Source organism: Mesorhizobium liriopis (assembly GCF_024053505.1).
Classification (GTDB): domain Bacteria; phylum Pseudomonadota; class Alphaproteobacteria; order Rhizobiales; family Rhizobiaceae; genus Mesorhizobium_B; species Mesorhizobium_B liriopis.
In genome coordinates this window covers 57,672-115,342 of sequence record NZ_JAMXQS010000009.1, presented here as the reverse complement: position 1 = coordinate 115,342, position 57,671 = coordinate 57,672, and the positions used below count along the sequence as shown (strand labels likewise).

At 64.6% G+C, this 57,671-nt stretch carries 49 protein-coding genes and 1 pseudogene (2 of these 50 cut by a window edge); 30 read left to right on the top strand and 20 right to left on the bottom strand.

Going from position 1 to position 57,671, the window contains the following annotated elements; genetic code table 11:
• On the top strand, positions 1-1,376 hold the 3' portion of the coding sequence (locus tag NGM99_RS18685) for an MDR family MFS transporter (RefSeq protein ID WP_252821766.1). It extends 82 nt beyond the left edge of the window; the window shows 1,376 of its 1,458 coding nt (coding positions 83-1,458); the start codon falls outside the window, past its left edge; its stop codon occupies positions 1,374-1,376.
• Positions 1,377-1,394: 18 nt separating this feature from the next.
• Here NGM99_RS18685 and iolB read toward each other — a convergent pair whose 3' ends face one another.
• The 10 genes from iolB to NGM99_RS18635 form a co-directional block, all read right to left on the bottom strand.
• Positions 1,395-2,201: a 5-deoxy-glucuronate isomerase gene (iolB, locus tag NGM99_RS18680; RefSeq protein WP_252821765.1), complete on the bottom strand. Its 807-nt coding sequence runs from the start codon at positions 2,199-2,201 to the stop codon at positions 1,395-1,397.
• Positions 2,202-2,235: 34 nt separating this feature from the next.
• Complete coding sequence (iolD, locus tag NGM99_RS18675) at positions 2,236-4,083, bottom strand: 3D-(3,5/4)-trihydroxycyclohexane-1,2-dione acylhydrolase (decyclizing) (RefSeq protein ID WP_252821763.1); 1,848 nt, start codon at positions 4,081-4,083, stop codon at positions 2,236-2,238.
• Positions 4,080-5,987 carry a bifunctional 5-dehydro-2-deoxygluconokinase/5-dehydro-2-deoxyphosphogluconate aldolase gene (locus NGM99_RS18670; RefSeq protein WP_252821761.1) on the bottom strand — a complete coding sequence of 636 codons (1,908 nt, stop codon included), beginning with the start codon at positions 5,985-5,987 and terminating at the stop codon, positions 4,080-4,082. The genes iolD and NGM99_RS18670 overlap by 4 nt, the downstream gene beginning before the upstream one ends.
• Positions 5,988-6,298: 311 nt before the next feature.
• On the bottom strand, positions 6,299-6,565 hold the full coding sequence (locus tag NGM99_RS18665) for a hypothetical protein (protein WP_252822034.1): 267 nt from the start codon (positions 6,563-6,565) through the stop codon (positions 6,299-6,301).
• 30 nt (positions 6,566-6,595) lie between these two features.
• Complete coding sequence (locus tag NGM99_RS18660) at positions 6,596-7,276, bottom strand: hypothetical protein (protein WP_252821757.1); 681 nt, start codon at positions 7,274-7,276, stop codon at positions 6,596-6,598.
• Positions 7,277-7,279: 3 nt separating this feature from the next.
• Positions 7,280-8,701 carry an APC family permease gene (locus tag NGM99_RS18655; RefSeq protein WP_252821755.1) on the bottom strand — a complete coding sequence of 474 codons (1,422 nt, stop codon included), beginning with the start codon at positions 8,699-8,701 and terminating at the stop codon, positions 7,280-7,282.
• A 10-nt stretch (positions 8,702-8,711) separates the two neighbouring features.
• Positions 8,712-8,879 carry a hypothetical protein gene (locus tag NGM99_RS18650; protein ID WP_252821753.1) on the bottom strand — a complete coding sequence of 56 codons (168 nt, stop codon included), beginning with the start codon at positions 8,877-8,879 and terminating at the stop codon, positions 8,712-8,714.
• 26 nt (positions 8,880-8,905) lie between these two features.
• Positions 8,906-9,283, bottom strand: coding sequence for a hypothetical protein (locus NGM99_RS18645; protein WP_252821751.1), 378 nt, complete (start codon positions 9,281-9,283; stop codon positions 8,906-8,908).
• An 11-nt stretch (positions 9,284-9,294) separates the two neighbouring features.
• The gene (locus tag NGM99_RS18640) at positions 9,295-9,615 is read right to left on the bottom strand and encodes a hypothetical protein (protein WP_252821749.1); all 321 of its coding nucleotides are present in this window, start codon (positions 9,613-9,615) and stop codon (positions 9,295-9,297) included.
• A 161-nt stretch (positions 9,616-9,776) separates the two neighbouring features.
• Positions 9,777-10,463 (bottom strand): helix-turn-helix domain-containing protein, encoded by a 687-nt coding sequence (locus NGM99_RS18635; protein ID WP_252821747.1) that lies wholly within the window; start codon positions 10,461-10,463, stop codon positions 9,777-9,779.
• A gap of 204 nt (positions 10,464-10,667) precedes the next feature.
• Between NGM99_RS18635 and NGM99_RS18630 the strand changes: the two genes are divergently transcribed.
• The 4 genes from NGM99_RS18630 (at position 10,668) to glnT (ending at position 15,037) form a co-directional block, all read left to right on the top strand.
• On the top strand, positions 10,668-11,579 hold the full coding sequence (locus tag NGM99_RS18630; RefSeq protein ID WP_252821745.1) for a class II glutamine amidotransferase: 912 nt from the start codon (positions 10,668-10,670) through the stop codon (positions 11,577-11,579).
• Between the two features lie 37 nt (positions 11,580-11,616).
• Complete coding sequence (locus NGM99_RS18625) at positions 11,617-12,303, top strand: GXGXG domain-containing protein (RefSeq protein WP_252821743.1); 687 nt, start codon at positions 11,617-11,619, stop codon at positions 12,301-12,303.
• A gap of 18 nt (positions 12,304-12,321) precedes the next feature.
• A complete protein-coding gene (locus NGM99_RS18620; protein ID WP_252821741.1) occupies positions 12,322-13,650 on the top strand; it encodes an FMN-binding glutamate synthase family protein in 1,329 nt (442 codons plus the stop codon).
• Positions 13,651-13,729: 79 nt separating this feature from the next.
• Complete coding sequence (gene glnT, locus NGM99_RS18615; protein WP_252821739.1) at positions 13,730-15,037, top strand: type III glutamate--ammonia ligase; 1,308 nt, start codon at positions 13,730-13,732, stop codon at positions 15,035-15,037.
• 48 nt (positions 15,038-15,085) lie between these two features.
• Here the strand turns inward: glnT and NGM99_RS18610 are convergent, their stop codons facing one another.
• Complete coding sequence (locus NGM99_RS18610) at positions 15,086-16,075, bottom strand: GlxA family transcriptional regulator (RefSeq protein ID WP_252821737.1); 990 nt, start codon at positions 16,073-16,075, stop codon at positions 15,086-15,088.
• Between the two features lie 142 nt (positions 16,076-16,217).
• Between NGM99_RS18610 and NGM99_RS18605 the strand changes: the two genes are divergently transcribed.
• The 9 genes from NGM99_RS18605 to NGM99_RS18565 all read left to right on the top strand — a co-directional run bounded on the left by NGM99_RS18605 (position 16,218) and on the right by NGM99_RS18565 (position 25,661).
• Entirely contained in the window at positions 16,218-17,471 is a 1,254-nt protein-coding gene (locus tag NGM99_RS18605; protein WP_252821736.1) for a sarcosine oxidase subunit beta family protein, read from the top strand.
• A 10-nt stretch (positions 17,472-17,481) separates the two neighbouring features.
• Positions 17,482-17,787 carry a sarcosine oxidase subunit delta gene (locus NGM99_RS18600; protein WP_252821734.1) on the top strand — a complete coding sequence of 102 codons (306 nt, stop codon included), beginning with the start codon at positions 17,482-17,484 and terminating at the stop codon, positions 17,785-17,787.
• Entirely contained in the window at positions 17,784-20,714 is a 2,931-nt protein-coding gene (locus NGM99_RS18595; RefSeq protein ID WP_252821732.1) for a sarcosine oxidase subunit alpha family protein, read from the top strand. Before NGM99_RS18600 ends, NGM99_RS18595 begins: the two co-directional genes overlap by 4 nt.
• Positions 20,707-21,273: a sarcosine oxidase subunit gamma gene (locus NGM99_RS18590; protein ID WP_252821730.1), complete on the top strand. Its 567-nt coding sequence runs from the start codon at positions 20,707-20,709 to the stop codon at positions 21,271-21,273. Before NGM99_RS18595 ends, NGM99_RS18590 begins: the two co-directional genes overlap by 8 nt.
• 77 nt (positions 21,274-21,350) lie before the next feature.
• On the top strand, positions 21,351-22,235 hold the full coding sequence (gene purU / locus NGM99_RS18585; RefSeq protein ID WP_252821728.1) for a formyltetrahydrofolate deformylase: 885 nt from the start codon (positions 21,351-21,353) through the stop codon (positions 22,233-22,235).
• A 221-nt stretch (positions 22,236-22,456) separates the two neighbouring features.
• A complete protein-coding gene (locus tag NGM99_RS18580) occupies positions 22,457-23,947 on the top strand; it encodes a helix-turn-helix transcriptional regulator (RefSeq protein WP_252821725.1) in 1,491 nt (496 codons plus the stop codon).
• Between the two features lie 116 nt (positions 23,948-24,063).
• Positions 24,064-24,249 carry a CsbD family protein gene (locus NGM99_RS18575; protein ID WP_252821723.1) on the top strand — a complete coding sequence of 62 codons (186 nt, stop codon included), beginning with the start codon at positions 24,064-24,066 and terminating at the stop codon, positions 24,247-24,249.
• A gap of 91 nt (positions 24,250-24,340) precedes the next feature.
• The gene (locus NGM99_RS18570) at positions 24,341-25,294 is read left to right on the top strand and encodes a PhnA-like protein (RefSeq protein WP_252821721.1); all 954 of its coding nucleotides are present in this window, start codon (positions 24,341-24,343) and stop codon (positions 25,292-25,294) included.
• Positions 25,295-25,430: 136 nt separating this feature from the next.
• Positions 25,431-25,661, top strand: coding sequence for a hypothetical protein (locus NGM99_RS18565; RefSeq protein WP_252821719.1), 231 nt, complete (start codon positions 25,431-25,433; stop codon positions 25,659-25,661).
• Positions 25,662-25,674: 13 nt separating this feature from the next.
• Here NGM99_RS18565 and NGM99_RS18560 read toward each other — a convergent pair whose 3' ends face one another.
• On the bottom strand, positions 25,675-26,898 hold the full coding sequence (locus NGM99_RS18560; protein WP_252821718.1) for an MFS transporter: 1,224 nt from the start codon (positions 26,896-26,898) through the stop codon (positions 25,675-25,677).
• A gap of 749 nt (positions 26,899-27,647) precedes the next feature.
• Between NGM99_RS18560 and NGM99_RS18555 the strand changes: the two genes are divergently transcribed.
• The 8 genes and pseudogenes from NGM99_RS18555 (at position 27,648) to NGM99_RS18520 (ending at position 33,474) form a co-directional block, all read left to right on the top strand.
• Positions 27,648-27,860, top strand: a complete 213-nt coding sequence (locus NGM99_RS18555; RefSeq protein ID WP_252821716.1) for a hypothetical protein — start codon at positions 27,648-27,650, stop codon at positions 27,858-27,860.
• A 436-nt stretch (positions 27,861-28,296) separates the two neighbouring features.
• Positions 28,297-29,607, top strand: a complete 1,311-nt coding sequence (locus tag NGM99_RS18550; RefSeq protein WP_252821713.1) for a sensor histidine kinase — start codon at positions 28,297-28,299, stop codon at positions 29,605-29,607.
• A complete protein-coding gene (locus NGM99_RS18545) occupies positions 29,604-30,293 on the top strand; it encodes a response regulator (RefSeq protein ID WP_252821711.1) in 690 nt (229 codons plus the stop codon). Before NGM99_RS18550 ends, NGM99_RS18545 begins: the two co-directional genes overlap by 4 nt.
• A 170-nt stretch (positions 30,294-30,463) precedes the next feature.
• Entirely contained in the window at positions 30,464-30,931 is a 468-nt protein-coding gene (locus NGM99_RS21820; RefSeq protein ID WP_353937437.1) for a hypothetical protein, read from the top strand.
• A gap of 652 nt (positions 30,932-31,583) precedes the next feature.
• Positions 31,584-32,060 (top strand): annotated as a pseudogene (locus NGM99_RS18535) (hypothetical protein); the annotation flags it as partial.
• Between the two features lie 264 nt (positions 32,061-32,324).
• A complete protein-coding gene (locus tag NGM99_RS18530; protein WP_252821706.1) occupies positions 32,325-32,723 on the top strand; it encodes a hypothetical protein in 399 nt (132 codons plus the stop codon).
• A gap of 10 nt (positions 32,724-32,733) precedes the next feature.
• Complete coding sequence (locus NGM99_RS18525) at positions 32,734-33,159, top strand: hypothetical protein (protein WP_252821704.1); 426 nt, start codon at positions 32,734-32,736, stop codon at positions 33,157-33,159.
• Positions 33,160-33,273: 114 nt separating this feature from the next.
• Positions 33,274-33,474, top strand: coding sequence for a hypothetical protein (locus NGM99_RS18520; protein ID WP_252821702.1), 201 nt, complete (start codon positions 33,274-33,276; stop codon positions 33,472-33,474).
• A gap of 110 nt (positions 33,475-33,584) precedes the next feature.
• Here NGM99_RS18520 and NGM99_RS18515 read toward each other — a convergent pair whose 3' ends face one another.
• The 3 genes from NGM99_RS18515 to NGM99_RS18505 all read right to left on the bottom strand — a co-directional run bounded on the left by NGM99_RS18515 (position 33,585) and on the right by NGM99_RS18505 (position 37,328).
• Positions 33,585-34,748, bottom strand: a complete 1,164-nt coding sequence (locus NGM99_RS18515) for a zinc-dependent alcohol dehydrogenase (protein ID WP_252821700.1) — start codon at positions 34,746-34,748, stop codon at positions 33,585-33,587.
• An 11-nt stretch (positions 34,749-34,759) separates the two neighbouring features.
• Positions 34,760-35,275 carry an SRPBCC family protein gene (locus NGM99_RS18510; RefSeq protein WP_252821698.1) on the bottom strand — a complete coding sequence of 172 codons (516 nt, stop codon included), beginning with the start codon at positions 35,273-35,275 and terminating at the stop codon, positions 34,760-34,762.
• A 202-nt stretch (positions 35,276-35,477) separates the two neighbouring features.
• The gene (locus NGM99_RS18505; RefSeq protein ID WP_252821696.1) at positions 35,478-37,328 is read right to left on the bottom strand and encodes a PAS domain S-box protein; all 1,851 of its coding nucleotides are present in this window, start codon (positions 37,326-37,328) and stop codon (positions 35,478-35,480) included.
• Between the two features lie 133 nt (positions 37,329-37,461).
• Between NGM99_RS18505 and NGM99_RS18500 the strand changes: the two genes are divergently transcribed.
• The gene (locus NGM99_RS18500) at positions 37,462-38,637 is read left to right on the top strand and encodes a zinc-dependent alcohol dehydrogenase (RefSeq protein ID WP_252821694.1); all 1,176 of its coding nucleotides are present in this window, start codon (positions 37,462-37,464) and stop codon (positions 38,635-38,637) included.
• A 12-nt stretch (positions 38,638-38,649) separates the two neighbouring features.
• Positions 38,650-39,255: a hypothetical protein gene (locus NGM99_RS18495; protein ID WP_252821693.1), complete on the top strand. Its 606-nt coding sequence runs from the start codon at positions 38,650-38,652 to the stop codon at positions 39,253-39,255.
• Between the two features lie 108 nt (positions 39,256-39,363).
• On the opposite strand, the gene chrA is transcribed toward NGM99_RS18495, so the two are convergent.
• The 3 genes from chrA to NGM99_RS18480 form a co-directional block, all read right to left on the bottom strand.
• Positions 39,364-40,779: a chromate efflux transporter gene (chrA, locus tag NGM99_RS18490; RefSeq protein ID WP_252821691.1), complete on the bottom strand. Its 1,416-nt coding sequence runs from the start codon at positions 40,777-40,779 to the stop codon at positions 39,364-39,366.
• Between the two features lies 1 nt (position 40,780).
• Positions 40,781-41,602, bottom strand: coding sequence for a chromate resistance protein ChrB domain-containing protein (locus tag NGM99_RS18485; protein WP_252821689.1), 822 nt, complete (start codon positions 41,600-41,602; stop codon positions 40,781-40,783).
• A 429-nt stretch (positions 41,603-42,031) separates the two neighbouring features.
• Positions 42,032-43,438 carry a pyridoxal phosphate-dependent decarboxylase family protein gene (locus NGM99_RS18480; RefSeq protein WP_252821687.1) on the bottom strand — a complete coding sequence of 469 codons (1,407 nt, stop codon included), beginning with the start codon at positions 43,436-43,438 and terminating at the stop codon, positions 42,032-42,034.
• A 522-nt stretch (positions 43,439-43,960) separates the two neighbouring features.
• Here NGM99_RS18480 and NGM99_RS18475 point away from each other — a divergent pair.
• Genes NGM99_RS18475 through NGM99_RS18450 form a run of 6 tightly spaced genes read left to right on the top strand, consistent with a single transcriptional unit; the run spans position 43,961 to position 56,156 of the window.
• On the top strand, positions 43,961-50,209 hold the full coding sequence (locus NGM99_RS18475) for a cupredoxin domain-containing protein (protein ID WP_252821685.1): 6,249 nt from the start codon (positions 43,961-43,963) through the stop codon (positions 50,207-50,209).
• 23 nt (positions 50,210-50,232) lie between these two features.
• A complete protein-coding gene (locus NGM99_RS18470) occupies positions 50,233-50,832 on the top strand; it encodes a hypothetical protein (protein ID WP_252821684.1) in 600 nt (199 codons plus the stop codon).
• 1 nt (position 50,833) lies between these two features.
• Positions 50,834-52,732, top strand: a complete 1,899-nt coding sequence (locus NGM99_RS18465; protein ID WP_252821682.1) for a YncE family protein — start codon at positions 50,834-50,836, stop codon at positions 52,730-52,732.
• On the top strand, positions 52,729-53,298 hold the full coding sequence (locus tag NGM99_RS18460) for an SCO family protein (protein ID WP_252821680.1): 570 nt from the start codon (positions 52,729-52,731) through the stop codon (positions 53,296-53,298). The genes NGM99_RS18465 and NGM99_RS18460 overlap by 4 nt, the downstream gene beginning before the upstream one ends.
• Positions 53,298-54,668, top strand: a complete 1,371-nt coding sequence (locus tag NGM99_RS18455) for an ABC transporter substrate-binding protein (RefSeq protein ID WP_252821679.1) — start codon at positions 53,298-53,300, stop codon at positions 54,666-54,668. The genes NGM99_RS18460 and NGM99_RS18455 overlap by 1 nt, the downstream gene beginning before the upstream one ends.
• Before the next feature lie 3 nt (positions 54,669-54,671).
• The gene (locus tag NGM99_RS18450; RefSeq protein WP_252821677.1) at positions 54,672-56,156 is read left to right on the top strand and encodes a hypothetical protein; all 1,485 of its coding nucleotides are present in this window, start codon (positions 54,672-54,674) and stop codon (positions 56,154-56,156) included.
• Positions 56,157-56,360: 204 nt separating this feature from the next.
• Here the strand turns inward: NGM99_RS18450 and NGM99_RS18445 are convergent, their stop codons facing one another.
• Both NGM99_RS18445 and NGM99_RS18440 read right to left on the bottom strand, forming a co-directional pair.
• Complete coding sequence (locus NGM99_RS18445; protein WP_252821675.1) at positions 56,361-56,594, bottom strand: hypothetical protein; 234 nt, start codon at positions 56,592-56,594, stop codon at positions 56,361-56,363.
• Between the two features lie 556 nt (positions 56,595-57,150).
• Positions 57,151-57,671: the 3' portion of a polysaccharide biosynthesis/export family protein gene (locus tag NGM99_RS18440; RefSeq protein WP_252821673.1), read on the bottom strand. Its footprint extends 610 nt past the window's final position; 521 of the gene's 1,131 nt are visible here — the last part of the coding sequence; its start codon lies beyond the right edge, outside the window; the stop codon is at positions 57,151-57,153.

Sequence of the window (57,671 nt, the reverse complement as noted above, 5' to 3'; positions counted from 1 at the left end):
CCATCGTGGCCACCGCCATGCCCAAGATCGTCGGGCAGCTCGGCGGCTTCGAGCGCTACACCTGGGTCTTCGCCGCGTTTCTCCTCGCCCAGACCACGACCACGGTGATCTATGGCAAGCTCGCCGACCTGTTCGGGCGCCGGCCCGTGATCGTCGCCGGCATCGTCATCTTCCTTGTCGGCTCCATTCTCTGCGGGCTTGCCACCTCCATGGCCGCCCTGATCGGGTTCCGCCTCATCCAGGGCCTGGGTGCCGGCGCCATCCAGCCTGTCGCCATGACCATCGTGGGCGACCTTTATCCGCTGGAAGAACGCGGCCGCGTTCAGGGATTGATCTCCAGCGTCTGGGCCTTTTCCGCCGTCACCGGCCCGCTCGCGGGCGGGTTGATCGTGGACAACCTGTCATGGGCGTGGATCTTCTGGATCAACCTGCCTATCGGCATCCTCACCATCCTCGGCTTCGTGCTTTTCCTGCGCGAATCCGTGGAGCGCAAACGGCATCGCATCGACTACGAAGGCGCGGTGCTCTTTTCGCTCGCCATGGTCGGCCTGATCGTGGCGCTGACCGAACTCAACGCCGCACCCCGTCTCGCGGGCGGGGCATTTGCCGCGGCCGTGATCTTCTTCGCGGTCTTTCTCTGGCAAGAAAATCGTGCGGCCGAGCCGATGGTGGCACTTTCCCTTTGGACCCGGCCTCTGGTGGCGGCCGGCAACACGGCGACACTGCTTGCCAGCATGGGCTTGATCGGGCTGACCACGATCCTGCCGCTTTACGTGCAGGGCGTGCTCGGACGCTCGCCGCTGGTGGCAGGCTTCACGCTCACCGCACTCGCCGTCGGCTGGCCGCTGGCCGCGACCCTTTCCGCCCGCTTCTTCCGCCGCCTGGGGCTGCGCGGCACGCTGCGCTTGGGCGGCATCATCCTGCCTGTGGGTGCTGCTGGCCTGCTGATGCTTTCCACCCAGAGCCACCCGGCCCTTGCGGGCACCGCCTCCTTCGTGATGGGCTTCGGCATGGGGCTCCTTTCCATCACCTGCATCGTGCTGATCCAGGACAGCGTGGACTGGAGCGCGCGGGGAGCCGCCACCGCATCCAACGTGTTCGCCCGCTCGCTCGGCAACACGCTGGGTGCGAGCGTCTTGGGCGCCATCCTCAATCTCGGCATCGCCCGCTATGGCGGCACGGAGGCCGACCGCGTCTGGTCCGCGCTCGAAACACCCGACGGCCTTTCGCGTGCCTCCACCGATCCGCTGCTCGAGCGCGTGTTGGACGGCGCCCTGCACTGGTCATTCTGGGGCATCTTCGCGCTCGCCGCGCTTGCCCTTCTCGCCGCATGGGCGGTGCCGGTGCGTGCAGGCCCGCGCGTCGCGCCGGCCTGAGAGCGCGACGAAAACGCCTCAAGCGTCCCGTTTCATGATCCATTCGACATGGGGATCGGGCACGAAGCGCCATTTGCGCAAAGGGCCGGCCATGACGTTGAGATAGTACATCTCGAAGCCATAGGGCGCCCCGCACGGATGGTGGCCGCGCGGCACCAGAACCACGTCGCCATCGGCAACCGCCATGGTCTCGTCGAGCCGTCCGTCATCGGTATAGACGCGCTGGATGCCGAAGCCGCTCGCGGGGTTCAGCCTGTGATAATAGGTTTCTTCGAGATAGGTGATGCGGGGGAAGTCGTCCTCGTCGTGCCGGTGCGATGGATAGGACGACCAGTGCCCGGCCGGGGTGAACACCTCCGTCACGAGGAGCGCGTCGCAGAAGTCCTCGTTCTCCATGGCGATGTTGTTGATGTGGCGCGTGTTGGTGCCCTTGCCGCGCGCAGTCAGCGTGATGCCGTCCGGTCCGATGCGCCGGGCCTGATGCCCACCTCTTCCCGGTGCCGAACAGACCGCGATCGTGCAGTCGGTTTCGGCCGTCGCGCGCCACGCCTGCCCGTTCGGCACGTAAAGGCAGTGCGGCGGCGTCTTCTCGAACACATCCATGCGCTCCCCGAGCACGCCCCAGTCCTGACCCGCGGCCTGAAGCGATGCCTTGCCCTCCACCATCACGAGGATCACCTCGTTGGTGTCCGTCGCCTCTCCCGCTTCTTCGCCCGCGCGCAAGCGGTAGAGCGAAAAGCCGACATAGCGCCAGCCGGCGGATTGAGGCGTGATCTCGTGCACCTTGCCATGGGTGCCGAAGGGCTTGCGAAGAAGCTGGGACATGGTCGGTTCGCTTTCCAGGCCGCGCGGGCGGCGTTCAGTTCACCAGGTTCTGGCTTGCGAGATGGGCGGTATAGCGGCTGCGCGCAGCCGAGAGTTTCTCGCTCTCGCCCACTTCCGGAACGGCAACGTCCCACCAGTTGCCGCCATCCGTGCTGTCGCCCGGACCCGGCGCCGGGTCCGTGTCGATCACGATGACGGTCGGCCGGTCGCGCCCGCGCGCCGCCGTGATCCGTGCTTCCAGATCACCGATATCCTTCGCCTTCTCGGCATAGGCCCCCATGGAACCGGCATGCGCCACGAAGTCGATCTCGGGCTGCACCTCGATATTGCTGTCGATGTAGAGATTGTTGAAGGGCTCGCCGCCGGTGCCCGCCTGCAGGCGGTTGATGCAGCCATAGCCGCGATTGTCGGTGAGCACGACCGTGAACGGCACGCGGCGCATCACGGCGGTCGCCAGTTCGGAATTGGCCATCATGTAGGAGCCGTCGCCGACGAAGCAGACGACCTCACGGCCGGGCAGCGCCAGTTTCGTTCCAAGCGCGCCGGCCAGCTCGTAGCCCATGCAGGAGAAGCCGTATTCCATGTGGTAGCCGCCCTGCGAGGGCTGCCAGAGAAGCTTCAACGCGCCCGGCATGGTGCCCGCGGCGCACATGGCGATGGTTGCTTCCGTCGCCGTCCGCTGCACCGCGCCGATCACCTGCGCATCGGTGGGCAACCGGTTCTCGCGCTCGACTGAAGGCGCTGCGCATTGCTTGTCGACCTGCGCCAGCCAGTTCGTGCGCAGCGCGGGATCGGCCCCGGGCGCCTTGTGGCCGTCGAGCGCTGCGCTCAGCTTCTCGAGTGCCACCCTGGCGTCGGCCACGAGGCCGACCGCGCCATGCTTGTCCGCGTCGTAAGGCTGCACGTTCACCGAAACGAGCTTGCGACCGGCCGCGCCGAACAGCGACCACGATCCGGTGGTGAAGTCCTGGAAGCGCGTGCCGATGCCCAGAATGAGGTCGGCATCGCGGCACACCGCATTGGCGGCGGCCGAACCATCGACGCCGGCCGCGCCGAAATTCATCGGGTGGGACTGCGCAAGCGCCGACTTGCCGGCCTGCGTTTCCACGACCGGAATGTTGTGCCGGGTCGCAAAGTCGGCGAGCACGGTTTCGGCCTCCGAATAGATCACCCCGCCGCCGCAAACGAGCACGGGGTTCTTGGCAGTGCGGATCAGGTCGGCAACGCTGGCGAGTTCGTGGGCGTCGGGTTCGGGGCGGCGGATGCGCCAGACCTTCGGTTCGAAGAAGGCTTGCGGCCAGTCATACCCTTCCGCCTGCACGTCCTGGCAGAAGGCAAGCGTGACCGGGCCGCAGGAGGCCGGGTCGGTCATCACGCGCATCGCACGCGGCAGCGCCGTCAACAGCTGCTCGGGCCGCATGATCCGGTCGAAGTAGCGGCTCACCGGGCGAAAGCAGTCATTGGCGGAAACGGTGCCGTCGTCGAAGTCCTCGATCTGCTGGAGAACGGGATCGGGGCGGCGATTGGCGAAGACATCCCCTGGGATAAAGAGAACAGGCAGCCGGTTCACATGCGCAAGGGCGGCCGCCGTTACCATATTGGTGGCACCCGGCCCGATGGACGAGGAAACCGCCATGGCGCGCCGGCGCTTCTTCGCCTTGGCATAAGCGATGGCGGCATGCGCCATGGTCTGCTCGTTCTGGCCCCGCCAGGTCGGCAGCATTTCGCTGATCCCATGCAAGGCTTCGCCGAGGCCCGCGACATTGCCGTGGCCGAAGATCGCCCACACACCTTCGATGAAGCGCTCGCCGTCCTCGTTCATCTGCACCGACAGCCAGCGCACCATGGCCTGAGCCGCGGTCAGGCGGATCGTTTCACTCATGCGTTTCCTCCTGCCCCTTGGCGGGCATTATCCCAAACCGTGCAAAGACGCCTGAAGCGCTGCGCCATCTCAGTGACTGCGGTTTCGTCGTCGATCTTTCCCCCGAACCATCCGCGCGCGGCGTCACCGAAGATCGTGCGGCCCACGGCGAACCCTTTCACGAGCGGAAACGCTGCGGCGATGCTGAACGATGCGGCAAGCTCGTCTTGTGGCGCATCCAACCCCAAGACCACGATGCCGCGCGTGTGGGCATCGTGGCGCTCGATGGCGGCAATCGCGTTTTCCCAAGCCTTCGGCGTCTTAAGCGGTTCGAGCTTCCACCAGTCCGGATAGATGCCCGCCGCATAGAACTGCTCGATCAGCGTGCCGTTGGTGGCATCATCCACCGGGCCGACCTTGGACGGGATGATCTCGAGCAGGAATTCCAGACCGTTGCGGCGGGACGCCTCGAACAGCCGCTTCACGGTTTCTTCCTGCTCTGCGCGCATTTCGGCCGCATCACTCGGATGACAGAAGCACAGGACCTTGACGACGTTCGCGCGCGCCCACTCTTCGAGCCCGCCGCAATCGAGCCCGAGCTCGGGTTCGAGGCTCAAGGGACGCGAGCCGGGCCACTCGCAGGGCCGTCCGATCCAGAGGCCAGAGCCGGACGCGGCATGGAGCGCCTTGCGGCCGATCCGGTTGTCGCAAAGGATACCGAAGCCGCTCTGGCCCGCCTGCACCTGCAGGGCCGCGCGCAGGCAGAGCTCCTTGAACGCGCCGCCCTTTTCGAGCGAGTAGCCATCCATCTCTTCGAGTTGCATACGATGATCGAAGGCGAAAACGCGCATGGTGGACCAATCACCCTTGCGGTTGGTCGCCCAGTGGATCTGCTCGAGTTCGGCATCGTTGCGCAGGTCGGGCCGCTTCACGCCGCGTTCGAGAAAGAACCGAAGCTCTTCCAGGCTCGGATAGGCGGGCGTGCAGCCATGGCGGCTGACGGCGAAGGCGCCGCAGGCATTGGCATATTCAAGCGTTCTCGGCCACGCCTCGCCATCGAGCCAACCCTTGAGCAGCCCGGCGAAGAATCCATCGCCCGCGCCCAGCACGTTGAACACCTCGATCGGAAAGCCGGGGCCCGCCTGACCGTCGTCGAGACTGGCCGGGATCGCCCCTTCGAGCGCCACGGCCCCCTTGGCGCCGCGCTTGCAGACCAGCGTCGCATTCGACACCGCGCGCACGGCCCGCAAGGCTTCCAGCGTGTTCGTCGAACCGCCCGCAATATGGAACTCCTCTTCGGTGCCGACGATCAGGTCGAAGAGATGGAGCGAGGACTGAAGCTTCTCCGTCACCGCAGCGCTTTCCACGAAGCGGCTTTCGCCCTCGCCATGGCTCGCGACGCCCCAGAGATTTGGGCGGTAGTCGATGTCGAGCGCGGTCTGCGCGCCGCTTTCGCGGGCGATGCGAAGCGCCTTCATCACGGCGGCCGCCGTGCGCGGGTTCGACAGATGCGTGCCCGTCACCACCAGCGCCCGCGCCGATGCCACGAAGCCTTCGTCGATGTCGCTTTCGCTGAGCGCCATGTCGGCGCAGTTCTCGCGATAGAAGATCAGCGGAAAGGAATCCTCGTCGCGGATGCCGAGAATGACCAAGGCCGTCAGCCGGTCCGGGTCGGTCGCCACACCTCGCACATCCACGCCCTCGCGCCCCAGCTGCTCGCGGATGAAGCGGCCCATATGCTCGTCCCCGACCTTGGTGATCACCGCCGAGCGAAGCCCGAGGCGAGCCGCGCCGCAGGCGATGTTGGTCGGGCTGCCGCCGATATATTTGCGGAACGAGCCCATGTCCTCCAACCGGCCCCCCACTTGCGCGCCGTAAAGATCGACACTGGACCGGCCGATCGTGATGACGTCGAGCGTACTCATATGGTTTCCCCCCAATCCGAGTCCTGTTTATTCATTGACGTGCAAAGGCAGGGAATTAAAGCCCCCAGCGCACTGATTGCTAGGCGATTTTGCTTAAAGCAGCAGCAGAAGGCAGCACCAAGGTGAGCAAGCCCCACATGCCGAGCCGTGCAAGCCGTTCAGTTCAGGGGCAATGAAGGTCGATCGAGCGCAGGACCGCCGAAACGCGCCGGTCCCCGAGAGCCGAGATGCGGCACTCGGGGACCGGCCCAGGCTTCACCAACGGCTTCCAGCGCGATCCGGATTTCGACCGCCTGGTGGTCGTTCGAAGCTCAGGCCTCCGTTGCGCCTTTAAGTGCGCGAATGCGGGCATGGCGATAAGCGTCGGGGATAGACAAGGCCCAGACGAAGAGCCCACCGGCATGGCGCGCGACGAAGGACTGGTCGGCGGTCGTCGTCATGACCGTCAGCAGTCCGAACAGCACGATGAACAGGATGAAGGTGAACCCACGGCCGATCTGCCCCACCGCCACATGGCCGGCGCCGGGCAGCAGGATCGCGAGCAGCAACACCCAATAGGGATTGAGCGGCCAGCTCATGGCAACGGACGCGTTTGAAGGGCCCGCCATTCAGGCCGCCTCCCGCAGAGCTGCCTCGTGGTCGCACAATGCGCGGCTGAGACGCTCGGCGTCGCGCAGGGCGGCGAGGATCGTTTCCGCCGGCACGGCGTCAAGGGAAAAGCGCGCCTGGCGCAAAAGCAGATGCGCACCGCGATCGCCCTGCGAGACCTGACGCACGATCCGCACGCCGCGCGGTGTTACGGCCGCTTCCTTGAGCTGCGGATCGGAAAACAGCGCCGCGATCTCCGCCTCGAATCCTGCACCTTCGGGGACGCCGTCGCCCCGCAGGATCAGGGGCATCTCACCGGAGGGTGCCGCCAGGCGTTCGGGCATCCCATGCGTCAGCGCATAGAACTCGGCCCCCGTGGAGCGCGCGAGAGCGCCGAGCGAGAAATTGCGCCGGGGTGCGGCTTCGCGAAGCGTGAGCTTGAGCCAGAGCTGCGGCAGGCGGCGGGTGACCAGTGTGTCGGCGATCAGGCTAAGCGCGAGTTCGCCCCCATCCATGCGCGAAACGAGGAGGTCGGGGTAGCCATCCGGGCCGAGCGTAACCTTTCCAGCCGGAAACAGGCGTTGCGCCTCGGCCAGCATCTTCGCCCGCCGATCGAGAGCATGTCTGTGCTCGCGCCACGCCTGATGTAAGAGCACCACGGCTCCGACGCCGGACAAAGCCAGGGCCGCGGCCGTCAGCATCGCTCAACACCCCTGTGGACGCGGCCAGGGCATCGTGAACTGGTCGCCCCGGCGCACGAAGCGATAGCGCCAGAAATGGAACCAGAGCGAAGCGAGGATATAGAAGCACATCATCGCGATCAGCTGCGAACCATAGCCCAGGAACACCGCGAAATAAGTCGCCGCACAAATCAGGAGCAGCAGGATCGCGGGGAACGGGTGGAAAGGGTGCACATAGCCGCGCTTGATCGTGCCGAGCGGCCATTTGCGGCGGAACATCACCATGTTGAAGGTCATGAAGGTGTAGCCCAGCAGGCCCGACAGGATCGAGAACGTCACCACCTGATCGAGCGGCGCACCGAGCGCGAAGATCAGCGCGATGGGCACGAGAAAGACGATCGAGCGATAGGGCGTACGGTATTTCGGGTGCACTGCGCCGAACCATGAGGGCAGATAACGGTCGCGGCCCATCGAGAACCAGGCGCGCGAGGCGTCGTTGATGCAGCCATTCGCGGAAGCCAGCGTCGAGAAGATCGTGCCGATGAAGAGCAGGACCATGAGCGGCGTGGAGCCGGTCACGCGCGCGGCGTCGAAAAGCGGCGTGCCGGCCTGGCCGAGATATTCCCACGGGATCAGCCCCGAGCAGACATACCATGTGAGGGTGGCCGCGATCAGCAGCGTCATGATCCCGGCCATGGTGCCGTAGGGCAGGGAACGTGCGGGCGAGCGCACCTCTTCTGCTGCCTGGCAGGTGCCTTCGATGCCGAGATAGTACCAGAGCCCGAAATGAAGGGCAGCCAGGATACCCAGCCAGCCATAGGGCAGCGGGTCGGTGGAAATGGCCGAGAAATCGAGCGGCACATGGGACGCACCCAGTTGGACCGAAACGAAGAGCAGGATGATGGCCAGAAACGCGATGGCCGTGATCACCAGGTTGAAGGTGAGGGTAGCCAACACGCCGCGATAGTTGAGCCAGGCGAGGAAGACCACGGTCAAGACGATGAAGGGCGGCTGGTGCAGACCCGAATGGCCCTGCAGTCCCGCCACCGTGTCGAGCAGGAAGCCGATGGTGATGGCGTTCGCCGCTTCCAGCATCGTATAGGCCATCACGAGGAAAAGCCCGACATTGAAGGCCATGAGCGGTCCGACGATGTGCTTGGCCTGCGCATATTGACCGCCGGCGGCGGCCACCGTGGAGGTGACTTCCGAGTCGATCATGGCGACGCAGGTGTAAAGCAGTCCCGCCAGCCAGCAGGCGACGAGACCGGCGATCATGCCGCCTTTGCCGACGGCGAAGTTCCAGCCCATATATTCGCCGACCAGGACGATGCCGACGCCGAGCGCCCAGACATGGCCGGGGCCGAGCACACGCAGGAGCTGAAGACGTTCGCCACCCTGTGTGCTGGCTTGTGCTTGAACTGTGGGTTCGGCTGAGGAGAGTGTCACAGGCGTCTCCTCAAAGCTTGTGCAGTTCCTGCGTGAGCTCGATCTCGCCTTCGCGCGATGAGGTCAGCAGGTCATTGTCATAAGTGGAATCGACCCGGGCGAGATCGATCAGCATATGGCCGCCGAACAGGACGGCCAGCGCCCAGGCGCAGTATTCGAGGATGTTCCAGACGTCCATTGTCCCCTCCCAAGGATAAAGGCGGCCTATTTTCGGTCGAAGCGCTCCGCGATGACGTCGCGGTATTCCTTGTCGGAAAGCCGGACCACGAGCACGAAATAGCCGATCACCAGCACCGCCATGACGAGAAGCGCGGCCCATGAGAAGCTGTAGTCGAAGCGCGCGGTGACGATGTCGCTGGCGGCGGCCGGATCGGCGATGCCCAAGGCCTGCCATTGCGCCTGCTCGGCGGCATTCTGGCCGAGCGCTTCCCAGGTGGGGTTCTCGATGGGCCGTGGTGTCTTGGCAGCACCTGCGAGGCCGAGATAAAGTGGAATGTAGAGCGCGCCGACCGTCATCACGAGCAAGACCGCGACATCCACGATCTGCCCGACAAAGCCCTGCTTGGGTGGCTGATAGGCCATGGAAAGTCTCCTCAAACGCGCTTCTGCCGGCGCATCTCGTCGAGATGCATCAGGTCGAGGCTGTAGATGAAGTGTTTGTCGCTCTCGTAATGGCGCAGCATGGCGAGGATCGCCGCCGTGTTGAGAACGAGCAGGCCCGCGCCGCAGATGCAGAGAATGGTGCGGATCGCTCCGTTCGTGATGTCGGGCCAGATGCTCCAGAGCACGAAGAGCACGACGAACCAGAGCACGACCACGAAGGCCATGGCGCCGATCCTGTCACGCCTGTGCATGCGGTCGATACGCGTTTCGAGGGCGTGCGGGACGGCATCCCGCGCCAGATTCACGCTCATCTTTCCTCCCGGCGGTTCATCCACCCTGTTTTCTTTCAGGCAAACATTGTTGCCTGACAGGAATGACGAACCCAAGCAGAGGAAATGTCAAGCGCAAGACTGTGCTGCGCCGCAGCAAGACTGTTGTGCGCTTGCGGTCCCCTTCGGTGCGAAGCGGGCGTTCAGTCCCCCGCCGCACCTTCGGGATAGGTGATGATCGAAAGATAGCGGATCGGCCGCTTGGAAAGCTTCTCGGGGCCGTGTGGGGCATCGGCGTCGAAGAACAGGCTGTCGCCCGGCGCCATGGCATAAAGGTTGCGGCCATGGCGGTAGGTGACCTCGCCTTCCAGCATGTAGAGAAACTCCATGCCCCCGTGCTGGAAGGTCGGGAAGACATCGGAATCTTCGGAAAGCGTGATCAGATAGGGCTCGACCACCACGCCCGAGGAATTGGGCCCGACATGACCGAGCAACGTGTACTGGTGCCCGGCCCGCGTGCCGCGCCGCTCGACATCGACGCCCTCGCCGCTCTTGACGAAGACGGCGTTGTGCTCCTCCTCGAAGCGCCGGAAGAAGGCGGTGACGGGCACGCCCAGCGCGCGCGACAGCGTTTGCAGCGTGGTCAGCGAGGGCGAGGTCACGCCGTTCTCGATCTTCGACAGCATCCCGATCGAGATGCCGGTCGCGACCGACAGATCAGCCACCGTGATGCCGAGTTTTTTCCGGAACGCGCGCACCTCGCGCCCGATCGCCACTTCCAGCACGTTTTCGGGCGCATCGCGGACGGCATGCGGGTTCTGGTTAAGCGAATTCTTTCGCGCCTGGGATGGCTCGGATGCGTTCGTGTGGCTGGCTTTGGCGTCTGACATTCCGTCCTCGTGAACCGGCGCCGACGCGAACGCTGCGACTTCACCTCAGGTAAAACTCTTATGCCCGAATTACACTCGTGGGAAATTCCGAACAAGGCGTACCTGCGTTAGAAATTGCCTGATGTGAAAAAAACATTCACACCAGTTGAATTCGGAACTGAAGGTGATATCCCTTTCGCAACACAGTCATCAGGGATCAGCCCCATGTGCGGGATCGTCGGACTCTTTCTCAAGGACAAGGCGCTGGAGCCGCAGCTCGGCGCGCTTTTGTCGGACATGCTCATCACCATGACCGATCGCGGACCGGACTCTGCCGGCATCGCAATCTATGGCGGCGCGGCGAATGGCGACGCCAAGATCACCGTTCAGTCGGCCAACCCCGAACAGGATTTCGCCGGGCTTCAGGACAAGATCGAGGATGCGTCCGGCGGCACCGCGAAAGTTGAAATCAAGAGCACGCATGCGGTGATCACGCTCGCGACCGACAAGCTCGATGCGGTGCGTGCGGCACTGTCCACCATCGCACCGACGCTGCGTGTCATGGGCGCGGGCGAAAGTGTGGAGATCTACAAGGAAGTCGGCCTGCCCAAGGATGTGGTCAACCGCTTCGGCGTTCGCGCCATGGGCGGCACGCACGGCATCGGCCATACCCGCATGGCGACCGAATCCGCCGTCACCACGCTCGGCGCCCATCCCTTCTCGACGGGCGCCGATCAGTGCCTCGTCCATAACGGCTCGCTGTCCAACCACAACAATCTGCGCCGCGAACTCAAGAAGCGTGGGCTTCGCTTCGAGACCGAGAACGACTCGGAGGTGGCCGCCGCCTATCTCACCGCCGAAATGGATACCGGCAAGGATCTCGGCCAGGCGCTCGAAGGCGCGCTCGACGATCTGGACGGCTTCTTCACCTTCGTGGTCGGCACCAAGTCCGGTTTCGGCGTGGTGCGCGATCCGATCGCCTGCAAGCCCGCCGTGATGGCCGAGACCGACCAGTATGTCGCCTTCGGCTCGGAATACCGCGCGCTCGTCAACCTGCCCGGCATCGAGACCGCCCGCGTCTGGGAGCCGGAGCCTGCCACCGTCTACTTCTGGGACCATGAAAAGGCCGCGGCCTGAGCCGCGCCTCTCCATTCCTTCCCTCTCAGGATTTCCGATGCCCGTTTTCGACCTTTCCGTCACGCCGCTGCGCGAGTTCAACCAAGCCCTTCACGACATCAAGGACGGCGCCAACGACACGGCCTTCGAGGTCGTCAACCCGCGCGGCCACCATTCGGTGGCGGTCGGCATCGACGCGCCCGTTTCCGTCGAGGTGAAGGGCTCGGTCGGCTATTATTGCGCGGGCATGAATGACGGCGGCACGGTCACCGTGCACGGCTCAGCCGGTCCCGGCGTGGCCGAGAACATGATGTCGGGCACGGTCGTGATCGAGGGCGACGCCTCGCAATATGCGGGCGCCACCGGGCGTGGTGGGCTGCTCGTCATCAAGGGCAACGCCGCTTCGCGCTGCGGCATCTCGATGAAGGGCATCGACATCGTGGTGCACGGCTCGATCGGGCACATGTCGGCCTTCATGGCGCAGTCCGGCAATCTCGTGGTTCTGGGCGACGCGGGTGATGCGCTGGGCGACTCACTCTACGAGGCGCGTCTTTTCGTGCGCGGCTCGGTCAAGAGCCTCGGCGCCGACTGCATCGAAAAGGAAATGCGGCCTGAGCACATCGAGGCTCTCGGCGCGCTTCTCGAAAAGGCCGGCGTGTCCGATGCCAAGCCGGAAGACTTCAAGCGCTACGGCTCGGCCCGCACGCTCTACACCTTCAACATCGACAATGCCGACGCCTACTGAGCGGAGAAACAATCGATCATGAGCTATCACAATCCGCCCACCCCGCCGCGCAAGTCTGCGACCTTCGACGATGCGACCATGGCCGAGATCCGCCGCGCGGCGGCGACCGGCATCTACGACATTCGCGGCGGCGGCACCAAGCGCAAGGTTCCGCACTTCGACGACCTCCTGTTCCTCGGCGCCTCGATCTCGCGCTACCCGCTCGAAGGCTATCGCGAGCGCTGCGACACCTCCGTCACGCTCGGCACCCGCTTTGCGAGAAAGCCGATCAAGCTGAAGATTCCCGTCACCATCGCCGGCATGAGCTTCGGCGCGCTTTCCGGCAACGCCAAGGAAGCGCTCGGGCGCGGCGCGACGCTGTCGGGCACCTCGACCACCACGGGCGATGGCGGCATGACCGACGAGGAGCGCGGCCACAGCCAGACGCTCGTCTATCAGTATCTCCCCTCGCGCTATGGCATGAACCCGCGCGACCTGCGCCGCGCGGACGCGATCGAAGTCGTGGTCGGCCAGGGTGCGAAGCCCGGCGGCGGCGGCATGCTGCTCGGCCAGAAGATTTCCCCCCGGGTCGCCAAGATGCGCAACCTGCCCGAAGGCATCGACCAGCGCTCGGCCTGCCGCCACCCCGACTGGACTGGCCCGGACGATCTCGAGATCAAGATCAACGAGTTGCGCGAGATCACCGATTGGGAAAAGCCGATCTACGTCAAGGTCGGCGGCGCACGCCCCTATTATGACACGGCACTCGCGGTAAAGGCCGGCGCCGATGTGGTCGTGCTCGACGGCATGCAGGGTGGCACGGCGGCCACGCAGGACGTGTTCATCGAGAATGTCGGCATGCCGACGCTGGCCTGCATCCGCCCCGCCGTTCAGGCGCTTCAGGATCTGGGCATGCATCGCAAGGTGCAGCTCATCATCTCGGGCGGCATTCGCTCGGGCGCGGATGTGGCGAAAGCCTTGGCGCTCGGCGCCGACGCGGTCGCCATCGGCACGGCAGCCCTCGTTGCCATCGGCGACAACGATCCGCGCTGGGAAGAGGAATACCGCAAGCTCGGCACCACGGCCGGTGCCTATGACGACTGGCACGAGGGCCGCGACCCGGCGGGCATCACCACGCAGGACCCGGAACTCGCTTCACGCCTCGATCCCGTGATCGCCGGCCGCCGTCTCGCCAACTATCTCAAGGTGATGACGCTCGAAGCGCAGACCATCGCGCGCGCCTGCGGCAAGAACCACCTGCACAATCTCGAACCCGAAGACCTCTGCGCCCTCACCATCGAGGCCTCGGCCATGGCCCAGGTGCCATTGGCGGGCACCTCCTGGGTGCCGGGCAAAGGGGGGTTCTGACCGATCGTCGGGCCCGGCAGTTTGGGAGAGCTGCCGGGCCCGATCATTTTCAAAAGCATAAAAGGCAAGGGGAACTGCATTGACGCTCCAACTCAAGGACTTCGCCGCCGAGCACGGCATCAAATATTTCATGATCTCCTACACGGACTTGTTCGGCGGCCAGCGCGCCAAGCTGGTTCCGGCACAGGCCATCGCCGACATGCAAAAGGACGGCGCGGGCTTTGCGGGCTTCGCCACATGGCTCGACCTGACGCCGGCCCACCCCGACCTTTTCGCGCTGCCCGACCCGTCTTCGGTGATCCAGCTGCCGTGGAAAAAGGAAGTCGCCTGGGTCGCGGCCGATTGCGTGATGGAAGACAAGCCGGTGGCGCAGGCGCCGCGCGTGCTGCTCAAGCGGCTGGTCGGTGAGGCGGCCGAACAGGGCTTGCGGGTCAAGACGGGCGTCGAGCCCGAATTCTTTCTCGTGTCACCCGATGGCAGTGTCATCTCGGACGAATACGACAAGGCCGAGAAGCCCTGCTACGACCAGCAGGCCGTGATGCGGCGCTATGACGTGATCGCCGAAATCTGCGACCACATGCTCGAACTCGGCTGGAAGCCCTACCAGAACGACCACGAGGACGCGAACGGCCAGTTCGAGATGAACTGGGAATATGACGACGCGCTCGCGACCGCCGACAAGCACTCCTTCTTCAAATTCATGGTGAAGTCGGTCGCCGAGAAGCACGGGCTGCGCGCCACCTTCATGCCCAAACCCTTCAAGGGGCTGACGGGCAGCGGCTGCCACGCCCATATCTCGGTCTGGGACGTGGACGGCAAGACCAACGCCTTTGCCGATAGCGCGATGCCCTTCGGGTTGTCAGCGCGCGGCAAGGAGTTTCTGGGCGGCATCATGCGCCATGCCTCGGCCCTTGCCGCCATCACCAATCCGACGGTCAATTCCTACAAGCGCATCAACGCGCCACGCACGATCTCGGGCGCGACCTGGGCACCCAACACCGTGACCTGGACCGGCAACAACCGCACCCATATGGTGCGCGTGCCCGGCCCCGGCCGCTTCGAACTGCGCCTGCCCGACGGCGCTGCGAATCCCTATCTCCTGCAGGCCGTGATCATCGCGGCCGGCCTGAGCGGCATCCGCCATCAAGCCGATCCGGGCCGGCACTACGACATCGACATGTACAAGGACGGCCACACGGTTACCGATGCGCCGCGCCTACCGCTCAACCTGCTCGACGCGCTGCGCGATTATGAGAAGGACGACGAGTTGCAGGACGCGCTCGGCCGCGACTTCTCGAGCGCCTATCTCAAGCTCAAGCGCCGCGAATGGGACAGCTATTGCGCCCACTTCACGGAATGGGAGCGCGAAACCACGCTCGACGTGTGAGTGCTGCCGACAAATCCGGCGGGCGGCGCGGTTGTGCCGCCCCGTTTTCTATTGCGTAGCCGACGGCATCTTCAGCGCGGCACGTCGCCTTTCGCGCGGTGCCGCACCATACTTTTCGGCGAACGCGCGCGAGAAATGCGCGGCACTCGCAAAGCCGCTCATCAACGCGATCTCGAGCACGGGAAGTGCGGTCTGCTGCAGAAGCTGATCGGCCTTGGCCAGCCGCAGGTCGCGGTAAAACACCATCATGCGCGCACCCAGACGCTCGGCGAACAGGCGTTGAAGCTGGCGCAGGCCCACGCCCGAGAGCGAGGCGATCTGTTCGGGGCTCAAGGGATCGGCAATATGGGTGCTCATCAGTTCCACCGCCGCCTCGAGCACCGGATGAGGAAAACCGAGCCTCTGGCCCGCCTGCTCCAATTGCGGCTGATCCGCCTTGCGCAGACCCGGATGGATGAACCAGTCGCTGACATCGCGCGCGAAGGACGCCCCATGCTGGCGGGCGATCAGCGCGCCCATCATGTCGATGGCGGCGACCCCGCCGGCGCATGAATAGCGGTCGCGGTCGATCACGTAGAGCGCGTGTTCGAGCAAAAGATCGGGCGCATATTCGCGCAACGCGTCGAGGTGCTCCCAATGCACGGTGAAGCGCCGCCCTTCCATCAATCCGGCCTTTGCCAGAATGGCCGGCCCGCCCGAAATGCCGCCCAGCGCGACGCGCTTTCGCTGGAGCTGCCGAAGGCTCCGGTCGAGCTCGGCATCGGCGAACAGCATGGGATTGCCGCCGGCCACCACGAAAACGAGGTCCGGGATATCCGCCTCGCTTTGCATGGCTGCAGCCAGCGGCGCGGTCATGAACCCGCCGCCTGCCGTCGACGCCATGAAGCCACCCGCAACGGAAAGAAACGACACGCGGTAAAGCTCGCATCCCGCAAGGAGGTTGGCCGCCCGCAATGGTTCTACGGCGGAGGCGAGCGACATCAGCGCATAGGAGGGTGTCAGGATGAACCCCACCCGCATCGCATCCTGATCGCTCAAAGCCGCTCCGGTTTGTTTCACGGGAAACACTGAGATCACGCGCTTCGCCGGAAGACAAGTTCTCGTCACTTTATGACAAGTCAAAGCCGCTTCGCTACGCTAGACAGAGTTCGATTTTCGAATGATCCGGGAGTGGCCGAGAATGCGCTATTCAGCATTCCGCGTCTTGCAGGAAGCCCTCCGCGGGCACAAAGGCTGGCGTCCGCTGTGGCGCGATCCAGAGCCCCAGGCCGCGTACGATACCGTGATCGTGGGCGGCGGCGGACATGGCTTGGCGACGGCCTATTATCTCGCCAACACCTTCAAGCAGTCGCGCATCGCGGTACTCGAAAAGGGCTGGCTCGGTTCGGGCAATATCGGGCGTAACACCACCATCATCCGCTCGAACTACCTGCTGCCCGGCAACGAGCCCTTCTACGAATTCTCGATGAAGCTTTGGGAAAACCTCGAGCAGGAGTTCAACTTCAACGCGATGGTCAGCCAGCGCGGCGTGGTCAACCTGTTCCACACCGACGGCCAGCGCGACGCCTATCGCCGGCGCGGCAATGCGGCGATCCTGGCAGGTGCCGATGCCGAGCTTCTGGAGCGCGACGCGCTGCGCGCGATGATCCCGTTCCTCAATTTCGACAATGCGCGTTTCCCGGTCAAAGGCGGGCTCCTGCAGCGACGCGGCGGCACGGCCCGCCATGACGGCGTGGCCTGGGGCTATGCGCGCGGCGCCGACCGTGCAGGCGTGGACCTCATCCAGAACTGCGAAGTGACGGGTTTCCGTATCGAGAACGGCACGGTCAAGGGCGTCGAGACTTCGCGTGGGTTCATCGGCGCCAAGAAGGTCGGTGTCGCAGTCGCGGGCTCCACCTCCCGCGTGATGGCTCAGGCCGGCATGGGGCAGCTGCCGATCGAAAGCCATGTCCTGCAGGCCTTTGTCTCCGAAGGGTTGAAGCCGACCATTCCGGGCGTGATCACCTTCGGCGCGGGCCATTTCTATATCAGCCAGTCCGACAAAGGCGGCCTCGTCTTCGGCGGCGATATCGACGGCTACAATTCCTATGCGCAGCGCGGCAACCTGCCGACCGTCGAGGATGTCGCCGAAGGCGGCATGGCGGTGATGCCGATGATCGGCCGCGCGCGGCTCCTGCGCATGTGGGGCGGCATCATGGACATGTCGATGGACGGCTCGCCGATCATCGACCGCACCCCGATCGACGGGCTCTATCTCAATTCCGGCTGGTGCTATGGCGGCTTCAAGGCGACGCCCGCATCCGGTTACGCGTTCGCGCACCTGCTCGCCACCGACCGCCCCCACGAAACGGCTGGCGCCTACCGGCTCGACCGGTTCCAGCGCGGCACCGTGATCGACGAAAAGGGCGCGGGCGCCCAGCCGAACCTGCATTGAGGCCAGTTCCATGCTGATCCCCCATCCCTTGCTCGGCCTGCGCGACGCGCAGGAGTTCTCCTATCTCGGCGACGCATCGCTTCTCCTGCGCCCGGACGGCATGGCTGAGAATGCGGCCGAGACGTTCTTTCCTTACGTCTACCTGCGCGAGAACCCGGCCGGCCTGCACCGTGAATTGTGGTTCCACGAACAGGGCGACCGCTCCTGGCTGGTGGTGACGCGAAACACGGTGACACACGAAATCCTGGGTGCCGAACTCGCCGGCGACGTGGTGGCACGCAACCGCGCCTCGCGTGACGGAGGAGACCTGGCATGAGACTGTCCGGCGGCCTGATCGACCGCAGCCGGACGCTGCGCTTTTCCTTTGACGGCAAGACCTATGCCGGCCATCCCGGCGACACGCTCGCCTCGGCCCTTCTCGCCAACGATGTGCGGCTGATGGGCCGCTCGTTCAAGTATCACCGCCCGCGCGGGGTCATCGCGGCGGGCTCCGAGGAGCCCAATGCGCTGGTCGAACTGCGCGATGGCGCGCGGCGCGAGCCCAACACGCGTGCGACGACCGTGGAACTCTTCGACGGGCTTCAGGCGCGGAGCCAGAACCGGTGGCCTTCGCTTCGCTTCGACGCGATGGCGGTCAACGATCTCTTCGCCAATTTCCTCACCGCAGGCTTCTACTACAAGACCTTCATGTGGCCCCGCGCCTTCTGGGAAAAGCTCTATGAGCCCGCGATCCGCCGCGCGGCGGGCCTTGGAAGCCTGTCGATGCAAGGCGATCCCGACGCCTACGATAAGGGCTTCCTCCATTGCGACCTGCTCGTGGTCGGCGCAGGCGCTGCCGGCCTTGCCGCGGCACTGACCGCCGCGCGGGCCGGAGCGAGAGTTATCCTCGCCGACGAGGACCACCGCCTGGGCGGGCGGCTCTTGGCCGAAAGTCATTCGCTGGACGACCGGCCTGCCACGGAATGGATTGCGAGCCTCGAAGCCGAGTTCGCGAGCCTTTCCAACCTGCGCATTCTTCGTCGCACCACGGTGTTCGGCGCCTTCGACCATGGCATCTATGGCGCGGTCGAGCGCGTGTCGGATCACAAGCCTGAGCCCGGCATCCAGCCCCGCCAGACGCTTTGGCGCATCACGGCCAAACGCACCGTTCTGGCAGGCGGCGCCACCGAGCGGCATATTCCCTTCCGGGACAATGACCGGCCCGGCATCATGCTGGGCGGCGCGTTGCGCGCCTATGCCAATCGCTGGGCGGTGAGCCCCGCGAAGCGCGTCGCGATCTTCACCAACAACGATGATGGCCACCGCACCGCGTTCGATCTCATCTCGCGCGGCGTCGAGATCGCGGCGGTCGTGGACTCACGCCCCAACGCACAGGCGAAAGGCACATATCGCGTCATCAACGACGCGGTCGTGTCCGGCTCCAAAGGACGGCTCGGGCTTCAATCAGTCGCCGTCACGCGCGGCGGCCAGACCGAATGGATCGCCTGTAGCGCGCTCGGCGTATCGGGCGGCTGGAACCCGAACGTGCACCTCGCTTCCCATCAGCGCGGACGTCCTGTCTGGGACGAGGCGCAGCAGACATTTCTGGCCCCCGCGGACCTGCCCGGTGGTATGATCGTCGCCGGCGCCGCGGCGGCCCAAGGCACCACGCATGCGGCACTGGCTTCGGGCGCGGATGCCGCTCTCCGTGCCCTGAACGACCTCGGGATCGCGGCGAGCCGGCCAGCACTACCCGCCGCCGAAGACGCGCCACTGAACCTGCGTCCGCTCTGGCACGTGCCGGGCAAGCACCGCGCCTGGATCGATTTCCAGAACGACGTGACGGTGAAGGACGTCAAGCTCTCGCATCAGGAGAACATGCGCGCGGTCGAGCACCTCAAGCGCTGGACCACGCTCGGCATGGCGACCGATCAGGGCAAGACGGCGAATGTTTCCGCCCTCGCCGTGATGGCCGAGATGACCGGCAAGGGCATTGCCGAAACGGGCACCACGATCTTCCGCCCGCCCTACACGCCGGTTTCGATTTCCGTCCTGGGCGGCGGCAACACGGGCGAGCATTTCCGCCCCCGCCGCCTGACGCCGAGCCACCCATGGGCGGCCGCCCACGGCGCCGTCTTCGTGGAAGTCGGCCAATGGATGCGCGCGCAGTATTTCGTGCGCCCCGGCGAAACGCACTGGAGGCAGTCGGTGGACCGCGAGGTTCTGGCGGCGCGCAAGGGCGTGGGCATTTGCGACGTGACCACGCTCGGCAAGGTTGATGTGCAGGGCGCGGACGCCGCCGAATTCCTCGACCGTCTCTATTGCAATGCGATGAAGAGCCTGAAGACCGGCATGGTTCGCTATGGTCTGATGCTGCGCGAGGACGGGCAGGCCTGGGACGACGGCACCTGCGCGCGGCTGGGCGAGACCCATTATGTCGTGACGACCACCACCGCGAATGCCGGCACGGTCTACCGCCACATGGAGTTCGCGCGGCAGTGCCTGTGGCCCGAACTCGACGTGCAGCTGATCTCGACCACCGATGCCTGGGCACAGTTCTCGGTCGCGGGTCCCAACGCGCGCAAGCTGCTCGAACGCGTGGTGGATGGGTTCGACCTGTCGAACGAGGCCTTCCCCTTCATGGCCTGCGCCAATCTCTCGGTCTGCGGCGGCGCGCGCGCGCGCCTCTTCCGCATCTCGTTCTCGGGCGAGCTGGCATACGAGATCGCGGTGCCCGCGCGCTACGGCAATGCGCTCTTCGCGCGCCTGGTCGAGCTGGGACAGGATCTGGGCGCGACGCCTTACGGCACCGAAGCGCTCGGCGTGTTGCGCATCGAGAAGGGCCATGCTGCCGGCAACGAGCTGAACGGCCAGACCACGGCGCAGATGCTGGGCATGGGCCGGATGGTCTCGACCAAGAAGGATTCGGTTGGCGCGGTGATGTCGCGGCGCGAGGGCTTGGCCGCCGACACGCGCGTGCTGGTCGGCCTCCAGCCGGTGGATCCGTCCGAGCCTGTGGTCGCCGGCTCGCATCTTTTTGCGGAAGGCGCGACACAGGAGACGGCGACCGATCAGGGCTGGATCACCTCCGCCTGCTTCTCGCCCCATATCGGCTCCAGCATCGGCCTGGGTTTCCTGGCTGACGGCGCGGCGCGTCGGGGCGAAGTGATCGTCGCGGCCAACCCGATCCAGAACCAGAGCGTGCGCCTGCGCGTCGTGTCCGCCCACTTCGTCGATCCGGAAGGAGAGCGTCTGCGTGCCTGATCTTGAGCCTATCACAGCGCTTGGCAGCAACGCGCCCCGCAGCCTGAGCAGCGGCAGCCTTACGCTTGAAGAGAACGCTGCCTTGGCGCTGGCATCCGTGTCCTTGCGCCGGAACGCCCCGAAGCCGTCGCCTTTCGGTCTCGACCTCCCCGGCCCTGGCGGCTGGACGGGCTCGCAAGGAGTTTCGGCCTTCTGGACCGGCCCCGGTCAGTGGATGATCGAGGGGCATCACCGCGCCGACAGCGACTTCGCGGTGGAAGTGGCCACATCGTGTCCCGGCTGTTCGGTGACCGAGCAGACGGATGGGTTCGCCGCCTTCGAAATCCGGTCCTCGATGGGCGAGAAACCGATCCTTCGCTTGATGGAAAAGCTCGTCAACATCGACGCGAGCCGCCTTTCTGCCGGTTCGGCGACGCGCACGGGCCTCGAGCATATGAGCGTGTTCGTGATCCGGCGCGCACCCGATCGCGTCGCCGTTCTGGGCATGCGCTCGGCGGCGGGTTCGATCTGGCATGCGCTCGAAGTCGCAATTCTTCGCTTGAACGCCGCGGCTGCTTGAGCCTTTCACAACGCTGACACCTTATAGCTGCCGCTGCGCGATGCGCAGGCTACGCTTGTTTCGAACTGGAAAGATTGATGAGCAGATACATCCTCACCGTTTCCTGCATCAGCCGTCGCGGCATTGTCGCTGCGATTGCGAGCTATCTTGCGGACAAGGGCTGCAACATCACCGACAGCGCGCAGTTCGACGACGACAATACGGGCCGCTTCTTCATGCGCGTGGTGTTTCACTCGGAAGACGGCGTGGGCCTTGATGCCATCGAAGCCGGCTTTGCACCGATCGCCGAACAGTTCGGCATGACCCATGCCTTCCATGACACCGCCCAGCGCATGAAAGTGGTGCTGATGGTGTCACGCTTCGGCCATTGCCTGAACGACCTGCTTTACCGCTGGAAGATCGGCGCGCTGCCCATCGACATCGTGGCGGTGATCTCCAACCACCTCGACTACCAGAAGGTGGTGGTCAACCACGACCTGCCCTTCCACCATGTGCCCGTCACCAAGGCCAACAAGCCGCAGGCCGAAGGGCGCATCATGGAGATTGTGGAGGACACGGGCGCCGAACTCATCGTGCTAGCGCGTTACATGCAGGTGCTTTCAGACGCGATGTGCCAGAAGATGTCGGGCCGCATCATCAACATCCACCACTCCTTCCTGCCTTCCTTCAAGGGCGCCAACCCCTACAAGCAGGCCTTCGAGCGCGGCGTGAAGCTGATCGGGGCGACCGCGCACTATGTGACGGCCGATCTCGACGAAGGCCCGATCATCGAGCAGGATGTGGCCCGCATCACGCATGCGCAAAGTGCGGCGGACTATGTCTCGATCGGACGCGATGTGGAAGCGCAGGTCTTGGCTCGCGGCATCCACGCCCATATCCAGCACCGCACCTTCCTCAACGGCGACCGCACGGTCGTCTTCCCGCCATCCCCCGGCGCCCATGCCTCCGAACGCATGGGGTGAGAAAAAAGCCCGCGAAAGGTCGCTGAACGGGCTTCACCTCACGCCGATCCAAACGGCATTCAGCTTCGAAGCAAGCCCCAGCGGACAGTCCGCTCGCTGGAAGGCTGCGCTTGTGCCCCCCACTCCTGATCGAGAGGCAATGGGCGCCATCACCTGCTGCTCTTGCCCAATTCCTTCCGGGCCTCATTTGGATCGCCACGGAATGAGGTCTTGGGGTGAGAATGGAACAGCTTCGGCGGTTTGAGCTGGAGGAAGTGGTGCGCTCGCTGACGGAAGGCGTCATTCTGATCGAGCCCGACCAGAGCATCACATTCGCTAATCCCGCCGCGCTGAGCATGCACGGCGTCGGCGATATGGGCGAACTCGGCCAGTCGGTGAACGAGTACCGCAGCCGCTTCATCCTGCGTTATCGCAACAATCATCTCGTGAAGCCCAGTGAGTACCCGATCGAACGGGTGCTGAGCGGGCAGTCCTTCGACGAAGTCATCGTCGAGGTGGAAAGGCGCGATGTTCCCGAACAGCGATGGACGCACCGGATCCGCAGTCTGGTCGTGAACGATCCCAAGGGCGCGCCAGATTGCCTGGCTCTCGTGATCGCCGATGTCACGGAGCAGTTTCAGGCCCAGGATCGTTTCGAGCGTACCTTTGCCGCCAACCCCGCACCGGCCTTGATCTGCCGGCTGGCCGACCAGGCTTTCATCAAGGTCAACCAGGGCTTCCTGGAGATGACCGGGTTCGAACGGGACGCGGTGCTGGAGCAGACGCTGAGTGACATCGACGTCTTCCGCCAGGCCGACCAGCGCAACCTTGCGCTGCGCAAGTTGCAGCTTGGCGAAACGATCCCGCAGATGGAGGCTTATCTCGAACTGCCGGGCGGCACCGACAAGCTCGTGATCGTGGCCGGTCAGCCCCTCGAGGTGGACGAAGCCGCCTGCATGCTGCTGACTTTCGCCGATCTGGAGCCGAGGCGGCTCGCCATGTCGGCGCTCAAACAGCGCGAAGAGCAGATCGCGAAACTGTTTCGCCTGGCGCCCGCGCCCATGTCCCTTTGGCGCAGGCACGACCGGCGCTTTCTCGACATCAACGAGGCCTTCTGCACGGTCACGGGCTATCGCGCGCGCGATATCGTCGGCCAATCCTCCGATCAGGTTTCGCTCTGGACGGATGACGACAGCCGAAACCGCTTCCACGACGCGATCGCGCTCAAGGGAAGCGTCACGGGGTTCGAGACCCGCATCCGGCGCAAGGACGGCGACGAACTGATCGTGCTCGTCTCCGCCGACACCGTGGTCATCGACAGTGCCGAATGCCTGCTCTGCGCCTTCCAGGATGTCTCCACGCGCAAGCAGACGGAAGCCGAGCTGATGCGCGCCATCGAGGCCGTCATGAGCGATGCCTCATGGTTCAGTCAGGCCGTGATCGACAAACTGGCCGCGCTCAAGGCACCGGCCCGCTCCGACCGCTCCCTCATGCCATCGGGCACTGCCGACCTTTCCGCGCGTGAGCGCGAGGTGCTGGAGCGCTTGTGCCGTGGGCTCGACGATCCGTCCATCGCAGCGGATCTCGGCGTTTCGCGCCATACGGTGCGCAACCACGTCGCATCGCTCTTCCGCAAGATCGGCGTCAACCGCCGCAGCGACGCTGTGGTCTGGGCGCGGGATCGAGGCTTCGGCACGGATCAGCTTCACAAGACGCGAAAGCGGCGGCGATAGTATCCCTATACTGGCAGGGATAGTCTTTTTGAACCGATTGGAACCGATAAACAAATGTTTGGTTCTTGCCCCGCAAGGCAGGTCGATCGGACCGGAATGCCTTTGGAGGCAACGTCATGAATGAAGATCAGTTCAAGGGCACGGCCAAGCAGGTCAAGGGCTCGGTCAAGGAAGCGATCGGCAAGCTCACCGGCAACGAGCGCACCGAGGCCGAAGGCAAGGCCGAGAAGGCTGCCGGCAAGGTGCAGGACAGCGTCGGCGACGCCAAGGAAGGCGTGAAGCGCACGATCGACCGCATCTAGGCGCTCAGTCAACCAGGCATCATCATGCACCTGACGGTTATGCCCCCGTCAGGTGCCCGCATGTGCGATCGGGCATGATCAGGACAATTCAATGAACGACGTTTTGAAGTCCGAGGGCCTGCGCCCCCGTGCGGACAACGACACCCCATACCGCGTCGCAACCACAGCCGACGACTTCCGCACCGTGGCGCTCAACCGCGTCTCGTGGGGAGCCGTGTTCGCGGGCATCGTCATCGCCCTCGTGGTCCAGCTTCTGTTGAGCCTTCTGGGTGTCGGGCTGGGTGCCACGACGCTCGACCCGGGCACGGCCGACAACCCGTCGGCGGCAACCTTCTCGATCGGTGCCGGCATCTGGTTCCTGGCTTCCGGAATCCTGGCCTCGCTGACGGGAGGCTATGTGGCGGGACGGCTGTCGGGTCAGCCGAAAGCTTCGAGCGCTGCGTGGCACGGCGTCACGACCTGGGCGGCAACCACGCTGGTGATCTTCTACCTCCTGACCTCGACCATTGGCGGACTGATCGGCGGGGCCTACACGACGCTGACCAATGCGCTCGGCAATGTCGCGACGACCGTCGGCGCAACGGCCCAGACGGCCGCACAGGTTGCCGCACCGAACCTTTCGGGCATCGCCGATCCCTTCTCGTCGATCGAACAGTCGATCCGCTCGACGGCTGGCGGCACGGATCCTGCCGCGCTTCGCGATGCTGCCGTGTCTGCCGTGCGCGCCGCGCTGACGGGTAATGAAGCAGAGGCGGAGCAGGCACGCGAGCGCGCCGCTCAGGCCATCGCGGCTGCCCGCAATGAACCGATCGAACAGGCGCGGACCGAGGTGCAGCAATATGAGCAGCAATATCGTCAGACCGTGGATACGGCCAAGCAACAGGCAACCGTTGCTGCGGATGCGGCTGCGTCCGCGGTGGCCCGTGCTTCGCTGTTCGGCGCGTTGGGTCTGATCCTCGGCGCCTTGGCCGGCTGGTTCGGTGGGCGCATGGGCGCGGTCAACCCCGTGACCGGCGATCGCGTGGTCACCGCATCGAGGCCCTGACGCAACCGGGTCCACGGGCCGTCCGCTTGCCGGTTACCGGCGCGGACGGCTCGGTTGACCGGCAAGCGGGATAACAGCAGGCGGCATTTCTTTCCGCTCCATCCCCTCCAAACAACAAGCTTCTCGGGAGATGCTCATGTCGGATCTTGTGCCCTTCAACAGAATGCTGTGCACCTTGCTCATCGGCCAGCTCGAGCGCGAGGTCGAACAGTTCCGCTCAGGCGCGATCCGTGTCACCCAGCGCGAAGGCATGGGACCGGATTGGAAAGACGAAACCCATATCTGGTTTCAGCGGGCGCAGGATCGGCTGGACGGTCTGCGGACAATGCTCCAGGACGCCCAGGAGGGGGATGCTCACCGGCCATAAACTGAGGATGCTGTCATTTCCTCGCAAACAGCCGATGCCGGACGCTCGCGAAAGCGAACATCGACAAAGCCAGAAGCGAGATGGCCGCTCCCACCAGAAACGTCATCCGGGATCCGTAACTGTCCCAAAGAAAGCCCGCTGCGACATTGCCGATCAGGACGACGATCCCCGTCGCCAAGTTGAACATGCCGAAGGCGGTGCCTTTCAGGTTCGCCGGCGCCGTATCCGCGATGAGCGCAGCGAGAAGGCCTTGCGAAAGGCCCATATGAAGGCCCCACAAGACGATCCCCAGCAGGAAGGTGGATGTGAAGGACGCCAGCGCGAGCACCAGATAGGCCGCGACAAGAACCACGAGGCTTATGAACAGCAGCGCCGTTCTGCCGAGCGCATCCGAGAGGCGGCCGACCGGATAGGCGGTCAGGCCATAGATCGCATGCATGACGACCATGGTGAGCGGAACCATGGCCGGTGTGAAGCCGGCTTCGTCAGCCTTGAGCAAGAGAAAAGCTTCGCTGAAGCGCGCGGCGGTCAAGAGGCTGGCGGCACCGATCACGAACCATGCCGCGCCGCTCAGCCTGGCCGCGTCCGCCAAGCGGAACGGCTTCGTTTGAGGGGCGGAGGCTGAAGACGGCGCGGGCTCCCGGATGCCCACGATCAGCAGTGCCACGGCGAGACTGGCCGGAACCACCGCTATCCAGTACACCGCCTGCACATCGTTGTTGAAGGCGATCATCAGAGCCATGGCCATCAGGGGGCCGACAAAACCACCCACGGTGTCGAGCGATTTGCGCAACCCGAAACTCGCACCGCGCAGCTCGGGCGGTGTCACATCCGCGATCAGGGCATCGCGTGGCGTGCCACGAATACCTTTGCCGACACGATCGAGGGCTTTGGCCGCGACGATCCAGCCGACGGCTCCCGCCAGGGGAAAGATGAACTTGGAAAGCGCGCCGAGCCCATAGCCCAGGACCGCCAGAGGCTTTCGCCGCCCCGTCAGGTCCGAAACCAGACCTGAGAACAGTTTGGTGAGCGTCGCGATCGCAACCGACAAGCCTTCGACAAAGCCGACAAAGGTGGCTGAGGCTCCGAGACCGGCAATCAGATAATAGGGAAGAAGCGTCTGGACCATCTCGGATGAGATATCCATCAGCAGGCTGACGCATCCCAGAACCCATACGGTGCGGGGGATGCCGGCGGAAGTGCCTGCAAGACGATGAAAGCCTGCGGAAGAGGACACGGCGTCTCCCTCTTTTGGGGTCGTTGCTCCCGGGTATGGAGCCGATATCGGCACCGCATAGCTGCGCGGACCGCGTCTTTCCAGTCATCGAGCGCAGGAAGCGTCATCACTTGGCTTGCAAATGCCGAAGTTCTTCGGTGCACATCGACTGACCGAACAATGGGCGCGATGGCCTCAAGACTTTCTTTCGGCCTCATGATGGCAGGCGTTTGCAGTGAAGGCGCAGTATAACGGATCATCTTTGGGACTAAAGACCGACAGCAGATAGGCCTCTGGTCCGCAGCTGCTCTGCAATGGTCCTGCAACGGCAACGCTTGCGCATTCCGCACATTCCATGGCGGCCTCGATTGAGGTGACGATGTATCGGTGCGGATGCAGGCAGGGTCATGAGGTGGATCAGAACGATCGGTTGGGCGGCGTCCGTCGGCGCATGCTGTTTGTCCGCTTCGGTGGCTTTCGCGCATGACGTTCGTTCGTCCGATGGCCAGCCCTGGCCGCATGATCATTCGGCCTCGCCAGTCGCCATGCAAGTGATCCGCAATGTCACGCCGACCGCTTCCAGCACTCATTCGTGCGAGGAGGCGACCTGGCCGGACATTCCACCGCATTGCCTCGAGCGGGGTCTCGAGCGGCCGATTGGAACCGCACCGGAAAAGCCTGCAGTCGTTGCAGCAGCAGACAAGGAAGGCCGGATCCGGGTGACCTTGAATGCGAAGCCAAGTTCATACTGACGAAAGGATCAGGGGTTCATGAGTGAAGACCGTACGACGATCGTGACGACGGATAATGGCAGCAGTGCCGGCTGGGCGGTTGCCATATTCATCCTGGCGCTGGTGATCGGCGCCTTCCTGTTCTTTGGTGGGCTCGACCTTGTGAGAGGCGGCGGTGGCGGTGGCGGCACCGATGTCAATGTGAAGATCGACGCGCCGAAGCCTCCGGCAGCCGGTGGTGCGAGCAACTAAGGTCGGTTCGACGGCCAGGTCGCGATAAAGGTTTCCGCCGACGAGGCGGTCTCTGAAACCCGAATGCCCCGTCCCTTCCATTCGGGCCCAGACCAGGAGATGGCCGCAAGGCCGCTCCTGGTCTATTTGTATCATAACTTAGCCGGCAAAGACTTGTTTCAGGCGGCATTCGAGATATTGCATATCGAATGAACCTTTCTGCCGCACTCTTTCGCATCACGGGCCTCGACGGTCACAACGGTGAAAGCGCGGGCGAAACCAACCATGCGGCAACGCGGCTACGCGCACTGCCATTGACTGTGCCGCCTCACGGAAGGCTGATGTGAGACGCCCCGGTCCGATCTCCCCGATTTGGCGCTCTGCCCAAAGACGCTGGATGAAGCTCTCCTTGGCGAAGCAGTTCCTGCTTGCGGGTGGGGCGGCGTCGCTCGCGGCGATGATCCTTGCCGGCTTCATCGTCACGCGGCTCATCGAGGCGGCCGTGACCTACAATGCCGGCGCGACGACAGCACTTTACGTGGACAGCGTGATCGCTCCGCTTCTGCCGAACATGCAGGAGAAAGGCCAGTTCGGAGACACGGACATTCGTGCCCTTGACGAAACGCTGGGCCAGGGCGCGCTGGGTGAAAGACTCATGTCGTTTCGGCTCTGGGACCGGGATGGGCGGATCATCTATTCCAGCGACAAGGAACTGACCGGGCGTCGCTTCCCCGTGAATTCAAAGCTGCGGGACGCCTTTGATGGCACGGTCGTCGCCCAGTTCGAGCGAGCGGAGGATCCTGAAAGCCAAAAGGAGAAGAGCAGCGGAAGACCGCTCTTGGAAATCTACAATCCCATCCGCCAGCCCTGGTCCGGTGAAGTCGTCGCCGTATCGGAATTCTACGAGATCGCCGAAGGGCTGGAGAGGACACTGTTGCGCGCGCAGTTGTGGAGCCTGTTCGCCGTCGTCGGTTTGACGCTCGTCTTCTTCGTTGTCCTGTCGGCCATCGTGCTTCGCGGAAGCCGCATGATCGACACGCAACGCCTGTCGCTTTCCGCCCGCGTGGCGGAGCTCTCCAGACTGTTGTCGCAGAACGAAGCCCTGCGTCTGAAGGCACGGCAAGCGTCCGAGCGCGTCTCGGCCTTGAACGAAAGCCACCTCAGGCGGGTGGGCGCCGATCTGCATGACGGCCCGGCACAACTGATCGCTTTCGCGTCCCTTCGTCTCGAGAGCCCGCTTCTGACCGAACCCACGGTCGAAGACGCGAGGCGCGACAAGGAAATACAGGCCATCAAGACCAGCCTGGATGACGCCATGGCCGAGATCAGGACGATCAGCCACGGCCTGGTTCTGCCTCAAGTGGAAGCCGCAAGCCTCAGTGACATCCTCAAGACCGCCGCACGCGCGCACCAGCAACGCACGAACGCGCCGGTTGCCCTGTCTCTACCCGCCGAAGATTTTGAATTGTCATCATCCGAGAAGACTTGCATTTACCGCTTTGCGCAAGAAACGCTGAACAACGGCTACCGCCATGGTGGTGGCATTGATCAGCGCGTCGCGGCATCGATACACAACAGCGAACTGGTGATTGAAGTTTCCGACGCGGGCCCCGGATTCGCCACGCCACCCGAGCCATCCCATGGGCTGGGGCTGGCGGGGCTGCAAGACCGGGTCGAGAGCCTCGGCGGCCAGTTCAGCGTGGATTCATCAGCAAACGGTACGATCGTCCGGATGAGTTTGTCGAAGAAAAATTCGGGACTGGGATGACATCGATGATCAGGATCGCTGTGATCGACGACCATCCCTTGTACAGGGAAGGCGTGACCCGCAGCCTCAGCGAGATCGGCGGGTTCCAGATCGTAGGGGAAGGCTCCACGACGGATGATGCGCTTCGTATCGTCGCCGACGAAGAGCCTCAGATCGTTCTCCTCGATATCTCGCTTCCCGGCGGGGGGCTGAACGTCATCACCGAACTGATGGCCAGGAACCCCAACCAGAAGATCGTCATGCTGACGGTGTCCGAGGACAGGGAAGACCTCATGCGGGCGCTGAAGGCCGGTGCCAGCGGCTATGTGCTCAAGGGCGTCGGCGCGCGCAGTCTCGCGGATATCATCCGCGCCATCGACGGAGGCGAGCAATATGTTTCGCCAGCGCTGTCTGCCCGGCTGCTGACGGCCCTTTCGACGCCTGACGCGACGAGCGACGCGCGCGACCCGCTGCGCGGATTGACCGAGCGCGAGCGGGAGGTTCTGACGCTCGTCGCCTCAGGAATGAGCAACAAACGCATCGGTTTGACGCTCGATCTCGCGGAAAAGACGATCAAGCATCACATGTCGCGGATCATGACCAAGCTTTCCGTGGCCAATCGCACCGAGGCCGCGATGATGCTGCGCGACGCGCAGCAGAAGAAGATCGGCGGAGTTGGGGCCGAAAACCCCTCTTGGGGCGGATGACGTCGACAGCCCTGCGCCGGGACGAGATTCCAACACTCTGATCGGTTCTACCTCGTGCCGAGAAAGCGCTTTCGGTCGGCATCCATCGCACGTCGATTGATGATCGTACGGCCACGCGCATCGCGCATCTCGTAGCGGCCGTTCGCTATCCTTTCCTGAACGCCGTTCCGGTGACGCAGCTCGACAGCAAGCTTGCCGATCGGAGCGGAGCGTATCGCGTCTGGAGACGTCTCGGCGGAAACGGCGTCGCTTCGAGCCTTTCCGTTCGTGCTCTGACTGGATGTCCCGGCGTCATTGCCACGGACCCGCCCGCCGGCACCATTGCCGTTTCCATTGCCTCCATTTCCGTTGCCGTTGCCCTTGCCACCGTTACCATTGCCGTTGCCACCGCCGTTACCGTTGCCGCCCCCATTGCCGCCACCGTTGCCGCCACCGTTGCCGTTGCCACCCCCATTTCCGCCACCGTTACCGTTGCCACCCCCATTTCCGCCACCGTTACCATTGCCACCACCATTGCCGCCTTTCGCTTCGGCGGATTGCGGCTCCAGAACGGGACCGTCCGCCTGCCAGCCGATCCGGACAGGCAGCAGAGCAAGAATGGCGGTCTGAAAACAGGTGGTCAGCAATCTGCGACGTGACGGCATCGCAATCTCCCAATCGTCATCCACTCAGCCGATCAGGCACGAGCGTGCCTTATTGATGGCAAATCCATCGCGCGTCCGGCCTTTACCAGTATCGAGCCTCATATCGCAGGCGTCGAAACGCTTCGAAGGTGGCGACATCCGATAGCGTTTGCGCAGCAGCATGTCTGCGACGATAATTAAATGCCGTCCATTCATGGCAAGACACGCCGGACCTAAGACCCATCCTGTCGCGACCTTGGACCGTCACATCAAGGCAAAGGGCCCATCCCGGAACGGCGTCTGGCAGATGCCGTTGTTCGCTCCGGCAATGGAAACAGGTCAAAAAAGTCTCACGTAAGAATTTCCAAAGCTCAGATCCGATCGATCTCCATGTGAAGGCTTTCAAGACGATATCCAAACGTCGCGGCAAGCAGAAAACATGTGAGATCATCAGAACTGGAGCGGCCACAGGCCGCCGAGTCCTTTCCACTCGGGCTTCTGCTCCAACGTGAATGGTTCTCGGCCACGCTTGAAACGCCGTTCGCACCGCGAGTTGTGCCGGACCGTCATCACGTCCGGTGCATGGCTGTCCCTACGTCTTCGGGCGGGACGGTGTCGCATAGCATGGACCGTTCAAAGGTCAGTCAAACATCCAAGGAGATGAAGCATGAACGTCATGAACAAATCCATCATCGCAGCCCTCCTGCTTTCGAGCACGGCACTCGGTGCCTACGCCCAGTCGTCCTCCACGGTGGGCACAGGTGGCACGGTGATCCAGGACGGCACTTCGTCGAGCACTGTCGGCACCGGTGGCTCGGCCGCAGGCAGCGGTAGCGGTTCGGGCTCGGCCTCGACGCTCGGCACCGGCGGCACCTCGGCTGGCGGCGGCACCTCTTCGTCATCCGTCGGTACGGGCGGTTCGGCTGCGGGCAGCGGCGACGGCTCCGGCTCGGCCTCGACGCTGGGTACGGGCGGCACGTCCGCAGGCGGCGGCACCTCCTCATCATCCGTCGGCACGGGCGGCTCGGCTGCGGGCAGCGGCGACGGCTCGGGCTCGGCTTCGACGCTCGGCACTGGCGGCACCTCGGCTGGTGGCGGAACGTCTTCCTCGTCGGTCGGAACGGGCGGCTCGGCCGCAGGCAGCGGCGATGGGTCGGGCTCAGCCTCCACGCTCGGCACTGGCGGCACCTCGGCCGGCAACGGTGACGCGACCTCGTCCGTCGGCACCGCAGGCTCGGCTGCCGGAGGCAAGGGCAAGGGCGAGGAAATGCGCAAGCAGCACGGCAAAAAGGACAAGCAGAAGAACAGCAGCGAGAACAAGTGAAGCGGCGGGTTTGATCCCGGCATTCACGATCGATCCTGTTGTGCCGGCCCGCAAGGGCCGGCCCTTCCTTAAACGGAGGCTCTCATGATGCGGTTCAAACATGCGTTTCGGCTTGGGGGAACGCTCGCCATTATTCTCGCCTTCTCGACCGCGCTAGCCGACGCCGAAACAACCGAGCGTTGCGTGGACGATCAGGGGAATACGACCACTCGTTCGATCGAGTCCCATACAGACAGTGGCGGGGGCGTATCGAGCAGCGTGACCGCCGGCGGCGGTGTCGTTTCCGGGCAGACCCGGACGGGCAACACGACGATCACGCAAGAGGGCGGCCGAACCACGACCACCACCACCGACAGCAATGGCGTCACCGTCCACTCGTCCGGCAATGGTTCATCCTCGGCCGCATCCAGCAGCGCCTCGGGTCCGGGCGGCAGTGCGAGCGCGGGAAGCGGAACCGGCAGCTGCGTCACCATCACACGCTAGGAGCACGATCATGAAAAGACATCTTGGCATTCTGCTTGCCCTGACGCTGGGCGCGGCGTTGCCGGCCGCGGCGCAAACCTCGTCCACGGTCGGCAGCGGCGGCTCGGCGGCGGCTGGCGGCACCTCCGCCTCGACGCTCGGCACCGGCGGCACCTCGACGGATGGTGCCGGAAACACGGCCTCGTCGATCGGCTCGGCAGGCAGCGCGGCAACGGTCGACGGCAAGGCGAAGAGCGACACCAAGATCGTCACCAATCCGAACATGCTGAAGGCGCAGTCGAAGGCGATGGCGAACGACAAGGGCACGTTCTCCAAATCCAAGACCAAAACCACCGTGAAAAACGGCGAACTGTCGAGCGACACGCGCAGCATGTCCCATGTGCCGGGCCAGAAGCCGGTGAAAAGCAACAGCGGCGTAAGCGTGGAAAACAACTGATTGCCTGAGCGGCGGCCTATGCTCCGATACGGGGCGGCCGCCGCTTTTCAGCGTGCGCAGCCACAGGCTGGCACACCCAGATCCATTTTCGATTCGTGAGAAGTGAGGGCTTCCGTGGAAAACCAAGAAAAAATCGGGTTCTGGCGCGAGGAGATCGCACGGCTGTCAGCGGAATTGGCGGCTCACGATGCGAGCATAGCAGCTCTCCGTCTACAGGACGAAGAGCTGCCTAAACTGGATCTCCGGCCATTGCGCGACCGCTTGCATCTGTTTCGCGCCAAGGTCGAGCGATCGGCGGTGGCTGAAAAAGCGTAAGCCCGCGAAAAGGGCGTACGGGGCAGCTGACGAGCTGCCCTGGGCAAGGTGCCCTTTTCCACTTGGGTCGAAAACACGACGCCGGCGATCCGCTGCGCGCACAGCGCCGTTCACGGCACGAATACCGCGCGCAGACAGCCGTCATCCTTGTGCTTGAACATGTGGTAGCCGGTTGGGCTTTCCTCGAGGGAGAAGCGATGCGTCGCCAGAGCGGCGGGCGTCAGCTCGCCCCGCTGAGCGTGCTCGAGCAGGCGCGGCACATAGGCCTGGCCGTGCTGCTGGGCGGTTCTGACGGTGACGCCCTTGTTCATCAGCAGGCCGAGCGGAAACTTGTCCATCAGGCCGTAGACGCCGAGGATCGAAAGCGTTCCGCCCTTGCGCACGGCGAGCATCGCCTGCCGCAGGGCGGCTCCGCGATCCGTCTCGAGGTAGAGGGCCTGCTTCACCCGGTCATAGGCCTGCTGAAGGCCCGTACCGCCCGCTTCCATGCCCACGGCATCGATACAGGCATCGGGCCCGCGTCCGCCCGTCAGTTCGTTCAGCGCCTCGATCACGTCCACCTTCGTGTAGTCGAGCGGGATCGCGCCGAACGCCTCGGCTTGAGCCAACCGCTCGGGATACCGGTCGATGGCAATGACCCGTTCGGCGCCGAGGATCATCGCGCTCTGCTGCGCCATCAGGCCGACGCCGCCACACCCCCAGACGGCGATCACGTCACCCCCCTGGATGTCGCAGAAATCCGCTCCCATGAAACCGGTGGGCGCAGCATCCGAGATGAAAAGGGCCGCTTCGTCGGAAACGCCGTCCGGCACCTTGAAGCAGTCCGTATCGGCAAAGGGCACGCGGACATATTCCGCATGTGCGCCGGCATAACCGCCAAAGGCATGCGAATAGGCGTAGATGCCGGCGGTCGGATAGCCCAGCAACGGCTCCTGCAACTCGGGCTTCGGGTGGGTCGTGTCGCACAGCGAATAAAGGTCGTGCTGGCAGTACCAGCACTTGCCGCAGGAAATGAAGGAGGGAACGACGACGCGCTCGCCCTTCGCCACCTTGGTGACGTCGCGGCCGACATCGACGATCTCGCCCATGAATTCGTGACCGAGCACATCGCCCTCCCGCATTGTCGGGATGAGCCCGTCGATCAGGTGCAAGTCCGACCCGCAGGTGGTCGAAAGCCGGACCTTGAGGATCACGTCGTTCGGGTTGAGGATTTCGGGATCCGAGACGGTTTCGACCCGAAGGTCGTTCACGCCGTTCCAGCAAAGCGCGCGCATGCCGATAGCTCCTAGCGGTCTTCACCGCCCTTGCGGGCGGCGGGCTGAGGGTCTGTGGTGGGGATTTCACCGGTGAGGGCGAGGGCGCGGAACCTGTAAAGAGCCGTTCGCACGATCTCGCGCGGGGCGATGTGAAAGAGCTTGCTCAAGGCCTGCCCGATCGCACCACCCGGGGGATCGAACCGGACATCGAGGTGCAATTCCGTGCCGCGATCGCCTGGAGCGGGCCGGAACTTCAGCTCACCGACATTCGGCACGTCGGCACCGTCCTGCGTGGCCCAGCGGACAAGGTCCGGCTCGCTGTCGGTCACCGCGGTCCGCCAGCGATACTCGCCGCCCGCAGGCCCATGCGCGGTCCATTCCGCGGCCTGCTCGCCCGATGGCGTGACCTCGGCGAAATGCGACCATATCCGGGATTGGGTTTCGGGCTGCAGCCAGAGCGCCCGGAGCTCGGGCGCTGGCTTGCCGATGGTGATGGAAGCAGCTGTGGCCACGTCTGCTTCGGCTTCGGCTTCGGCGGTGCTCATGCTTCACCTCGAATTTTTGTTCGGCGTCTTTCAGGTTCCGCGGCTAGGCCTTGGCGAAATCTCGGTCGCTTGGCCCTGGCGCCCTTCGCACGCCGGCATTCGCTGGCGTCGAATCCTTCGGGCGTTCGCTGTCTCCGCGAAGCGCCTCGGTTCCAGACCTGCAATATCGGCTTCGCATCGCCCGCAGGCACCCGTAGGATTCCTAGGTAGAGCGCCGCTTCGCCCTGCTTTCGTCGGGTGATGGCACGAGCCCGGCGGCAAGGGCGGTCTGAAGCAACTCGGTCAGGCTTCCCGCATTGAGCCGGTTCATCACCTGGGAGCGATGAAGCTCGACCGTGCGCGGACTGATGCCGAGCTTCTGTGCGATGACCTTGTTGGTGCCGCCATCGATCAGTCCGATCAGAACCTCGCGTTCTCGCGGGGTGAGACGGGCGATCCGGGCGCCGGCGCTCTCGTCTCGCGTCGTCGGGCGTGCCGCGCCCTGGCACTCCGCAATCGCACTCGCGAGCGCTGCCGGAAGCGAGGCCTCGTCTTTCGAAATGACATAGTCCGCCGCACCCGCCTTCATGGCGGCGACGGCCGTGGTGACGTCCGCCCCTTCCGCGTCGAGCGCAAGGATCGGCAAGGCGATCGACCTTGCCTTCAGCTCTCGGGGAACCGACAGCCCCTCATCCTTCCGTGTCCGCAGATCGACAACGACGCAGCCCGGCGCCAGCACCGCGGCGATGTCGAGGAAGCCTGCGGCAGTCTCGAAGATCCGAGTGCGGAAACCCTGCCCTCGCAGGATGGTCGCCAGCTTTCGCGCCTCCACGGGCGCGCTGCTGACGAGGTAGACGTGACGGATATCCTCTTGCGTCAGGTCCTCGACGATGCCCCCGATCCGGCTCACTGCACCCCCATCGTCGAGAATCGGAAAGCTGGTGTCACGCAGCCAGCGGATCGATCCATCGCCCGGCCGCACGAGCCGATATTCGAATTGCGCCACCTCGCCTGCCGCTACCGTGGCGAGCGCATGTTCGACCTGCTGGCGATCGTCGGGATGAACGTCCTTGATCCATTCGGAAAGATCGTTTGCCGCGTCCTCGATGGGGATGCCCCAGATCCTCTCGAAAGCCGCGCTCCGATAGGTGATCGTGCCTGCCGCCGGATCGCCGATCCAGATCAGGTTGCTGCTGTTGGCCGCGAAGCTGCGGAACTGCGCCTCGCTCGCACGGATCGCTGCTTCCGCACGGCGCTGGGTCGTCACGTCGATGGCGGCACCGATGAAGCCGACCGCGCGTCCCTGCGCGAAGCTGGTTCGTCCCTCGGTGGCGATGCGGCGTATCACGCCGTCGTCGCGTCCGACGACGCGATACTCGATCCTGAAATGCCCGTTGCCGGCCGGATCGGTGCAGGATGCGATCGCCTGGCGGACTTTGGGCAGGTCATCGGGGTGGATGCCCGCCTCGTAGACGGTCATATCGACGGGCGCGTCGGCGGACAGCCCCCACATGGCGCGCAGGCGCTCGTCCCAATCGAGCGCGCCGGTTTCCGGGTCCCACGAGTAGATGCCGATGCCGACCAGTTCGGTCGCGGCACGCAGGCGCGCCTCGCTCCGCCGCAAGGCCTCCTCGATCGCGCGGCGCTCGCTGGTATCGCGAGACACGCCGACCACCAGATCGATCGAACCGTCCTCGCTCCGAACCGGCGCCCAGAGATAGGCGAAATAGGCCGAGCGTCCGGTCGGACTGCGAAAGAAGACCTCATCCTCGATCGTGACGCCCTCCTCGAAGATCCGGTCGATATGCCCATTGAGAAGGCGGATGAGATCCGGGGGATAGTCGAGATCGTCGAACGTCTTGCCGAGCATTTGTGCTGTCGAAAGGCCGAACAGGTTCAGCATGGCAGGGTTCGCATAAGCGAAGCGCCGCTGGCGGTCGAAGGCGTAAATGAAATCGGGGATCGAGGACAGATTGGCCTCGAGGAAACGGGCTCGGCCCGCGCGGGCGGCGTGGGGCGTGAACGCAGCACCGTTGCCGTTCGTCGTGGCCGTGGACGGTGACTGCTCGGTCATGAGGTCCGCCTTCCTCGCTGGGACTAGCGGAAAGGAAAAGGCGGCTTCCTCGGGATGTTCCCTAGGAACCATCCGGATTCAGGCATCCGAAAGGCTGAACCTAATTAGGCGATAGACAACCGAGGAGTCCGGCATGAAAGCGCTCGTCTGGCACGGCAAGGAGGATATCCGCTGCGATAGGGTGTCCGATCCGGAAATCGAGCATCCCCGCGATGCGATCATCAAGGTCACAAGCTGCGCGATCTGCGGCTCGGACCTCCACCTCTTCCATAACCTCGTTCCCGCGATGCTGCCCGGCGACATCATGGGGCACGAGACGATGGGCGAAGTGGTGGAGGTCGGAAGCGAAGCGAAAGGCAAGCTCAAGAAAGGCGACCGCGTCGTCATCCCCTTCACCATTCAATGCGGCGAGTGCGACCAGTGTCGCCGCGGCAACTTTTCCGTTTGCCAGCGGACGAACCGCAAGGGCGAACTGGGCGACAAGGCCTTCGGGCACCGGACGGCGGGTCTCTTCGGCTACACGCACCTGACCGGCGGCTATCCGGGCGGCCAGGCGGAATATCTCCGGGTGCCCTTCTCCGACACCACGCATGTCAAGGTGCCGGACGGCATCGAGGACGAGAAGCTTCTGTTTCTGTCCGACATCCTGCCGACCGGCTGGCAGGCGGCGGTGCAGACGGACATCCAGCCGGGCGACACCGTCGCGATCTGGGGCTGCGGGCCCGTCGGCCAGATGGCGATCCGCTCCGCCATCCTTCTCGGCGCCGAGCAGGTGATCGCCATCGACTGCCTGCCCGAACGCCTTTCCATGGCAGCCGCCGCCGGCGCCATCACGGTCAATTTCGAGACGGAAAGCGTGGTCGAGCGTCTCAACGAACTGACCGGTGGGGAAGGACCGCACAAATGCATCGACGCTGTCGGCACCGAAAGCCATGTCAGCTTCGGCCAGCCCGATACGCTGCTCGATCGCGCCAAGCAGATGCTGATGCAGGAGAATGATCGACCCCATGTCTTGCGCGAGATGATATATGTCTGCCGGCCCGCCGGCGTGATCTCGATCATCGGCGTCTATCTCGGCCTCGTGGACAAGATCCCGATGGGTCAGGCGATGAACAAGGGTCTGACCTTCCGCATGGCGCAGGCTCACGTTCCGCGCTGGACGGACGACCTCCTCCGCCGGATCGAGGACAACCAGATCGACCCTTCCTTCGTGATCACCCACAAGGCCGATCTCTCCCAAGGTCCCGAGATGTACGCCAAGTTCCGCGACAAGGCGGATGGCTGCATCAAAGTCATGCTTCAGCCGTGAAGGAGTCAGCCCATGTCACTCGCCAATCTCAGCGGCATCGCCCGCTCCAAAGGTGATCCCCGCGTCCAGCACAAAGGTCCGAGCTCCCTGACGAGCGCCGACAGGCTGGCGCGTGCACTCGGCTGGTTCTCGATCGGCCTCGGCGTTGCCGAACTCGTGGCGCCGGGGCGCATTGCCCGCACCCTCGGGCTGGAGGGCAGAGAAGGTTTGATCCGCGCCTATGGTGCCCGCGAGCTCGCAAGCGCCATTCCGACTCTCTCGATAGACAAGCAGGCCGGGTTGGCCGCGCGGATCGCCGGGGATGCACTCGACCTGGGCACGCTCTCGACCGCGCTCCATCGCGACAACCCGAAGCTGAACAACGCGCTGATCGCAACAGCCCTTGTGGTCGGGGTCACCCTGCTCGACATCACCGCCTATGCGGGCGTCAAGGGAGCGCACCGCCGCACGCGAGGCTCCAACCGTGACTACTCGGATCGGGTCGGACTGCCGCGCGGCGCGCAGGAATCGCGCGGCCTAGCCCGCGAGGATTTCGAGATTCCGGCTGACTACAAAGCAGAGGGCCGGCTTGCCGACGCGCTTCCGGCGGGATCATCCGAAACAAACAGCGAAGGGTGAGGCGTTTGAAACGCGCTGTCGGAGAGGCCAGGCGCGCTTGGGCTGACCGACGACGGGCAACCGGCCGGAATGGCAGAAGCGGCTGGCGCATCCCAGCGCCTCACGATCTCAGGCTGAATGCGCGAGGAGATGCCAGAGGGCACCAGCGCCGGCTGCTCCGACCAGCGTGGGCACCACGCCGACGCGCCACTGAAACAGGGCCAGCGCCGCTGCGGCAAAGAGAAGAAGAGCCACCGGGTCGAGGCTTGCGAGCCGTGGCACATCCAGCGACAGCGGTCCGATACGGGTCTCGGCGACATCGCGAAACAGAACATGCAGGCCGAACCAGACGGCGAGGTTCAAGATGACGCCGACCACAGCCGCCGTGATGGCCGCGAGCGCTCCCGACAGGGCCCGGTTGCCGCGCAAACGCTCGATGAAGGGGGCGCCGAGAAAGATCCACAGGAAGCACGGCAGGAACGTCACCCAGGTCGTCAGGAGCCCGCCGAGCGTCCCCGCGACGAAAGGGTTCAGTGCGCCCGGTTCCCGAAATGCGGCCAGAAACCCGACGAACTGCGTCACCATGATCAACGGTCCCGGCGTCGTTTCGGCGAGACCCAGCCCGTTGAGCATCTCGCCCGGCGCGAGCCAGCCGTAATTCTCGACGGCCTGTTGCGCGACATAGGCAAGCACAGCATAGGCGCCGCCGAACGTGACGACCGCCATCTTGCTGAAGAACACAGCAATGTCGGCGAAGACATTTCCGTTTCCGAGGAAAAGGACGAGAACGGCGACAGGCAGCAGCCAGAGCGCCAGAAAAACTGCCGACACGCGCAGCGACCACCCGATATCCGGCCGCGCATGGTCGGGAACGCCTTCACCGAGTGCGGAGTCCGCGTCGGCGAGAACCGTGCCCTTCGAAGGTCGATGGCCGCCACCGCCCGAAAAGGCGGCCATGCCCGAGCGTCCCCCGCAATAGCCGAGCAGCCCGGCACCGACGATGATGGCCGGGAAGGGTATGCCGAACAGGAAAATCGCGGTGAAAGCTGCCATCGCGATGGCGACCATGGTTCGGTTGCGAAGCGCCCGCTTGCCGATCCGGTTCACGGCCTCGAGCACGATGGCAAGCACCGCCGCCTTCAGGCCGAAGAACAGTCCGGCGACGATGCCGGTATTTCCAAAGGCGACATAGATCCAGCTCAGCGCCATGATCGAGACGAGGCCCGGCAGGACGAACAGCCCGCCGGCAATCAGCCCGCCTCTGGTGCGGTGGAGAAGCCAGCCGACATAGGTCGCGAGCTGCTGCGCCTCGGGACCCGGCAGAAGCATGCAATAGTTGAGCGCATGGAGAAAGCGCTCCTCACCGATCCAGCGCTTCTCGTCGACGAGCACGCGATGCATCAGCGCGATCTGCCCGGCGGGTCCGCCAAAGGACAAACAGGCGATCTTTGCCCAGACACGCACCGCTTCACCGAGCGGGATGCCGTGCTCGTGCGGCTTGGAGGGGGCGGCAGCGGCGGTGGTGGACAGGGCGGCGTCCGTCATCTCAGGCTCCTTCCTTCCGGCCGGGCCAGTTGTGTGTCTCCTCGGTCGCATCCCGGCACCAGCGGTAGAAGGCATCGTAAAGGAGAAGACCCGCTTCCAGTTGCTCCAGGTCGTCCGCATACATGCGCGACAGGCCGAGGGATGCCGCAAGGAGGCCGGGCACCTCGGGCGCGAGGTCGGGGCGCGCCGTATCGGCGCCGCGCACCAGGGTCGCGAGGCGCAGAAGCGGCGGCGTCGCGAGGCCAAGCTCGTCCAGCATCGTGTCGAACGTGCAGCGCTCGCCCCGGTGGCTCCAGAAGACATTCTCGACGTCGAATGGGGCGGCACCGAACCGCTCGCCAACGGCCTCGACGGCGGACGGCTGGACGAACAGAAAGACGGCGAACGGATCGACGAAGCGGCGGATCAGCCAAGAGCAGGCAATGCGGTCCACCTTGGGACGCGCCCGTGTGACCCAGGCGGTCCGGCCCTGCCCATCACGGACCGGGAGCTTGGCTTCGGGTACGAGCGGCCAGCCGGCCGCTTTCCATGCCTCGTGCCCACCCTCCAGAACCTCGGCGGGAATGCCCTCGTGTCGGAGCATGGCTGCGACGCCATGGCTGAGTTCACGGCCCGAGCGGCAGGCCACGACAACCGACCTTCCCTTCAGATCGCGAGCCCACGCCTCGACATCGGCATGCCTTCGTCGCACCGCGCCGGGCAGATTGCGAGGGTCGCCGGCGAAATCCTCATCGGTGCGCACATCGAGAACGAGCGGGCATTTCGGTGTGCCGATGAGGCGGGCGAGCTTGTCGTGCGTGATGGTCGTGATCGTCGAGGCCATGCCGCGTCCGTCCATGAAACTGGATGAGAGGGACGCGATACTTCAGCCGTAGCCTCGTGAGGAGACCGCCATCCCCATGCACTTACATCACCCGCTGACATCGCTCATGTCAATCTCTGCCTCGAAGGCGGCTTTGAACCAATCCCAAAGGTCGGATCTGGAACCGGCTGCAGCCATTTGATCGGACTCCTCAACCGATCGCACCGCTCCTCTCGGGAGTATCGAGGAAGGCCATTTCGACCGCCTGTTCGGCATCAATTTCAAGGGCGCGGCATTTACGGCGCAAAAGCTCTGCCGCTTATGTCCTTCGGCGGTTCTGTCGTGTTGACCGGCTCGGGAGGGGGCCCACCCCCTCCATCTACAGCGTGACGAAAGCGGCTATGCACAATCTGCACGGACTTGGACGCTCGGTTTGAAAGCCGAGGCGGCCTAAGCGAGCGCCGCTCGTGCCGCATCGATCGCACGTCTCACATCCGCGTCGCCGGTGCGCCAGTTGCAGACACTGATGCGCATGCATCGCTGCCCGCGGAAGGTCACCCCGCCGAAGAACGCTTCGCCGGACCTGTTGATGGAAGCGATCACCGCGTCTGTCCGACGGTCATGATCGTCTTGCGTGGCGCCGGGCGCCGGTGACAAGAATCGCACGAGGCCCTGGTTAAGGCGTGACGTGGCAACGACCTGTGCCCCAGGGAGGCGGCCGATCCCGGCGACAAGAGCCTGCGCATGGTGCGAGGTGCGCTCAACCATCTCCGCGACGCCACGCCGGCCCAGCTCCTGTAGGGCAGCATAGACAGCGAAACCCCGCGCGCGACGGGAAAACTCCGGGTTCCAGTCGAGCTGGTCCCGCGCCGCGCCGTCCTGCGGCAGGTAACTGGTTGACACCGTCATGGCCGCGCGGTGGGCGGCCGCATCCCGGACGAAGGCAAGACCGGAGTCGTAGGGCACGTTGAGGTATTTATGGGCATCGGTCGTCCAGCTGTCGCAAAGCTCCATGCCTTGGGCCAGCTCCGCATGGACGGGACTGGTGCGTGCCCAAAGGCCGAAAGCACCATCCACATGCGTCCAGGCTCCCGCCTCTCGCGCGAGCGGGGCCAAGGTCTGGAAGTCATCAAAGGCTGCGCGGTTCAGTTCGCCGGCCTGCAGCACCACGATCGTCGGTTGGGAGGTATCGGCCAGTGCCTTCGACAAACCTTCGGCAAGTATCCCGCCTTCCTCGTCCACGGGAAGAGGCACGATGCTATCCGAGCCAAGCCCAAGGAAACGGATGGCCCGATCAACGCTGACATGTCGCTCGATGTTGACCAGGATGCGGACAGGCACGCTTCCCGACAGCCCACGGCGCTCAACATCCCAGCCGCGGTCGCTCAGAACGGCGTGACGGGCGGCAGCCAGGCACGTCACATGCGCCATCTGGGTTCCGGTGACGAAGCCGACGCTGCTTTCCGGTGGCAGCCCGAAAAGGTCGAGGAGCCAACCGGCAGCGACTTCCTCCACAACGGAGGCGGCAGGACTGCAGGCACGGATGCCGGCATTCTGGTCCCAAACAGTGGTCAGCCAATCGGCGGCCATGGCCGAGGGCAGGCTGCCACCGATCACCCAGCTGAAGAACCTGCCGGTCTGGGAACCGAGGAGCCCGCCTTCAGTATCGGCCACGAGGCGGTCGATCACTTCGGATGGGTCGAGGCCGTTTTCGGCAAGAGGCCGTGCAAGCCGCATCCGCAACTCGGCCAGTGAGGCTGTTGTGGCCACCGCGCGATGGTCGAGGCCCTTGAGCCAGGCCGAGGCATGCGCAAAGGCGCGGGCGAGCGCTGTCCGGTCGGCAGCCGTTCCAAGCATGATGCCCTCCTCGCAAAGGAGAACATCAGTCAGCGACCGATCCCACGTGATGTCAATCACGGCCGAGCTAAGCCATTCGGACAGGCAGATCGCTGGCGATCAGCTGCAGGCCGTCGCTATCTTGCTTGGGTGCCTGATTCTGCTTGGCGTCCGGGTGGTGACCGGAACAGGGCCGGGAGCAGAATGATCGGTTCTGGATCAAGAGCGGATCGCGGCAAGAAGGTTTTCCCGAGCCCCGGGTCGATACGATCCTTCTTTTGAAATTTGCGACCAGCGGCAAGCTTCAAGATGTCTGGCCATGTGTGATCCAGATCACGAACGCAGGCAGCCTGAACATGCATGCTGGCTCGAAGCGATGGTTGGTTGCAATATTGTTGGATTCGGCACCTCCGCATAGCGCGCAGGGCTATGGAATAGAGCGGGCAATTCAATTCATTTTCTAAAGAGAATGTAGTATATCAACCAGCCGTGAGTATCCGTTGCAGTGCCTGACGATCTTTGTGTTCGACCAAGGAAAGTCGCATGCCGAACAGCTCTCGACGCGCAATCGCGATCCTCGGAACGATCACGCTGCTGGCCGCGGGCTCGGCACTGGGCCCGGCATTCGCGGCGACCTCGTCCGTGCCTCAGGATCAGGCGGCATCACCGTCTTGCGAGCGCGTGGTCAAGGCGGATGTCGTCGCCCTCGAGCAGGCTTACATTCTCAACAGGTTTTCGGCCTATGTGCCGGCGGGCATGCTTTTCGCGTTGAAGCGCGATGTGGTTTCGCAAGACGGCGGAGCGGTTCTTGAACCCGGCAAGGTTCAGTTGCGCCCCGACAAGCGCCCGCGTCCCTTGGTGCTGCGCGCCAATGAGGGTGACTGCCTCGAAATCCGCTTCACCAATCTCCTGTCCCCCGTTGCCGACGAGGAAGGCGGCATTCCGCGCGAGAACGACGGCAAGCTGCCAGCTCATGTGAGCGCGCGGCCGGGCTCGGTTCATCCGGACGGCCTCGTGGCGCCCGAAAAGGTCAGTGTCGACCGCCCGCGCACGCGCGCGGCTTCGTTCCACATCACGGGCCTCGAACTCGTGCCCATGACAATGGAAGAGTGCCCCGTCGATGCGGCCTGTGGCGGCGATGGCAGCAATGTGGGGCTGCCCACCCAACAGGGCGTGCTGTTCAATCCGGCGACGAGCCCGGCCGTTCGGCAGACCTTCGATCTCGGCTCGCTCGCCAAGCCCGGCCAGACGGTCGTTTCCCGCTGGCGCGCCAGGACGGAAGGGGCCTACTTCGCTTATTCGGGCGGAGCCCCCGTCGGTGGCGAGGGCGACGGGGGCCAGCTGGGCTTAGGCCTCTTCGCCTCCGTCAATGTCGAGCCCGAAGGCTCGCAATGGTATCGCTCGCAGGTTTCCTACGGTGAGATGCAGTCCGTGAAGGGCGCCACTGCGAGCGGGCGTCACCCCTACATGAACATCGACTATGGTGCGCAGCATGCGGAGAACGGCAAATCCGTGCCGGTCCTGCGCCTGCTGGATGATGAGAACAACATCGTCCACAGCGACCTCAACGCGGTGATCGTGCCCGACGGCTTTTCCAAAGGTCCGGAATCGAGTGCCTGCAACGGCGAGGCGTTCGGCGACAGCTGCGGCCGTCCCTTCCGCGAGTTCACCGTCATCTTCCACGACGAGGTGCATGCCGAGCAGGCCTTTCCCGAACTCGCCGACGAGAGCAACCCGCTGCACCTGATCAAGGACGGCATGGGCATCAATTACGGCGTGAGCAGCATGGGCTCGCTGGTGATGTCGACGCCCGGCATGGGAAAGAACACGGGCGTCGCCAAGAATTGTCCTGAATGCCGCGCGGAAGAATTCTTCCTGTCCTCATGGGCGAATGGCGACCCGGCCCTGATCCTCGACTATGACGACGCCGGACAAGCGGTCGGCGCGCGCTATCCCGACGACCCCTCCAACGTCCACAATTCCTATCTCGGCGACACCGTGCGCTTCCGCAATCTCCATGCGGGACCAAAGGAGACGCATGTGTTTCACCTGCACGCCCATCAGTGGGTGCAGGATTCGAGCGATCCGAACTCGACCTATCTCGACAGCCAGACCATCTCGCCCGGCGCGACCTTCTCCTACAATATCGAGTTCGGCGGAGCGGGAAACCGCAACTACACGCCCGGCGATTCCATCTTCCACTGCCACCTCTACCCGCATTTCGCGCAAGGCATGTGGGAGCTGTGGCGGGTGCACGACGCCTTCGTGGACGGGCGGCCCGGTTACTTCGACAAGAGGGAGGCGGTCGGTCCGACCAACGATCCCGCCATGATGAACCTGCCGGACGCGGAAATCGCGGACGGCACCGCGCAGCCTGCGATCGTGCCCATTCCCGGCACGGCGCTCGCACCCATGCCGAGCGCCGAATTCCGGGGCTATCCGTTCTACATCCCCGGCGAGCCCGGCCATCGTCCGCCCCAGCCCGTGCTCGACATGGATGTGCTGGGTGGCCTGGCCGACCCGACACAAGAGCCCGACGAGGCGAATGTGGTGGATGGCGGCCTGCCACGCCATGTGGTGACGGGCGGCACCCTGCAGTCAAACCTCAAGGAGGCGCTGGCGACGGGTGGCGATGCGGCTCGGGTCATCGCGCAGCGCGTGGCCAAGCAGAACCCCGAAGCCCTGTCGACGCTCGCCAAGCAGTGGGACGCGCTGCAGATCAAGCCGATTCCCGTCACCGGCACGCCGGACGAAAAGGCCGCCATGGCCTTCCATGAGGGGGCGCTCCAGACCGCCAGTCTGCATCCGACCGATGTCACGGCCGTGCCCCACCCCGTCTGGTGGAACCCGAACCGCGCCTACGAGACCGATTACGCCAGGAGCGTGCCGATCCAGACCCCGCCGCCCGGACCGCCGCTCTTCTACGTGAATTCACGCCCCCGCGCGCCCGGCGCGCCTTATGCCAATCCGTGCCCGGCGAACGCGCCCGACCGCTTCTATCGAACGGCCTTCATCCAGACCGAGCTGACCTACAACAAGCATGGCTGGTTCGACCCGCAGGGGCGCATCATCAGCCTTGAGAACGACATCAAGGACGTCATCGACCCCGACACGCGCACCAAGCTGCCCGAGCCGCTCTTCTTTCGCGCGAATTCGGGCGAGTGCATCACCTTCAACTCGACCAATCTCGTGCCTTCGGCGCTCAATGTGGACGATTTCCAGATCTACACGCCGACCGACACGATCGGCCAGCACATCCACCTCGTGAAGTTCGACGTGACCTCCTCGGACGGCTCTGGCAACGGCTATAATTACGAGGACGCGACCTTCTCGCCGCAGGAAGTGCGCGAGCGCATCTTCGCCTTCAACCGCACGCCGCATCCCGACAACACGCCCAAGAGCGAGGCCGAGAAGCTGCACCCGAAGACCCATCCGCTCTTTCTCGCAGGCGGCGACATCTTCGAAGCGGCGAAGATCTTTCCCGAGCGCTACAACGCGCTTCTGGCCAAAGGTACATGCGTGGCGCAGGAGCCCGGCCAGTCGGACGCGAATTACGAAAAGGAGCTGCGCGAGAACCACCCATTCTGCGGCGCGCAGCGCACCACGCAGCGCTGGTGGGCGGACCCGATCCTGAACACGGTATCGGGCAAGGACAACACGCTGCGCACCGTCTTCACTCACGACCATATGGGCCCGAGCTCGCACCAGCAGCATGGGCTTTATGCGGGGCTGGTGATCGAGCCCGCCAATTCCGTGTGGACGCCGGTCGGCAAGACCGTCTCGGCCGCAGAGATGGCGCAAGCGGGCGCACCCGCCGGCCTCGATTGCGGCACAGCGGACCCCGCTGCGCGGCCGGTGCTCTGCGAGAAACTCATCGGCGGCTCCAATCTCGCACTCAAGACCGCGCCGCAGTTGCTCGACGCGAACGATCCGATCGAAGGCAAGATCGAGCCGCGCGCGCCGCTCAGGCTCCGAAGCGATGGCGGGCCGACGGCGACCATGGCCAACATCCTCGCGCCCGACTGCATCGGCGACAGCGATTCCAGCCCGGTTCAGCCCGACAGCGGCCGCAACCGCGCCGGCCCCGTTCAACCCTGCGCGCCGGGTAAGGAGGCGCACAACACGCGGCGCGAATTCGCGCTCGCCATCGCGGATTTCGGCATCGCCTACAACACCGCGCTCGAACCCATCAATCCCGAGCCGCGCAACGACGATTCGGTATTGCGCGACGAGAGCTTCGTGCGCTTCGGCCGCCGCCACGTGGCGTCCACCCCGGCACGGCCCTTGGCGATCTCGTCGGAGGATCCTGGCAGCCAGTATTTCAACTATCGCCACGAACCGCTGGCCCTCCGCCTGAGCAAGGCCGAGCCGGACAGCGTGATCGGCGGGTGGAACTACAGGCAGAACCCCGCGCGCGCCGACGAAAGCACGCCTTGCCGCCCCGGCGATCAGAACTGCCTCGGTGACGCGGCCAACGGCTTTTCCTCAGCCGTGCACGCCAAGCGCGACGAAACGCTTGCCAAGCAACCGCTGCCGGCCGTGGTCACGCCGCAGACCCGCACACTTCTCGCCGGCACGGATGCTGAAGCCAAGCTCGACGGCGTGCTGACATCGGTCGAGCAATGGCGGCGCGACTTCAACTGCGCGCTTTATCCCGACGACCTGATGGGCGCGGCGCAAGGGTGCAGGGAGAGCATCGAGCGTCACGAGCCCTGGCGGCGCTTCGGCGATCCGGCGACACCGATCCTGCCTGCCTTCGAGGGCGATCCCGTGCAGATCCGCCTGATTCAGGGCGCACAGGAAGCCCAGCACGTCTTTACGATGAACGGTGTCAAATGGCTGCGCCTGCCCGGCGATGTCGAGGGCGGAACGGGCAACAAGGGCTCGGGCTTCACCAACGCGCAGCCGGTCGGCATTTCCGAGCATTTCGAATTCAACCTCACGGTCAATCCGTTCAACGCGTCCCATGCCGACTATCTGTATTTCGGTTCCTCGGTGGATCAGCTCTGGGACGGCCTCTGGGGCATGCTGCGCAGCTTTTCCAAACTGGAGCCGGGCGAGGAGACCACGCCCGTCGCCACCAGCCAGTCAGCGAATGTGCACTTCGAGCCGGCGAAGTTTCTGGCAACCCTTCCCGACATCGCGCCGGTGCCCGATCAGGGAACGGGTTCCGTCGACGAAAAGGCGTGCCCGCCGGCCCAGCCAGGCGAGGAAGCTCGCCATCACCGCTATTTCGATGTGAGCGCAGTGCGCGCCTGCGACCTGTTCGGCGCTTGCGGTCTCAGCGGTTCCAAAGGGATCACCTATTCCCGGCGCTTCGGCATCGAGGACGAGAAAGCGCTCGTCTACGTGCTGGAGGACGAGGGAATCTGCAAGGACGCGGAAACCTGCGACGAGCATGAAAGCGACTTCATGCAAATGCCCAACGCAACCGCGCTCGCCAAGCTCCGCACGCAGTTCGCGGCCGGCCGGCCGCTGGAGCCCATGGTGCTGCGCGCGTCCGCCGGCCAATGCCTGCATGTGAACCTGCGCAACCACCTGCCCCCCTGGCTCGGTGACGGCCCGAAGACGGGCACGGACGGCAAGCCGCAGGAGGTCGCGGAAGCGCAGGCCTATTTCAATTTCCTGCCGATGATCACGGACGGCTTCAACATCAACCAGTTCCGCATGTCGTCCACTGTCGGGCTTTCCGCACCCCGCGTGGCGGCGCATCCGCTCTGGGCGGAAGGCTCGAATGTCGGGCTGAATGGCGCGGTTCTCGCGCAGGCGCCGGAAACGCCGGCAGAAGGCGGTGCCTTGCGCCGGCAGGGTACGCTCGTCCCCCCGTGCACGAGCGATCCGGCGCGCGATGGGCTCGAGCAGGAGCGCTGCAAGGAAAGCATGATCTGGAGCCTTTCCGATTTCCAGTTCACCGGCAGCGCCACGAACAGCCCGGTCGAGTTCGGCGCCGTGCCCCTGCGCTCCTTCGGGGACCCGTTGAAACACCCCGCGCACGGGCTTGTGGGAGCGCTGGTGGTCGGCCCCCAAGGCTCGGAAATCTGCCAGAACGACCGCTTCGCCCGCACGCTTCCGCTGCCGCCCGAGGCCACGGCGCTTTCCCATATTCCCGATGGCCCGAGTGCCGAGGTCTGCCGCGAGGATGGCAGTCGCTATCTCGACCATGTGGTGGTCGTGCAGGATGCCGTCAGCGCGACGCGCGGCGGCCTGCCGGTGGGCAACCTGTCGGGCGCCGAGGAGCCCGACGACTACGGCGTCAAGGCGCTGAACTACAAGACCGAACCGCTCTGGGCGCGCACCGGCAACGACCCGAGCGTGCCCTTCGAGGAGCGCAACGCGTTCGACCAGGGCAATCTCCTGAACTCGGCCGTCCGTTTCGACGGTGCCACGATCCACTGTGCCTCCGGCATTCCGCCACTTCTGGCCGAGAAAAATCCGTGCGATCCCGAAACGCCGGTGCTGGAAGCCCAGGCCGGTGAAACGGTGCGGCTCCATTTCGTCCATGGCGGCGGGCATACCCGTCAGCAAGGCCTGTCCGTCAGCGGTCACAGCTGGAACCCTTATCCCTGGTCGGACGACTCCCATGTGTTCGACGCGAGCGCAGGCTCGAGCATCCGGCAGGGGGTATTCAACGGCTTCGGCCCGATGATGGGCATTTCGCTCGAGCTCAAGGCCGGCGGAGCCGACAAGGTGCCGCTCGATTACCTCATGCGAAGCCAGGCAAGCTTTCTGTTCGACGGCGGCATTTGGGGCATTTTCCGGGTGCGCCCGGTGGAAAGTGCACAGCAACAGTAAGCACAGGAAAGGGAGATGAGACCATGGCAATCGACCCGATCCCCGAGCCGACGGCCCCGCCTGCCCAGCCCTGGCAATTCCTCGACTGGAGCATCGGCCCGGACGGCATCGCGATGAACTCGCGCCGCTTCGTCCACAAGAGGCTCAACCTCTACACCGCCGCGCAGGGCACCGTGGTCGTCAACGAGATCGGCAAGCCGGCGGCGCGCCTGCGCTATTGCTCCCAGGACGACTACAACGCCAATCTCTGGCAAAAGGACGGGCTGCTGGTTGCGCGCGACCCGAACGGCAGCACGATGCCGCAAAGCACGCCGATCACCCTGAGCTTCACGACCCCGCTGCGAGCGGTCGGCGCCTATGTCGTGGTGGGTGGTGACGCGGTCATTCTCGACCTGCCGCTCGATGCCGTGATGTGGGTGCAGGAAGCGGGAAGCAACACCTGGACCGCGATCCATGGCAGCGGCACGGTCGGCAAGGTTCTGCCTGCGGGCACGGCCGCTTCCGCTGCCTTTGTCGGCGCGGCCTGCTCGAATGGAAGCCGCATCGGCAAGGTCTGCTTCGACGCTTCACTTGCCGGCAGCTTCGAGACGCTCGCTCTGTCGCGCCTCTTCTGGGTGGCCTAGGATGTCTTCGGGCTGCACACGCCGTTTGCGATGGAGCTTAGTCTTCCTCGCGGCTTTCCTGCCGTTCGGCGCGACGCAAGCAGCGGATCAGGCAGGCGAAGCCAATGATGGCGGCATCCGCGTCCGCTGGACCTATTCGCCGCGCGGCGAAGCGGGAGGCAGCGGCCTGGGCGAACTTCAGCTCGACCTTGCCGATGCCGTGTCGAACCAGCCGCTTCGCTACAGCAAGGGCCGGGTCTTCGCCTGGCTGCAGCGCCGTCGCGGCACGCTGTCGGATAGTGAGACATCCTGCCTCGACAAGGCGAAAGGGCTGTTCGCGCAAGGCATCGGCCGCCGCGCCGACATCGACCTCAACGAGTACCGGCTGGTGACGCTGAACAAGGAAGGCAGCGTCGCCGTCATCAATCCCTTTGTCGGCATCAACAATGCCAAGCTCGAATCCATCATCGATCTGCATGCGAGCCCCCGCGGCTGGGTCGCGGTGCCCGAGCGGCGCGAAACCTGGATCGCGACGGACCAGCCGGCCAAGCTCGTCGCGCTCGACATGCAATCGCGAAAGATCACGGCCGAACTCGCTCTGCCCGAGAATGGCGCGCCCGATACCGTCGTTTACGATGCGTCGAACCACACGCTCTGGGTTTCGCTTCCCGGCACGCAACAGATCGGGCGTCTCGACCTGAGAGCTTCGGCTCCCACACTGGGAACCCTTGCCGCACAGGGACTGACGACACTCGTTTCGCTGGCCTCGGAAGACAGTGCCGATGGCATGGGTGGCATCGTTGCGCTGCACCGGAACGGTGATGTCGTGCTGCACGACAACAGCCCGACGCCGAAGCGCTGGCACCTCGACAACAGGCCCGTTGCCGCCGCCTACAGCGCGCTGTCGCGACGGATCGTGGTCGGCACGGACGAAGGCGGCCTCGTCTGGCTCGATCCGGCTTCGAAAAGCGCTGAAATTCCCGAGCGCACTTTGTCGCTCGGACACCCGATCAGCCGTCTCGCCCTTTTCGACGGCGGCCGGCGTGGCATCTTTGCCGGTGAAGGCTGGGCCGGCCTCGTCGATCTCGCTTCCGCCCGGCTCGTCGCCACGCTTGCCGGCGGGGCGGGGGCGGACGACATCGTCTTCTCGCGCAGTTTCGCCTATGCCACACACGCGCAAACCGGGCGCGCGAGCCTGTGGTCTCTCGCCGATCTGCGTGCCGGGCGCGGCGACCGGCCGCTCGACGTGATGACCGGCTCGCCCGCGCCTGAAAGCCTCTCGGGGCCAAGCCTCCACCGCGCCGTGGCCGACCCCGATGGCAGCGGCCTTCTGGTGGCGAGCCCGGCCGACGGCATGATCTTCCAATACAGCGAAGGCATGATGGCGCCGAGCGGCAGCTATTCCAATTACCGCCGCGCTGCCCTCGGCATCATGGTGCTCGATCCCTCGCTGCGCGAGGTGGAGGCTGGCCGCTATCGGGGACAGATCCGTTACGAAGAAGGCGGCGGCTATGAACTGATTCTGGCCGGCCTCGGCCCGCGCTTCACCGTCTGCGCACCGCTTGCCCTGGCGCCGACCGCCGTGCGGCCACTCGGAATGGAAACCGTCATCCGCGCCGCTTTCGCCGGCGAGCCGACCGAAAAAGAGGGATCCGAGACCATCCGCCTGCGCCTGGATCGGACGGAAAACGAAGCGACCCTCCCCCTGTCCGGCGTGGCCGACCTTTCGGTTCTGGTCTTCGACAAGCGGCGCGGCTGGCAGCATCGCTTTGCCGGGGTGGAAACGGCGCCGGGCGAATACGAGGCGGAAATCGTCGTACCGCGCCCCTCGCGCTACGAAGTGCTGGCTTCAAGCCCTTCCGCCAACCTTTCCTTTGTTGAGGGCCGGCTGGGCGAAGTTGAGTTGGGAGCACGGCCATGATCGGGCGCTCCGGTCTTGTCGCGATGATCCTACTTGCCTTCGTGTCCGCGTCGCGTGCCGAAACCGCGCAATGGATGTCGCCGGGCCCGGCGATCCCTGCCGTGACGCTTCTGGACGAGAACGGGCAGGATCAGCCGCTCGCCGATCTCGTGGGCGACAGGCCGGTTCTCGTCGGCTTCTTCTTCACCGGCTGCGCCACCATCTGCCCGCTGCAAACGGCCACCATGCAGGCGGTTCAGGGTGAGCTGGCCACACGCCACCTCGCGAACATGGCCACGCCGCTTCTGCTGTCGATCTCGCTCGACCCGATCGGGGATACGCCTTCTTCGGTCCGCGCCTATGCCGCGCAGTTCGGCATCCAACTGGGCCGGGACCATGACTGGCTGATGCTGTCCGGCTCAGCCCGGATGCTGGCGCCCGTTTGGGCAAGCTTCGAGGAAGAAGGGCCGATCAGCGACCATTCGGGCTTTCTCTGGATCGGCCAGCCCGACAACCAGCGATGGACGCGGGTGAACGCGATGTCGGACGCCGGTCAGATCGCCGACCTTCTCTTGGAGAAACCATAATGCCCGGCCCATGGCGCATGCCGGTTCGGGCCGTCGCACTGCTTCTCGCGGGCCTGACGATGGGAGGGGTGGCATCGGCCGACCCCGCGCAGGGCCGTGCGCTTTATCAGGGCACTGCCGGTTTCGAGGCCGGCATCGAGGCCACGGCTTCCCGGCTGCCCGCGCGCTTCGCGGCCTGCAGCAACTGCCACGGGCACGGAGGTGCCGGTGCAAGCGAAGGCGGCGTGATCGCGCCGCCGCTCCTTTGGGCGAAACTCACGGCACCAAGCGGCACGAACTCCGCATTTCGTTCCGGCGAAGAGGTGCTGCGCGCCGTCACCATCGGCATGGGCCGCAACAACGAACTGCTTTCGCCCGCGATGCCGCGCTATCGGCTGTCTCCAAACGAAGCCCGGTCTCTTCTCGCCTATCTCGAAGTGCTCGGAACGCGGGCCGATCTGCCGCCCGGCATCAGCGCAAACGAGATACGGATCGGCACGGCGCTGCCCTTGTCGGGCCCTGCCGCCGCGACCGGTGCCGCGATTCTGCAAGGTCTTCACGACAGCATCGACCCGCTCAACGCACAAGGCGGCATCCACGGCCGTACGGTCATGCTGATAAGCGCGGACACGGTGCCGCGCGGGCCGGCCGTTGCTGTCCGTGAACTGGCGAAGAAGCCTGTTTATGCGCTGGCGGCAAGCCTTTGGCCCGACAGCGAGCCCGAGGCCGAACGCCTGCTGACGGAGGCTCGCATCCCCAATCTTGCGAGCCTCGTGGTCCGGGAAAAGAGCAGGGAGGCCGGGGAATGGGATTTCGACCTTCTGCCTCCGGTCGAGGAGCAGCAGAAGCTGCTGGCTGGGGCGATGGCGACGTGCGGAAACCCTGCCCGCCGAACGGCGCTTGCGATCGGCACAGAAGGACCACGGCCATCCTCGGTCCGCTGGGTGATCTCGGCCTCGGATCTCGCCGCCACATTCGAGAAGAGCGCGACGACCGGAGGCCGCGACGAATGCGTCGGGTTCGGCCTTGCCGCCATCGGCCTGTCGTCGGCCGCTCCACCGTCGGCGGCGCAACGCATCGTCCTGCCCATGCCGGAAGAACTGTTGAGCGAAGGCGGCGCCGCGAGCGAACCATGGCGGCGATTGGGAGAGGCCGCCGGTCGCGTCGTGATCGAGCTTCTCGCGAATGCAGGAGCCGTCCCCCATGAGCGTTCGACACTCGACGCACTCTCGGCTCTTTCCGGCTTCGAACCGTTGCCGGGCCTGCCGCCGCTGCGCTTTTCCCGCACGCGGCGCTTCGGCTGGGACCCGGGCCTGATCGCTATTCCCGCCCGCGCCGATCCGGGCGGCACGGCACGACGGACGCCATTCGATCCAGCTCAAGGAGGGTAAGACATGCGTTCCGAAAAGCTTATGCTGTCGTTGTTCCGCTCTTTGCCGGCAGCGGCAGCGCTCGCGGCAATGTCCGGCCCGGCGATTGCCGTGGATGTCGCCAGTCCTTCCTTCGCCCTGGTCGGCCACATCGAGGATTTTACGCTCGACAACGCAGCCGATCCCTTGAGTGCCGCGACCATCACCGTCAGCAACATTCCCGTCCGCATGCCACGCAACCTGTTGGTCACGCTGCCCGGCCAGTACATGACGGCGCACGATCTCTTCATCGGGCCGGGCGGCGGTGCGCCCCAAGCCCGCAGCGGCCTGGCTCTGGCCGACCCGACCCCGCCGCCCGTGCCGTTCGAGGCCGAGATCATCGGCAACATCTTCGGCGGTCAGTATCTCGCGGGCGATGTCCGCATCAGCCAGGGCGCGCTGCACACGGGCGCGGGCTTCATCCAGGCTATCGACGCGGCCACCGGCGAGTTGCGCATCGGTGTTGCAGGCGGTGCTGCCGGCGCGCGCGTGCGGCTCAACGATCCCTCGGGTGTCTACGGGCTTGCGAACGGCGAAGGTGCGAAGGCCGCGATCCCGCTCGATGCGCGTTTTTCGCTCGATCCCGAGAACTCCCCGGTCCATGCCAAGACGGGCTTTCCGGTCTGCGTTCCCGCCGCCGGCAGCGACCCGGATTGTCCGTCCGCCAACCGTCCGGGCGGTGCCGCCCATATGCGCTTCACATGCGCGGCAGCAGGCGGCACGGCGGCCGCACCCGACGCGCCCGTGCAGTCTTGCGACCCGACCAGACCCGTGCCGCTCGCGGTGGGCGACTACGTCACCTATTCCGGCATTCTCCAGCCCGATCCCGCCGGCGGCTTTCTGATCGCCGCCTATGCGCTCGATGCCGAATTGGGCATCTACACGGCTCCCGGCACCGAGCCGGTCTATGTGTTCATCGAGGAGGCACTGCAGGGCACCAAGGGCGAGCCGTTCCCCGACATCCCGCAGGAAGAAACCACCCGTTTCCGCATCGTCGGCTTCTCCACCGATCCGAGCCGAAACGTGGAAGTACGGCTCCTCGATACGGGCCGCAACGAGACGGGCACCTCCTTCACCGGGCCGGGAGGCCTCGCACCCTCCAACGGTGCACAGCTCGGCCGCTTCCGCAACACCTGGCCGGCCAAGGACGATGCGCGCGCCGTGCGCCGCGATGCGATCGCGAGCGTGGTCGGCAGTCCGCATGCCACGCTACCCAACGGGTTGACCTCGGGCGTCTATGTCAGCCCGATCGGGGAATATATCTATCCCGAGCCGACGAGCTTCGGCATCACGGGTTATCCGACTCCCGTTCCTTTCGAGAACTTCTGCTTCCTCGCCGCAGGTGGCGGCTCGTTCGACACGGCGGATGGGCCGCAATCACTCGGCCGCCTCGATCCCTTCCCCGAATCTGGCCACGCCCAAGCGCAGCCAATCGGGACTGGCACAGCGAGGGCCTGCGATGGACAATGATTCGACGATCTCTCGATCAACTGCTCTGGAGGCTGGTGGCAGGCCGACAATCTATCGTCATGCCCTCTTCCAACCTCCACGAACTGATCGGCATGTGCCATCGCATAATTGTCTGCTCTGATCCAATGGCACCCTCGTGCGGGAACTGCCGAGGGCCGAGTTCGGCCAGGAGCGAATCCTCTCACTCGCCAACCAGGAACATGTTCAGGCATGGCTGGCATGCCCATCTCTCCGGCACTCGCGCAATCTCTTCGATCTGGAGTTCGCGCAGTTCGGACAGCTGGGCGTCGCGAGCGCTTGATCCACCATCCGTCCAGTCATGCTCTCTATGAAGATCATGGTGCCGAACGCGTTTTCCGCGCCCTCATGATCGGCAAGGCTGGCTTCGAGATTGGTATGCGCCTGAGCATCCATTGCCAAGGTGGTGTCGCGAGCCACCGCGTGGCATCGAGCAGCTTATCCGCGACGGCCAGCCTCCCACACCAGAGGCGCCGCGTGCGCTCCGCGACCTCGTTTCGAAGGTGATCGTCCATCTATCAAGCGACGAAGGTCGGAGATCAAGGTTCAGGGCTGCCTGTCCGAGTTGATCAATCCGACCTTCGGGCAGAAGCTAAAATGTAGGGGGATCAGTGGTAGCGGAGGAGGGATCTGAACCCCTAAAGCTCCCTTTCCACAGCACGCCCAGATGTTTTGCGCTTTTCTCGATAAGGTTATGATTGTGGATACAATCTCTATTACTTTCTCGCAATCCTGTCAGCCTGAAATCAGGGAACGCATTGAGAGGATATATGTGAACTAAGCTTCACGCTCGGTTTCCAGCTCATATTTCCTCTGAGCAGCCACATAAGCTGATGTGCGAGCAGCGTGTGCATCCCATCATTAGTGGTCAAGTTGCCAACAAAATCTCGGGGAAGCTACAGATATGGAGTCTTAACCCTCTTTTAGGGTTGATCCGATCCATCGGCTCTCTGGCCTGCCGCCAATCAAGAGACTCTCATTCAGGCAGTGGTGCCGCAGCAGTTGGTGGCGCCTTCTGGAAGACTTGAAACGCCTTGCCGAGATTGGCTGAAGCGGTATTGGGGACATAAAGCACGTCGCCCGCGCGCATCTGGAAGCTCTGCATCTGGAAGAAGGACGGCGTCTTGGTCATGTCCACCAAATAGACCATCGGCACTGGCGGCGACTGCACCGAGCTGGCAGGCGCTACACCGAGCGAGCGGGCAACAGCTGCGGGCTCGTAGCGGAAGAGGTAGACCTTCTTAGGATTGGCTCGATCGTCGAGCAACCCGCCCGCGCGCGCAACGGCCTGCGCCATACTCATGCGGCCTGGTTCGAAATTGAATTCGCCAGGGCTTTTGAAGGCGCCGAAAGAGGTGAAACTCGAGGCTTGGCGACGTACGAAGATCTGATCGTTGGGTTGAACATGGATGTTCTGGCGCGGGTCCGACAGCACGCGCTCCATTGATGCACTGGCCGAACGTGCACCGCGCAGAACCGAGATCTCCAACTCTCCTG

Bases quoted from the DNA above. Each gene is read 5' to 3' on its own strand.
- NGM99_RS18510 (WP_252821698.1), bottom strand. From the start codon at position 35,275: ATGAGCACCGCCGAAGCCGAAGCCGAAGCAGACGTGGCCACAGCTGCT.
- NGM99_RS18605 (WP_252821736.1), top strand. From the start codon at position 16,218: ATGCGCTATTCAGCATTCCGCGTCTTGCAGGAAGCCCTCCGCGGGCAC.
- NGM99_RS18625 (WP_252821743.1), top strand. From the start codon at position 11,617: ATGCCCGTTTTCGACCTTTCCGTCACGCCGCTGCGCGAGTTCAACCAA.
- NGM99_RS18460 (WP_252821680.1), top strand. From the start codon at position 52,729: ATGATCGGGCGCTCCGGTCTTGTCGCGATGATCCTACTTGCCTTCGTG.
- NGM99_RS18650 (WP_252821753.1), bottom strand. From the start codon at position 8,879: ATGGACGTCTGGAACATCCTCGAATACTGCGCCTGGGCGCTGGCCGTC.
- NGM99_RS18450 (WP_252821677.1), top strand. From the start codon at position 54,672: ATGCGTTCCGAAAAGCTTATGCTGTCGTTGTTCCGCTCTTTGCCGGCA.
- NGM99_RS18635 (WP_252821747.1), bottom strand. From the start codon at position 10,463: ATGTCAGACGCCAAAGCCAGCCACACGAACGCATCCGAGCCATCCCAG.
- NGM99_RS18545 (WP_252821711.1), top strand. From the start codon at position 29,604: ATGACATCGATGATCAGGATCGCTGTGATCGACGACCATCCCTTGTAC.
- NGM99_RS18565 (WP_252821719.1), top strand. From the start codon at position 25,431: ATGTCGGATCTTGTGCCCTTCAACAGAATGCTGTGCACCTTGCTCATC.
- NGM99_RS18665 (WP_252822034.1), bottom strand. From the start codon at position 6,565: ATGAGCTGGCCGCTCAATCCCTATTGGGTGTTGCTGCTCGCGATCCTG.
- NGM99_RS18645 (WP_252821751.1), bottom strand. From the start codon at position 9,283: ATGGCCTATCAGCCACCCAAGCAGGGCTTTGTCGGGCAGATCGTGGAT.
- chrA (WP_252821691.1), bottom strand. From the start codon at position 40,779: ATGACGGACGCCGCCCTGTCCACCACCGCCGCTGCCGCCCCCTCCAAG.
- NGM99_RS18570 (WP_252821721.1), top strand. From the start codon at position 24,341: ATGAACGACGTTTTGAAGTCCGAGGGCCTGCGCCCCCGTGCGGACAAC.
- NGM99_RS18575 (WP_252821723.1), top strand. From the start codon at position 24,064: ATGAATGAAGATCAGTTCAAGGGCACGGCCAAGCAGGTCAAGGGCTCG.
- NGM99_RS18465 (WP_252821682.1), top strand. From the start codon at position 50,834: ATGTCTTCGGGCTGCACACGCCGTTTGCGATGGAGCTTAGTCTTCCTC.
- NGM99_RS18595 (WP_252821732.1), top strand. From the start codon at position 17,784: ATGAGACTGTCCGGCGGCCTGATCGACCGCAGCCGGACGCTGCGCTTT.
- NGM99_RS18670 (WP_252821761.1), bottom strand. From the start codon at position 5,987: ATGAGTACGCTCGACGTCATCACGATCGGCCGGTCCAGTGTCGATCTT.
- NGM99_RS18470 (WP_252821684.1), top strand. From the start codon at position 50,233: ATGGCAATCGACCCGATCCCCGAGCCGACGGCCCCGCCTGCCCAGCCC.
- NGM99_RS18555 (WP_252821716.1), top strand. From the start codon at position 27,648: ATGAGTGAAGACCGTACGACGATCGTGACGACGGATAATGGCAGCAGT.
- NGM99_RS18475 (WP_252821685.1), top strand. From the start codon at position 43,961: ATGCCGAACAGCTCTCGACGCGCAATCGCGATCCTCGGAACGATCACG.
- NGM99_RS18525 (WP_252821704.1), top strand. From the start codon at position 32,734: ATGAAAAGACATCTTGGCATTCTGCTTGCCCTGACGCTGGGCGCGGCG.
- NGM99_RS18550 (WP_252821713.1), top strand. From the start codon at position 28,297: ATGATCCTTGCCGGCTTCATCGTCACGCGGCTCATCGAGGCGGCCGTG.
- iolD (WP_252821763.1), bottom strand. From the start codon at position 4,083: ATGAGTGAAACGATCCGCCTGACCGCGGCTCAGGCCATGGTGCGCTGG.
- purU (WP_252821728.1), top strand. From the start codon at position 21,351: ATGAGCAGATACATCCTCACCGTTTCCTGCATCAGCCGTCGCGGCATT.
- NGM99_RS18620 (WP_252821741.1), top strand. From the start codon at position 12,322: ATGAGCTATCACAATCCGCCCACCCCGCCGCGCAAGTCTGCGACCTTC.
- NGM99_RS18600 (WP_252821734.1), top strand. From the start codon at position 17,482: ATGCTGATCCCCCATCCCTTGCTCGGCCTGCGCGACGCGCAGGAGTTC.
- NGM99_RS18640 (WP_252821749.1), bottom strand. From the start codon at position 9,615: ATGAGCGTGAATCTGGCGCGGGATGCCGTCCCGCACGCCCTCGAAACG.
- NGM99_RS18485 (WP_252821689.1), bottom strand. From the start codon at position 41,602: ATGGCCTCGACGATCACGACCATCACGCACGACAAGCTCGCCCGCCTC.
- NGM99_RS18455 (WP_252821679.1), top strand. From the start codon at position 53,298: ATGCCCGGCCCATGGCGCATGCCGGTTCGGGCCGTCGCACTGCTTCTC.
- NGM99_RS18505 (WP_252821696.1), bottom strand. From the start codon at position 37,328: ATGACCGAGCAGTCACCGTCCACGGCCACGACGAACGGCAACGGTGCT.
- NGM99_RS18515 (WP_252821700.1), bottom strand. From the start codon at position 34,748: ATGCGCGCGCTTTGCTGGAACGGCGTGAACGACCTTCGGGTCGAAACC.
- iolB (WP_252821765.1), bottom strand. From the start codon at position 2,201: ATGTCCCAGCTTCTTCGCAAGCCCTTCGGCACCCATGGCAAGGTGCAC.
- NGM99_RS18500 (WP_252821694.1), top strand. From the start codon at position 37,462: ATGAAAGCGCTCGTCTGGCACGGCAAGGAGGATATCCGCTGCGATAGG.
- NGM99_RS18530 (WP_252821706.1), top strand. From the start codon at position 32,325: ATGATGCGGTTCAAACATGCGTTTCGGCTTGGGGGAACGCTCGCCATT.
- NGM99_RS18480 (WP_252821687.1), bottom strand. From the start codon at position 43,438: ATGCTTGGAACGGCTGCCGACCGGACAGCGCTCGCCCGCGCCTTTGCG.
- NGM99_RS18495 (WP_252821693.1), top strand. From the start codon at position 38,650: ATGTCACTCGCCAATCTCAGCGGCATCGCCCGCTCCAAAGGTGATCCC.
- NGM99_RS18630 (WP_252821745.1), top strand. From the start codon at position 10,668: ATGTGCGGGATCGTCGGACTCTTTCTCAAGGACAAGGCGCTGGAGCCG.
- NGM99_RS18660 (WP_252821757.1), bottom strand. From the start codon at position 7,276: ATGCTGACGGCCGCGGCCCTGGCTTTGTCCGGCGTCGGAGCCGTGGTG.
- NGM99_RS18580 (WP_252821725.1), top strand. From the start codon at position 22,457: ATGGAACAGCTTCGGCGGTTTGAGCTGGAGGAAGTGGTGCGCTCGCTG.